This window comes from Streptomyces flavidovirens DSM 40150 (genome assembly GCF_000429085.1).
In the GTDB taxonomy this organism is placed as follows: Bacteria; Actinomycetota; Actinomycetes; order Streptomycetales; family Streptomycetaceae; genus Streptomyces; species Streptomyces flavidovirens.
Genome location: NZ_KE386846.1, coordinates 133898 through 191392, shown reverse-complemented (window position 1 = coordinate 191392; position 57495 = coordinate 133898). Strand labels below are relative to the sequence as shown.

Genomic DNA, 57495 nt, shown 5'->3' with positions numbered 1-57495 from the left:
GTGATCGTCGACCGCGTGGGCCGGCACACGGTCGACCACCGCGCGACCGACAAGGCGGGCAACACGTCCGTCGCCCAGCAGGTGGCGTTCACGATCGCGGAGGGCGGCGGCGTACCCGCGCCGAACTGTCCCGAGCACGACGAGCGGCTGACGGTCATCGTCGGCACGGTCGACACGGGCGTGCCCAACCGCATCACGCGCAGCCGCTGCACGATCAACGAGCTGATCGAGGACGAGCGGGAGTGGACCTCCCAGGCCCTCTTCCTCAAGCACGTCGACAAGGTCCTCGACAAGCTGCTGTACGACGGTGTCATCGACGAGCGGGAGCACCGCAAGATCTATCGCGCCGCCAGGCAGTCCGGCATCGGCAAGCCGGGCCAGACGGCCGGATACCGCGACCTGTTCGACGGTACGCAGTCCTCCTTCGCCAAGTGGCAGCAGGTGGGCGGCGGTGCGTTCGGCCTGAACGCGGACGGCTCGATGACCAGCAGCACCACGAAACCGGGCATGGGCATGCTGTGGTTCCCGGAGCGCCGTTACGAGGACTTCTCCCTCAAGCTGCGCTGGCGCGACGACGCACCGGGTTCGGGCAACGCCAACGCCGGTGTCTTCGTGCGCTTCCCGCAGGTCCACGACCACCCGGAGGAGCCGCGTCCGGAGTGGGTCGCCATCAAGTACGGGCACGAGGTGCAGATCCTGGACCGTCCGGACGGCGACATGTACAAGACCGGCTCCGTCTACGGCTTCGACCGTGTGGGTCTGGGCGGGGCGGGCGTCACGCCCAAGGGCACCTGGAACGACTACGAGATCCGGGTGGAGGGCCAGCACTACTCGGTCTTCCGCAACGGTGTCCTGATCAACGAGTTCGACAACAACGGCGGGCAGGACTTCTACCCGCCGCGCGGCGACGACCCGGGGACGGACGGCCGGCGGTACGCCTCCGGTTACGTCGGCCTCCAGGTCCACGGGACCACCGACGTGATCTCGTACCGCGACATCCGCATCAAGGAGCTGTAGGCCGCGCGCGCTACGCCCCGGCGGGTGCGGCCGCGTGCGCAGGCGCGTGGTCGCGGCCGCCGGGGTGGCGGTGGCGGTACACCCAGAAGACCGTGCAGGACACCAGTGCCCAGGCGGCCAGCACCAGGAAGGGGAAGAGGTGCTGGTGGTCCGGGAAGTACACGGCCGTGTGCTGGGCGTTGACGGAGGCGCCCGGCGGCAGCCACTGACCGATGTGGCCGAGTACGGAGGGGAGCAGCGGCCAGGACACCGCGCCGCCCGACGAGGGGTTGCCGAGGAGCACCATCAGGCCCCAGGTGGGGAGCATGGCCCACCGCCCGATCAGGGTGTTGAACATCGTGAAGACCATGCCCGACGTGAACATGGTCAGCGCCAGGATCAGCCACGACTCGGCGAACGGCAGGTCTAGCGCGCCGAGCAGCCAGTCCACGACGGCGGCGATCGCGAACGCGCCGAGGAGTGAGTAGGCGACGGTGAAGGCGATCCGCTCGGCGGGGTTCAGCGCGCGGGCATGGACGCTCAGCTGAATCGCCCCGACGAAACCGATGATGACGGCGGCGAGTGAGATGTAAAAGAGGGCCAGTCCGCGCGGATCGCCGTCCTGCAGCGGCTTGATGTCCCTGATCAGGACCGGTACACCGGTCTGTTGACCGACTTTCGCGGCCGTCTCGGCGAGGACCTGCGCGACGGAGGCACCGGACGCACCCGCCACGTCGAGCTCCACGCCGGTGCCCCTGGTCCGCAGGATCGCGAACTCCTCCTGCTCTTCCACGGCCTCGCGGGCTTCGGCGCCCGTGCCGTAACGGGTCAGGACGAGCGAGGTGTTGAGCGCCTTCTCCAGGCCGGTGACGAACGTCCGCTCGCGCGGCGCCTCCATGTCGCCGACCACCGCGGTGGGAACGCGGTGCGGGGTCGGGTTGGCCATCGTGTACGTGTAGGAGCCGGCGAAGAGTCCGGCGGCGAGCGCGAGGATGAAGACCAGCACGAGTGCGGGCAGGAACGGCGACTCCTTGAAGGCCGCCCATTTCTCGGCGCGCGTCGGCGGCCTCCCGTGTGCACCGTGCGCCGCGTCCGTGCCCTCTCCCGATGCCTCGTTCATACGGCGCTCACGCGTCCTCGCGCTTCGCCCTGCTCGGCGCGACGCGTTTCGGCTCGCCCGGCATCTTCGGGTAGTCCGGCGGGTACGGCATGTCGCCCATGCCGTGGTCGCGTTCGTCCCGCTCGGCCAGCTCCAGCAGGCTTTCCAGACCGAACGCGTGGTCGTCCATGTCCGCGTGTACGTCGCCGAGTTCGGCGAACCGGACCGGCATGGTGGCGATGTCGAACTCGCGCGGGTCGGCCTCGTCGAGTTCGTCCCAGGTCAGCGGCGCGGAGACGGGGGCGTGCGGCCTCGGGCGTACGGAGTACGCCGAGGCGATGGTGCGGTCGCGCGCCGTCTGGTTGTAGTCGACGAAGATCTTCTCGCCGCGTTCTTCCTTCCACCAGGCGGTGGTGACCCGGTCGGGCATGCGCCGCTGGAGTTCGCGGCCGACGGCGATGGCGGCGCGGCGTACCTCCGTGAACGTCCAGCGGGGCTCGATCGGCACGTACACGTGCAGTCCGCGGCCGCCGGAGGTCTTGGGCCAGCCGCGCAGGTTGTGTTCGTCGAGCAGGGCGTGGAGTTCGTGGGCGGTCCTGACCGCGTCCGCGAAGTCCGTGCCGGGCTGCGGGTCCAGGTCGATGCGCAGCTCGTCGGGGTGTTCGGGGCGGTCGCGGCGTACCGGCCAGGGGTGGAAGGTCAGGCAGCCCAGGTTCGCGGCCCAGAGCACGGCGGCGGTCTCGGTGGGGCACATCTCGTCGGCCGTACGGCCGCTGGGGAAGGCGATCCGGGCGGTGGGGATCCAGTCGGGCAGGTTCTTGGGGACACGCTTCTGGAAGAAGGACTCGCCGCCGATGCCCTCGGGGAAGCGTTCGAGTGTGGTCGGGCGGTCGCGCAGGGCGCGGGTGATCCCGTCGCCCACGGCCAGGTAGTACTGCGCCACGTCCCACTTCGTGTAGCCGGACTCGGGAAAGTAGATCTTGTCCGGGCTGGACAGCCGTACGGTCCGCTCTCCGGCATGCAGCTCCACCGCTTCACCCATGTCCGCCACGCTAAGCCGGTCGGGCTTTTACCGCATACCGGGCCACGCCGGGGCCATAGCGGGCGATCCGCCGCGAACAGCCGCAGAATCGAACCATGGATCTGCCGGTGATGCCGCCCGTCAAACCGATGCTGGCCAAGGCCGTGGCCACCATCCCGCCGGGGCCCGGCATGCAGTACGAGGCCAAGTGGGACGGGTTCCGGGCGATCGTCCACCGGGACGGCGACGAGATGGAGATCGGCAGCAGGACGGGCAAGTCACTGACCCGCTACTTCCCCGAGCTGGTCGAGTCCCTGCGCGCCGCGCTGCCGCCCCGCTGCGTGGTGGACGGCGAGATCGTGATCGTCCACGACGGCCGGCTCGACTTCGACCGGCTGAGCGAGCGCATCCATCCGGCGGACTCGCGGGTGCGGACGCTCGCCGAGCGGACGCCGGCGAGCTTCATCGCGTTCGACCTGCTCGCCCTGGACGACGAGGCCCTGCTCGACGCCCCGTTCGTGTACCGGCGCAGCGCCCTGGCCGGGGTGCTGGAGGGCGCCCCGCCCCCGGTCTACCTGGCGCCCGCGACGAACGACATCGAGGTGGCCAGGGAGTGGTTCGAGCACTTCGAGGGCGCGGGCCTCGACGGGGTGCTGGCCAAGCCGGAGTCCATGCCGTACCGCCCCGACACCCGTCTGATGTACAAGATCAAGCACGAGCGGACGGCGGACTGCGTCGTCGCCGGCTACCGGTTCCACAAGACGGGCGCCGTCGTCGGCTCGCTCCTCCTCGGCCTGTACAACGAGGCGGGCACACTTCAGCACGTCGGGGTGTGCGCGGCGTTCCCGATGCGCCGCCGCCAGGAGCTGATCGACGAGCTGGGTCCGCTGCGCATGGAGTCGCCGGAGGCGGAGGGCCACCCGTGGGCGGCTTGGTCGGACGTCGCCGCGCACGAGAGTTCCCGGATGCCCGGCGCCCCGAGCCGCTGGTCCGGCAAGAAGGATCTGTCGTGGGTGGCGCTGCGCCCGGAGCGGGTGTGCGAGGTCGCGTACGACCACATGGAGGGCGACCGCTTCCGGCACACGGCCAGGTTCCGGCGCTGGCGCGAGGACCGTACGCCCGAGAGCTGCACGTACGCCCAGTTGGAGGAACCGGTGAGCTACAACCTGGCGGACGTTCTCAGACCACGGTGATGTGGCCGTCAGGGCGCGGTGATCTTGTCCCATTCGCGGCGGTCGGGGCCGGCCGTGCCCGGTACGTAGTCGGGGCGGGCCGCGAGCCAGGCCGCAACGCGGGCCCTGACCTCCGGTGCTCCGTACGCCTCCGAGGGTGGCGCCGCGAGGTGCCGGACCTTGGCGCGGGCCCGCATGACCTCCGGGTCCTCCTGGGCGCACTCGAAGAGCGCCGCGAGCTGCCGGGTGGGTCCCGCCCCGAAGTCGCGGACGGCGAAGCGCTCGCCGATCGCGCGGTCGGTCGTGACCTGGAAGTCGAACCAGGGCTTGAGGGTGCGCAGTGCCCAGGCGTAGTGCTCGGTCACGAAGTCCGGGGAGCCGGTGCCGGGGCGCGGGGCACAGCCGTGGCCCCGGTCGCGGCCCGCGCCGGGGTCCGTCTCGCGGGCGACCCGGCGGGCCGTCCACAGGGCGAGCGACATGCCTTGTGCGATGGTCGGGTTGGTGTGGGTGACGGCGTCGCCGACGCCGACCATGCCTGTGGCGATGGGCCCCTGTTCGTCGACGAGAGAGCTCCAGCGGTTGTCGAGACCGGCTGTCGCGAGCACCGGGGAGAGCGGCCGCGCCCCCAGCTCCAGCCATGCTTCCCCCGGCGGGAAGGTGCGGGCCGCCGCCTCGAAGACGGCGGGGTCGCGGAGCGCGCCGCGCGTCGGGTCCTCGGTGTGGACGAAGAGCGTGACGGCGAACAGCCCGTTGTCGGCGGGGAAGACGGCACATCCGGCGAACGTTCCGCCGGACACGGTCCAGGGCCGGGCGGGGCCGTCCGCGCGCCCGTCCGGCAGCCGGTACCAGCGGCAGAAGTACGCGATGCCGGTACGGTGGCGCTCCACCAGCGGGGGCCGGCAGCCCGCCCCGGTCAGCCACTCCCCCGAGGCGCACCGGCGGCCGCCCGCGTCGATCACCAGCTCGGCTTCGTACGCCCCGAGTGGCGTCCGTACGCCACGGACGCGCGGCGGGGTGGACGACGGGTCGACGAGCAGTCCGGTGGCGGGCTCGCCGTAGCGCAGGGCGGCGCGCGGCTCGGCGTGCAGCGCGTCGGTGAGCGCCGTCTCGACGACGATGCGCCGGGCCTGGACCGTCACCAGATCCTCGTCGCCGGGGCGGGCCGGGGGCCGTTCCTCGAACCAGTCCAGCTCGTGCCGTTCGCGGGCACCGAGCCGCATGATCGTGTCGTAGACGTCGGGGGCTTCGGTGCGGAGCACGGAGCGGGCGGCGCCGAGCATGAGGTGGGGCTGGGCGGCCTGCGGTACGCCGGTGCGCCGCCGGCCGAAGAAGTCCTCGTCCAGGGTGGAGCCGCTGGTGCCGGGGGCCCGGGCGTCGCGTTCGAAGACCGTTACGCGGTTTCCGCGTCTGGCCGCGAAGAGTGCCGCCGCCAGTCCGGCGATACCGCCGCCGATCACCGCGAAGCCCGCCATGCCGTCCCCCCTCAGCCCGGATCACCCGTCCCTGAATCCTGCCCACCCCGGACCCGCCCGACCCGGACCCTGCGGTGCCTTTCCCCACCCCGCCTCTTCCCGAACTGGGGCAGGCCCCAGCCCCAGTTCGGGAAGGGGCGGGCTGAATAGTTGCCGCGACCACATCCAGCCCAGCCCCTCCGGCGTTTGAGGAGCGGGGTCCGGGGCGGCGCCCTGCGCGGCGGAGCCGCACGGCACACGCCTACGGCGTACGGGCGTCACCGCGTGCGCGCCGTCCGCGCCGGTGTGAGGGTGCAAGGGTGACCACCACCCGCCAGCCCAGCCCGGCCACGGCCCCGCTATCCGCACCGGCGGCCGCTTCCGTGCCGCCCGTGCTCGACCGGCGGCAGCGCAACATCGTCTTCGGCACGATCATGCTCGGCATGCTGCTGGCGGCTCTCGACCAGACGATCGTCGGTACCGCCCTGCCGACGATCGTCGCGGAACTCGGCGGCGCCGAGCACATGTCGTGGGTGGTCACCGCCTACCTGCTGGCCGAAACCGTCGCCACCGTCCTCGTCGGCAAGTTCGGTGACCTCTTCGGCCGCAAGCTCGTCTTCCAGGTCTCGGCCGTCGTCTTCATCACCGGCTCTTTCCTTTGCGGGCTCGCCGGCAACATGACCCTGCTGATCGCCTGGCGCGCGCTCCAGGGCATCGGCGCCGGTGGCCTCATGGTCACCTCGATGGCGCTGATCGCCGACGTCATCCCGCTGCGCGAGCGCGGCAAGTACCAGGGCGCCATCGGAGCGGTCTTCGGCATCGCCACCGTCATCGGCCCGCTCATCGGCGGCCTCTTCACCGACCACCTCACCTGGCGCTGGGCGTTCTACGTGAACGTACCGATCGCGATCGTCGTCGTCATCGCCGCCGCCCGCAACATCCCGTCCGTACGCTCCGCCGTCCGCCCCGTCATCGACTACCTCGGCATCGCGCTCGTGGCGGTCGGCGCGAGCGCGCTGATCCTGGCTACCAGTTGGGGCGGAAACGAGTACGCCTGGGGTTCGGGTGTCATCATCGGCCTCTTCGCGGGCGGCCTCATCGCGCTCGCGCTGTTCTGTTACGCCGAGACGCGCGCCGCCGAGCCCATGCTGCCCATGCGGCTGTTCTCGAACCCCGTCTTCACCGTCTGCTCGATCCTCAGCTTCGTCGTCGGTTTCGCGATGCTCGGCGCGATGATCTTCCTGCCGACGTATCTCCAGTACGTCGACGGGGACTCCGCGACGGTCTCGGGCGTCCGTACGCTCCCCCTGATCGCCGGCCTGCTCATCGCGTCCGTCTTCAGCGGCAACGTCGTCAGCAAGACGGGCACGTACCGGATCTTCCCGATCGCCGGCTCGCTGGTGATGGGCGTCGGCCTGTTCCTGCTGTCCCTGATGGGGACGGACTCGGCCGCCTGGCTCGAATCGCTCTACATGTTCGTGCTCGGCCTCGGCATCGGCCTGTGCATGCAGGTCCTGACGATCGCCGTGCAGAACACCGTGGTGTACACGGACCTCGGCACGGCCACCTCCGGCGTCACCTTCTTCCGTACGCTCGGCATGTCGTTCGGCACCGCCGTCTTCGGCACGATCTTCGCCAACTCCCTGCGGCCGAACCTCACCACGGGCATCACCGAGGCGGCCGGCGCCGGCGGGGCGGATCCAGCGGCCCTCACCCGCGCGGCGCAGAGCCCGGAAGGCGTGCACGCGCTGCCGTCCGCGCAGGCGGAGCCGATCGTCCAGGCGTACGCCGACTCGCTGCACACGGTGTTCCTGTGGACGGTCCCGGTCGCGGTCGTGGGCTTCGTGGTGTCGCTGTTCCTCAAGCAGGTCAAGCTGCGTGACACCGCCCGCGCCGGCTCGACCGACATGGGCGAGGGGTTCGCGTCCCCCGGTACGGGCGATTCGGCCAAGCTCCTCGAACTGTCCGTCGCGCAGATCCTCCGCGACAAGGGCCCCGACACGGCGCGCTGGATCGTCAGCGGCTCCGACACCCGTCTGGACGTCGCGGGCGCCTGGGCGGTCATGCAGGTGGCCCTGCTGACCCGGATCGTCGGACATGCCAGCATCGGCCTGATCGCCGCCCGCCGCAACGTCCCGCCGGAGGTACTGCTGCCGGTCTTCGACCGGATGGTGGACGAGGGCTACCTCACCCGCGACGGCAACCTGCTCTCGCACACCCCGGCGGGCGAACGCGAGGCCGAAGTGATCGCGGCGGCATGGTCGCGGTGGCTCGGCGACCGACTGGAGATGGACGACGGCGGGCGGCCGGGCAGCGAGGAGCTGCTGGCCGCCCTCGACGCGATCGCCAAGCGGCTGCTCGCCGAGGACCTCGCGCAGGGCGCGGGCCTGCCGGCGGGCCGCCGCTGAGCGCCGCTGGGGTTACGCCGATGAACCGACCTCGGCGCCCTTCGCCTGCCCGTCGGCCCCTTCCCGAGGTGGCGGAAGCGATGCCTCCGGCTTCTCTTCCGGAGCCGCCCGCGCCGTCCGCACCAGCCTCGACGCGGCGAGCCAGAAGGTGGTCGGCAGGAACACCAGGTCCCCGACGATCGTGATGGCCGAGAACATAGGCAGCGCCATCAGCACACCGATGCCGATGTGTGTGGCGAGCATGACGACGAGGATGCAGTACTTGAGCCGCCGGTTGAACACCAGCGCGGGGAACAGCATCTGGGAGAAGACGGTGACGTACGCCATGAGGGCGGCGAAGGTGCCGTGGCTCGCGACCCACGCCGAGAGTTCGGGGAAGGTCGAGAAGTCGTCGTACATCATCGTGTAGTAGAGAGCCGTGCCGTTGCGCCACGACTCGCCCTGGATTTTGTACATCGCCGCCGAGCCGTAGATCACCATGACCTGGAGCGCGATCATCGCCATGCCGCCGTTGTGCAGGATGGTGACGAGGCGCCGGCGGAGTTCCTCCGTCTCCTCGCCCCAGAAGACGAACTTCGACCGGGCCGCCTTCCCCTCCTCCGCCCTGCGGGCGCGGCGGCGGGCGTCGAGCGACCAGTGGCGGCCCGACGCGACGAAGACGAGGTAGTTGGCGAAGAGCAGACTCAGCAGCGCCCAGCCGCTGTTGGCCATGGACCCCCGGACGTAGAAGGCCACCACCAGGAACCAGAAGAGCACGGCCACCACGCGGGTGCGCCAGCCGAGCATCAGCAGCGCGCTGAGCACGACGGCCAGCGCGTACCAGGCCCAGAAGACGAGCGCGCTGTCGGTGACGAGGAGCGAGTACCACCAGGAGAAGGCGCCGTCCCAGCCCCTGGCCTTCAGGGTCTGGTCGAACAGGTCGGCCGTGAACGGTGAGCCCGGTCCCCACAGGCGGTCGGCGCGTACCGATTCGCGGAGCAGGTGGATCAGGTACAGGCCGCCCAGGCCGATGCGGATGGCGGCCGCGCTGTAGGGGGCGAGCGGCTGGAGGGTCAGCTTCCGGGCCGTGGCCGCGACTTGGCGGCCGAGGCCCCCTGCGGAGTCGAGCCCCAGGGCGAGTGCCGCGCGTACGGTCATGAGCGGACCTTCCAGTATCCGAGGGTCTGATACTGCGGGCGGGTGACGGCGGCGTCGCTCCGGGTTCCGGGCGGAGGTATGCGGGTGCTCTTCAGGCGCAGTTGTACGGCCTGGCCCGGCTCCTGGCCCATGTCTTCGAGCCTCACCAGGACCACATTGAGCAGGTAGCGCGCCGAACGGCCGGTGGCCTGCCGGGCGTTCGGGCGCGCCGCGCTGGTCCGGTACTGGGACACGGCCCGGCGCAGTACGAGCTGGTCCTCGATGCTGGGGAGCAGCTCACCCCGGTACGCCGCGTTGTCGTGCGCGGTGAGGTCGATCCAGGGGCCGAACTTCCCGTCGATGTTCGCGCGCACTTCGAGGTGCTGGTTGAACTTGGAGGGCTCCGGGGCGAAGATGCTCCAGTCCTGCGGGAAGAGGGGCCGCATCCACCCGTTGACCTGCTTGGCGTAGGTCTTGGAGAGCGGGAAGTCGGTGGCGACGGAGAGCAGCAGCATGGTGGAGTGAATCAGGGCGACGAACCCGACAAAAGCTGCGAACCACCGGACGATCTCGCGCCGCGACGCCCCGAGAGGCGTGCCTCTCGGGGCGAGTGGGTCGGGCGGCGGTATGACGGACTCGGCCACGCTGGTTCTCCTCATGGTGCCCATGAATCACAACGGCGCCCAGGGTATCCATCCCCCGCACCATCCCCCGCGTCAGATGTCCTTGGCCTGGCCGAAGGCCTCGGGTGCCGGGGCGCATCAGAGCTCGTCCGCGATGTGCCGGTCGAGTGCGGCCCGTACGAGCGCCGCCGCCAGCGACGCCGTTTCGCCTTCGCCGACGAGCCTGGCCAGCTCGGCCGGCTCGGTGGGAAGCCCGAGCCGCTCCGCGCCCTGGAGGGCTTTGGCGTCGAGGTACGGCGCGACCTCGGGCCATACGGCCTGCGCCTCGCGCAGGAAGATGTCCGTACCGGCGGGCCCGAGCCCCGGCACCTCACGCAGCAGGCGGCGCAGCGCCTGCGTGTCGCCGTCGGCGGCGGCTCGCATGCGGCGCAGGTCGCCGCCGTACTTGTCGAGGACCAGTCGCGCCGCGTCGCCGAGCTGGGTGGCGGTCCGTTCGTCGTAGCGGCGGTAACCGCCCGCACCGAGGGCGTCCACACGCTGCTGCCAGGTGGCGCTTTCCATGCGGCGCGCGTCGCGCATTCCCGCGTCGTGCAGCGCGCGGGCGGCGGCCACGGCGATGGAGGCCTGGATGCGGGCGCTCAGCAGGCAGGACAGGACGAGGAGGCGGTAGAGCGGCTGCGGGGTGTCGCGCAAGCGGATGCCGGCCTCGGCGGCGTACGTACGCCCGTGCGCGTCGAGGAGCGCGCGGACCGTGCGCTCGTTCGCGGTGGTCATGACGGCTTGAGCGGGTCGTGCCCCAGCGTCATCAGCCGGTGCCGCCAGACGCTGTCCCCCGGTGTCGGTTCGAGGTCGGTGCGCCGCTGTGCGCTGACGGTTTCCACCACCTGCCGCATGACCGTGACGTCGTCCTCGGTCAGGTCCGTGCGCCGCTTGCCCATGATGGCCAGTACCTGCCGCCCGGTCCCGGTCCCGGCCCGCTCGGGCAGTGGCTCGCTGTTCTCGGCGGCGCCACTGGTCCGCAGCCAGGTGCTCAGCTCCTGCGACGTCATGTTCACCACGCGGTGGAAATCGTCCCAGAGCGCGTCGAGTTCCAGGGCGGTGATGCCGTCCATGGCCTGCCTCCCGATGGTGCGTGGAGCGGTTTCGTGGAGTGGTCCGCGATCGCGTCCGCAGTACCCCTACGATGTCGCCTGAAACACCACCAGACCGGGAGGAAAGGGAACGGTCGTCGTACGAGGGCGATCAGCGCGTGAAGACGGCGTCCAGGTACACCCAGGCGCCCTCGTGGCGCGTGAAACGGCTCTGCTCGTGGAGTTCGCCCGGCTCGCCCCGGTGCGTGTAGTGGGCGCGGAAGGTGACCGTTCCCGTGGTGTGGAAGGCGCTGCCGTCGGTCGTGGCCAGGATGTCCAGCGCCTGCCAGCGCATGTCCGGGTCGAAGTCGAGGGTCCGGGGCCTTGTGCCGGGGTGCCAGGAGCGCAGCAGGTACGCGGCGTCCTGGGTGACGAACGCGCTGTAACGGGAGCGCATGAGGAGCTCTGCGGTGGGCGCGGCGGCCGCGCCGGAGTGGAAGCGTCCGCAGCACTCGCCGTAGGCGGCGGGGAGCCCGCAGGGGCAGGGTGAGGCGGCGGCGAGGGGTGCGGGGGCGGACGGGCCGCGGACGGGCCGGCTCTGGGGGCGGTGGCTCGTACCGCGTGAACCGCGTCGGGACATGTCCCCATTGTGCCTGCGGCCGGTGGGGCCCTTTCGCGCCAATGTGCGGCGGGGCGCGCACGTGCCTTCCGGGTCCTGGGGGCCGCCCGTATTCTCCTGGGCCTGACGCGGCAGTTACCGCCGGTAAGGCGACAGGGGGACGGGCATGGGCAGTTCCAGACGCACCTTCGTGGCAGGGGCCGCGGTGGCGGCGGCGGGCGGGGCGATGGCGCTGGGAGCGGCGCCCGCGACGGCCGCCGCAGCCCGGAGTACGGCTGCGGCCAAGGCTCAGGAGCCGGTCGCCGTGCTGGGCGGCGGGGTCGCCGGCCTCACGGCCGCGCACGAGCTCGCCGAGCGCGGTTTCGCCGTCACGGTGTACGAGAAACGGGCGCTCGGCGGCAAGGCCCGCAGCATGGACGTACCGCAGAGCGCGAAGGGCGGGCGCAGACGGCTGCCCGCCGAGCACGGCTTCCGCTTCATCCCCGGCATCTACCACAACCTGCCGGACACGATGCGCCGCATCCCGTTCCCCGGCAACGCCAACGGCGTCCACGACAATCTCGTCGCACCGCGCGAGATGATGTTCGCGCGCACCGGCCGCGAGGACCTGCGGATGCCGATCCCCTGGCCCGGCCACCAGCCGGCCGACCTCACGCTCGACGACATCCGCCGCGCGCTGACCGGGCTGCTCGAAACCGCCGCCAACCTCCCCGCGCACGAGAGCGCGTACTTCGTGAACCGCGCGCTCGTCTTCCTGACCAGCTGCGACGAGCGGCGCGACCACACGTGGGAGCGCACGCCCTGGTGGGACTTCGTGCGGGCCGAGCGGATGTCCGAGGACTACCAGCGCATCCTCGCCATCGGCGTGACCCGCAACATCGTCGCGACGAAGGCCGAGGAGGCCAGCACCCGTACGGTCGGCACGCTCGGCGAGGCCTTCGTGCTCAACGCACTGGGCCGGGGCGCCGACGGCCCGCCGGACCGCATCCTCAACGCGCCGACCAACGAGGCGTGGATCGACCCGTGGGTGGACCATCTGCGGGGCCTGGGCGTCGACTTCCGGATCGGCTGGACCGTACGGGAGATGAAGTACGCCGACGGGAAGATCTCGGCGGCGATGATCGAGGACCCGGACGGCGTACGCCGGACCGTGACCGCCGGGCATTACGTGTGCGCCCTCCCGGTGGAGCACGCACGGCCCACCTGGAACGCCGCCATGCGCGCCGCCGACCCGCAGCTCGCGCGGTGCGACCGGCTCAGGACGGACTGGATGACGGGCATCCAGTTCTACCTGACGGAGCGTACGCCGATCCTGCACGGCCACCTCAACTGCGTCGACTCGCCCTGGTCCCTGACCGCCATCGCCCAGGCCCAGCACTGGCCGGACCGCAACTTCCCCGCCGACTACGGCGACGGCACGGCGGCGGACTGCCTGTCGGTCGACATCTCGGAGTGGGACAAGGCCGGGATCCTGTACGGGAAGACCGCGAAGCAGTGCACCCGCGAGGAGGTCGCGCGCGAGGTGTGGGCGCAGCTCAAGGCCGCGCTCAACGACACCGGCAAGACCGTACTGCGCGACAGCGCACTCCACTCGTGGTTCCTCGACCCGGGCGTGGACGGCATCGGCACGCCGGACCCGAGGAACGAGGACGAGCTGCTGATCCACCCGGTGGGTACGTTCCACAACCGGCCGTCGGCTGCGACGAAGATCCCCAACTTCTTCCTGGCGGGCGACTACGTGTCCGTCGACATCGACCTGGCGACGATGGAGGGCGCGAACGCGTCGGCCCGCGCGGCGGTCAATGCCCTGCTGGACCGCGTGGGTTCGACCGCCCCGCGCTGCACGGTCACACCACTGTTCCGGCCGCCGGAGATCGAGTTCCTGAAGCGGCACGACCGGACGCGCTATCGGCTGGGGCTGCGGAACGCGCTCGACGTGGGCTGATGGCCGTTGCCGTCCGGGCGGACCGGGGCATACGCGGCGACCAGGCCGCGTACCCGGTCCAGGGTCTCCGCCGGCGCACCGCGCAACTGACTGTCGGCCGTCCGGTCCAGCACCTCACGGACCGTGTCACCGAACCACCCGCTCGCCCACTGCGATTCCGGGGTTTCGGCCCAGAGGCCCAGCACCCGGCCGAAGGCGCCGCCGGCCAGGAGGGCTTCGACGACCATCTCCCAGTAGTTCCGGAGCTCGGCCCGCTCCTGCCCGGTGGCGCCCGACTCCAGTGCCACCATGGCGGCACGCGCCTTCAGTTCCAGCGACACCTCGGGGTCGAGCTCGCGGGGGTACAGCGCGTCCAGCACACTCCACACCACGGAGGCGGGCAGCCGGGCGGCGTCGTTGACCAGTTGCCCCAGGACCAGCCGGACCGCGCGTTCGCGGGTGTCCTGGTCGAGACCGGAGCGCGACCGGAGGAACGTGCCGCAGCGCTCGTACAGAACAGCCAGGTGGCCGTCCGGGGCACCGAGGCCGCTCGCCAGCCACAGGTCCGTCAGGCTGTGGGCGACCGAAGTGGCGGTGCCCTCCGGCGTACCGACAAAGGTGGTGACCGCGGAGCCCATCCAGCGGAAGAGAGGGTCTGCGGCGTGCAGGACGAGCGCGTCGTTGGTCCCGCCGGACACCGCCATCTTGTGCCGGATCTGGTCCGGGTAGGGGCGGGACCAGCAGACGTTGCTGGTGCGGTCCCCGTGGCCCGGCGGGCGGCCGTAGAGCCAGTACGCGTCGACCGGTTCGGGGACGAGGACATCGTCCGCCGGCCGGATGTCCAGGTCCCGCCGGTCACCGTTCCAGGTGTGGCGGAGGTCGAGGGCTATCGCGAAGTCCGTCCACTCCGGCTCGGTGAACGCCGACCGCCACAGCAGTACGTTCCGGTGCCAGGTGCCCGCCGGATTGGTGTCGCCGGGGAACACTTCGCTCGCCTTGACTCCGTCCCTGATCAGCACCGTCAGCATCATCAGGTTGGCGCCGTACAGACCGTGCCGCGAGGAGGTCGCGCGGACGGTCGGCCGGTATTCGCCGAACCGGTGCTCGGTGCGGTTGCGGTGGTCGGCCATCACGGTGACGAGTAACCCGCCGAGCCGCTCACGGTCCTGCGCGGCGATACGGCGGATCCGGGCGCCGACGAAGCGGAGCATCTGGCGGGAGGACAGCGGCGCGTAGGACAGCAGGGCGTACAGCAGGTCGTCGTCGACTCCCGCCCTGCCGAGGGACAGCGCCGGGCGCTGGTCGAGCAGCCCGCCGAGAAGCTGTACGGCGAGACGGGCGGCGAGGTACTCGCCGAAGGTGGCGTGCAGGAACTCGTACGTCGCCAGCCGCTGGTCGTCGCGCAGTGCCTGCGCCCGCTGGACGAAGAAGAACCGGCCCAGCGCGATTTCCGCCTGGTCGAGCGGCGCGCGAAAGCCGGCGCGGGGTGACTCGGGGCGGCCGAGCAGCGCGGCCAGGTCCTGCTCCAGCTCGGCAGTGGTGATCCACTGCCGGTGCCGGTTGAGCATGCCGAAGGAGATCAGGGAGAGGCGCTGGAGCTCCTGCTCGACCCGGTTGGCCAGTTGCTGTCCGGTCAGCGCTGTGGCGGACTTGCCCACCTCGCGGACGGCGAACGACGCGAGGAGTTCCTCGTACAGCTCGGCCTCGCCCAGCGGTTCGTCGGCGTCGGCTCCGCATTGCAGGGCGTTGCCCGTGGCGTCGTACAGGGCGAGCATCAGCAGGAGCAGCGGCTGGGAGGCGAGGGCATGGTGGCGCGCCGCGACGGCGGCGGGCAGGGGCCGCAGTCCGTGCGCGGTGAGGTACGGCTCGTTGAGGCGGTTCCACAGGTCCAGCCAGCGCTCGACCTGCTGTTCCCGGAAGGGTTCGAGGCGCAGCGCCACCGCGCCCTCGGGGTAGCGCGCGCGGTCGGCGACGGCGGTACGGCTGGTGACGAGCGCGAGGACCGGCCGCCCCTGGTCCGCCTCGCGCTGCTGGAAGCGGGCCACCCGTACCAGGTAGTCGGACTGGCTGACGCCGGTGGCCTGGAGCAGCTCGTCGAAGCCGTCGAAGAGGAGGACGGGTACGGCCCCCTCCGCTGCCCGGACGAGGTCCGGCCAGGATGCCCGTTCGCCGGTCGTGGCGCGTACGGCGTGTTCGATCTGGTCCTGCACGTCGGCGTCGGCCGGCACTTCGCGCAGGATGATCCGGACGGGCAGGAAGCCCGCCTCCGGCAGCCGGGCGGCGAGGATCTTGGTCAGTACGGACTTCCCCGCGCCCGGCTGGCCGAGGACGACCAGGGGCGCGGTGGTGGTGGCGACGGAGGTGAGGGCTCCCGCGAGGTACTCGGTGAGGTCGGACCGTACGGGCGCGGTCTCCCACCACTCCTCTTCGGCGGGTCCGTGCGGGCCTTCGGCCACGGCCTGGACGCGGAAGTCGGGGTCGACGTATCCCTCGCCGAGGGTGGGCAGGCACACGCCCGTCGGCGCGTCTCCCTCGGCCAGGATCGGCCGGGGCAGGGCGGCCCGGTAGCCGGTGGTGAGGGCGGCGGCGGCGTGCGTGAACGGGCGTAACGAGGTCAGGCCCGCCAGGGCGGTCTCGATGCCGGTGAGCGCCTGACGGAGTCCGGCGCGGGTGGCCTGGTGCTCGATCTGTCCGGACCAGAAGCCGAACTCCGGTATTGCCAGGGCGAGTTGTGCGTACAGCTCGCCGTAACGCTGGATGGCCCGGCGGCCCAGGTCATGGCCCAGCGCTTGCAACGTCTGTAGGCGCTTCGTCTCGTCGAGCCCGTCCCATACGGCCAGTCCGCGAAGGAATCGCACCAGCCTGAACGAGAGCACCCCGTACCAGTCTTCGAGTTCGTCGCACACTTCCTCGTACGGCAGATGCGGCGCGGGCTGCGGGGCGGCAGTGGCGACCAGCGTGTGAATGAAGCCGTTCGCGTCCTCCGAACCCCCGGCCAGACCGATCTGCTCGCGCCGGGTGAGCCGTAACTCAGCGAGGTCGAAGGGGAGTTCCGCCTCCCCGAGCGCCTCGAAATACGCCGTGACCACGAGCACGGCGTGCGCCGCCGCGATCCGTTCCGTACGCTCCGCCCGCTCGCAGGAGCCCAGCCGCTCCCGCAGCCCCGACGTCAGGTCACGCCCGAGCCGCAGCACCCCTCCCCGCGCCTCGAACAGGTTGAGCACCGCGTCGCTGGCACCGCCCGTCGCCATCGACAGCGCGCCGCCGAGCGCCTGGTCGGCCGCCGTCAGCGCGGCGCTGTCGCCGCCGAGGATCGCCACCGCGTCGCTGTAATTGAGAAGTCGTCGCCCCCGCACCCTTCTGGTCTATCACCCGAAGGGATCACAGACGTCCTGCTTCCACAATCCGCCGCAGAAAGCCGGTTCAGGCGCCGGGGGCGCCCGGTGCGAACCGCTCGCGGTAGGCGCTGGGGGTGAGTCCGGTGCGGCGGCGGAACTGGGCGCGGAGGTTGGCGGCCGTACCGAGTCCGCTCGCGCGGGCCACGGATTCGACGGCCCGGTCGCCGCCCTCCATCAAGCGGCAGGCCAGCGCGACGCGTTCGGCGGTGAGCCAGGCCAGGGGTGTGGTGCCGAGCTGGGCGCGGAACCTGCGGTGCAGCGTCGCCGGGCTCACGGCCGCGTGCGCGGCGAGGCCGGATACGGTCAGCGGCGTACCGAGCCGCCCCCTCGCCCATTCCAGGAGCGGGCCGAGCGAAGTGCCGCCGCAGGAGACGGCCGAGGGAATCGGGTGCTCGACGAACTGGCGCTGGCCGCCGTCGCGGTGGACGGCGAAGACGAGACGGCGGCTCACGGAGACGGCGATCCGCACGCCGTGGTCGCGACGGACCAGGTGCAGTCCGAGGTCGAGGGCGGCGGCACTGCCCGCGGCGGTGAGTATGTCGCCGTCGTCGACGAAGAGCACGTCCGGTTCGAGCCGGACGGCGGGGAAGCGGGCCCGGAAGGAGTCCGCCCACTGCCAGTGCGCAGTGGCGCGACGCCCGTCGAGCACCCCTGCCTCGGCGAGCGTGTAGGCGCCGCTGCAGAAGCCCACCAGCCGGGCGCCGCGCGCGTGCGCCCGCCGGACGGCGTCCAGTACCGCCGGGCGGCGCGGCACGTCGATGTCCGGCCGGTTGGGCACGATCAGGGTGTCGGCGGTGTCGGCCGCCTCCAGCCCCGCCACTCCGGTGAGCGTGAAGAACCCGTCCCTCATGAGGATGCGGGGTTCGGGGGAACAGAGGGCGAAGTCGTAGAGCTCGCGGCCGAGTTCGGGCCTGCGCAGGCCGAACACTTCGATCGCGCAGCTCAGTTCGAAGGGGTTCGAGTTCTCGTCGACGATCACGACGACCCGGTGGAGGCGCGACCGGGACGGTGAGACCTCCTGCGAGGATTCTTGCGGCATGTGCGATTCCTAGCACTCACAGTGGCGCGGCGCCAGGGACGACGATGAGGCCATGGCTACGAACGAACCGCACCAGCAGCAGGAACCCCTCGCGCTCGCCGACGCTCTCGGCTCCTTCGACGCGCTGTGGAGCCCGCGCATCGTGACCCGCGTCAACGACTACGACGTACGCGTGGCCAAGGTCGCGGGCGAGCACGTCTGGCACGTCCACGAGGACACCGACGAGTTCTTCCAGGTACTCGGCGGCGAGCTGACGATCGCGCTGCGCGACGGCGGCGTGGAGGGTGCGGAGCGGTCTGTGGTGCTGCCCACCGGCTCGGTGTACGTCGTCCCGCGCGGCACCTGGCACAAGCCGTCGTCGGCGGGCGGCGCGTCGATTCTCGTGTTCGAACCGGCCGGCACGTCCACGGTGGGCGACAGCCATGACCCGGTCCCGGCCCACGTGGACGCGACGACCGGCCACGCGCTCTGACAACAACCGGCCCGTCCGGCGTTTGGGGGCCGGGGGTGATCTTCCCGCCCGGCACGGCGCGGCCACCTGGCAGCTCGATGTCTACGACGGGCTGCGCCGGCGCCAGGCCTGCGTCCACGGCAGCCAGGCGAAGGCGGCCCCGCGGGACGCCGCCTCCGTCACCGCGTCCGGCGCGGAGGTGGCCGAGGCGGCCGGGGAGTCGTTCTCGTCGGGCTGGTGGTCGTCGCGCTGGCTCTGGACGGTGGGCGGGGGCGGCCTGGGGGCGGCCGCGGCCGTCGCCGGGTACACCATGACGCGCGGCTCCGGCCGGCCCTCGCGGGTGCCACCGGGCGTCTGAGCGCGCGGCGGGCGACGGACAGCCGGCCCTGTCCCGCTCCGGCGGGGCGGGGCCTGGCGCCGGACAGGGGTGGGACGTACGGCAGGTGGCGGCACGGGACTTGTGGTGCGGCTGCCCGGTCAGCACGCTTGCCCCATGACCACATCCGCCCCTGGTCCGGTCCCCCCTCCTGTGGCAGTCCGGCCGGTCCGCTCGCGCCGGGCGCTGGTGGCGGGGTCCGTCGGCAACTTCATCGAGTGGTACGAGTTCGGCGTCTACGGCTACTTCGCCACGATCATCGCCGCGCACTTCTTCACCCCTGAGGGCGGCAGCGGCGTAGAGGGGCTCATCAAGACGTACGCGTCCTTCGCGCTGGCGTTCTTCTTCCGGCCCGTCGGGGCGGCGGTGTTCGGGCGGCTCGGTGACCGGTTCGGCCGCCGGCCGACGCTCATCCTGGTGATCTGTCTGATGACCGGCGCCACGGCGCTGATCGGTGTGCTGCCGACGTACGCCTCCATCGGCGCCGCCGCCCCGTGGCTGCTGACGCTGCTGCGGATCCTGCAAGGCCTGTCGGCGGGCGGGGAGTTCGGCGGCGCGGTGTCGGTCATGACGGAGTTCGCGCCGCCGGGCCGGCGGGGGCGCTACGGGGCGTGGCAGTCGTTCACGGTGGCGCTCGGTCTGCTCGCGGGCGCGGGCATGGCGGCGCTCCTCGCGACCGTACTGACCGAGTCGCAGCTCAACGGATGGGGCTGGCGGGTGCCCTTCCTGCTGACGCTGCCGCTCGGGCTCGTCGCGCTGTGGCTGCGGCTGCGCCTGGACGAGACGCCGGCCTTCGCGTCGGCCGTCGTCGGGCGGAGCGAGCCCGTGCGGCCGCCGCCCGCCGGGGAGACGGTCACGGCCGTCGCGCTGGCCGCCGGGCGGCTCATGGGCTGGTCGGCGGCCGGTTACACCTTCCTGGTCGTACTCCCCTCATACCTCCAGAGCACGCTGAACGCGACGTTCCAGCAGGCACTCGTCGCCACGGTCCTCGCCAATGTGGGGTTCGCGGCGTCGATCCTGCCGGCGGGCATGGTCAGTGACCGGATCGGGCGGCGGACCGTGATGCTGACCGGGGCGCTGCTGGTCGCCGTGCTCGCGCTGCCGCTGCTGAATCTGGTGCAGGACCCGGGCCAGTCGGCGTACGCGAAGGGGGCGGCGCTCTTCGGTGCCGGGGCGGCCGTCGGGCTGATGGCCGGGCCGGGGCCCGCGATGCTGGCCGAGATGTTCCCGACCACCGTGCGCTATACGGGACTCGGCCTGGCGTACGCGCTGTCCAACGCCGTGTTCTCGGGCTGCGCGGGGCTCATCATCACCGAAGTCGTCAAGCGTACGGGTGACGTCGACATCCCCGCCTATTACGCGGCGGTGACCTGCGCGGTGAGCGTCCTGGCGCTGCTGACGCTGCGCGGCGACGACCACAAGCGGGCGCTGCGGTGAGCGGCATGCGGGTCATCGGCCTGATGTCCGGCACGTCGCACGACGCCATCGACGCCGCCGCCGCCGACCTCACCCTCGACGGGGACGCCCTGGTGCTCACGCCGCTGGGCCTGATCAGCTCGGGGTACGACGACGATCTGCGGGCGGCGCTGGCCGGGGCGCTGCCCCCCGCCGGGACAACACTCGCCGCCGTGTGCCGGCTCGACACACGCATCGGGCAGGCCTTCGCCGACGCCGCTGTCCGGGCCGACCGTGAACTGTGCGGCGGACGTGCGGACTTGATCGCCTCGCACGGACAGACCGTCTACCACTGGGCGGAGGACGGCCGGGTGCACGGCACGCTCCAGATCGGTGAGCCGGCCTGGATCGCCGAGGCGACGGGCCGCGCGGTCGTCTCGGGCTTCCGTACGCGCGATGTGGCCGCCGGGGGCCAGGGCGCGCCGCTGGTGAGCCTCGTCGATGTCATGTGGCTGCGCGGGCGGCCAGGTGTCCCGGTGGCGCTGAATCTCGGGGGCATCGCGAACATCACGGTGGCCGACGGCGGTTCGGGCGAACCGCTGGCCTTCGACACGGGGCCCGCCAACGCGCTGATCGACGCGGCGGTAACGGAGTCGGCGGGCGGCGGCGCGGCGTACTCCATGGACGTGGACGGCGCGCTCGCCGCGCGCGGCCGCGTCCATGGCCCGCTGCTGCGGCGGCTGCTGGACGAGCCGTACTACGCGAAGCCCGCGCCGAAGACGACGGGCAAGGAGCTGTTCCACCTGCCCTATCTGCGCGCCGCGCTGGCCGGTTTCGGGTCCCTGCCCACCGAGGATGTCGTCGCCACCCTGACCCGGCTCACGGCGCGGACGGTGGCCGACGCCATCCGGCCCTTCGGCGCCACGGAGGTGATCGCGTCCGGCGGTGGCACGCGCAACCCGGTCCTGATGGCGTTGCTGCGCCAGGAGCTCGGCGGCGTACCCCTGCGGACGTCGGACGAACTGGGGCTGCCGTCGGCCGCCAAGGAGGCGTACGCCTTCGCCGTCCTCGGCTGGCTGACCGCCCACGGCCTGCCCGGTACGGTCCCTTCGTGCACCGGCGCCCGCCGCCCGAGCGTCCTCGGCTCGGTCACGCCCGGCGGACCCGGTCTGCGCCTGCCGGAGCCGGTGGCGGCGGCGCCGACCCGGCTCACAGTTTGCGCCACGGTCAACACCGTCCCCTTTACCGGGCGTTGACCGCACCCGTACGCTCCCCGCCACCGCGTGATCACCAGTCGTACGGCAGACGGAGGGTGCACCACCATGAGACTTCTGAACAGACCCGCGCTTCTCGCGGTGGCGGGGGCACTCCTCGCCGCCTGCGCCATCGGCACCACACCACCGGCCTCGGCGGCGGCGGGGGCGGCGGGGGCCAGGGCGGTGGCGCCCCACCCGGTGACCGCGAAGGCCAAGGTGGTGCCCGTCCAGCAGACGGGCCCCGCCGACAAGCGCTTCAATCTCGTCGTGCTCGGTGACGGCTATACCGCCGCGGACATGGCCGGCTTCCGTACCGATGTCGACAAGCACCTCAATGTGCTGTGGAGCATGGAACCGTTCGCCTCCTACCGTTCGTACATCAACGTGTGGGCGGTGGAAGTGCCGTCCGCCGAGTCGGGTGTCGACTGCGATCCCGGCCTGGACGCGCCGCGCCGTGACACCCCCCTGGACATGGGCTTCTGGGGTGGCTGCGACCCGGCCAGTGTGCAGCGGCTGTTGTCGGTCGACTCGGCGGCGGCGACGGCTCTGGCCGACCTGATCCCCGGTTCGAAGAGTTCCAACCGGCAGATCGTCGGCCTCGCCAACAGCGCGACGTACGGTGGTGCGGGGGGCACCTTCGCGACCGCGTCCGGCGGCAACGCGCTGTCCTCGCTCATCACCCCGCACGAGATCGGCCACTCGCTGGGCAAGCTCCAGGACGAGTACGACTACTACGCGCGCGGGGTCCCCGGCGGTACGTACGAGGGCGGCGAGCCGGCCTCCGCGCACCACACGCTGCTCACCGAGGAAGAGATGCGCGCCGAGCAGCACAAGTGGTGGCGCTGGCTGGGCGAACGCAGCGACTCCGGCGGCGTCATCGGGCGCCACGAGGGCGGCATGTACCGGACGAAGGGGGTCTGGCGGCCGAGCAGGCACTCGATGATGAAGACGCTCGGTTACGCCTTCGACCAGGTGGAGCGGGAGATCATGACCCAGGCCATCTCCGCCAGGGTGAACCTGGTGGAGGGCCACACCGCGAACAGCGCGGCGATCGGGGACGACCGCACGGTGTGGGTCGACACGCTGCATCCGGTGGGAGGGGAACTCGGCACGGTGTGGCGGCTGGACGGGCGGAAGGTGGACGGCACGGAGGGCAGGCGCAGCCTGGACCTTCGGCGCCTCGGTCTCTCCGAGGGCCGGCGCCACACCCTCACGGCGACGGTCTTCGACCCGACGCCTTTCGTACGGGACCCGGAGATCCGCGCCTCCGCCGCACTGACGCGCACCGTCACCTGGACGGTGGACCCGTCTCTCACGACCGAACCGTCCTCCACCCCCGTGGAGTTCACCGGCCACACCGGCACTGCCTCCCCGGTGGGTGCCGAATCGGTGGTGTACGCCGACACCACGCATCCCACGGGCAGCGCCCCACAGGTGCGGTGGACGCTGGACGGGCGACCGGTCCGCAACCCCGGCAACGACCGCGACCTGGACCTGGGCACGCTGGCGCTGCGCCGCGGCGGTCACACCCTGAAGGCGCGCATCGCCGGTACGGACCGGACGCTGACCTGGAACGTCGACGCGACGCCCGCGAAGGCGGCGTACGAGCTGTCCGATCCGTTGCGCACGGTGCGGCGGCCGGGGAAGCCGGTGGAGTACGTCTACGACGGTCCGTTCACGATGAAGCTGACGGCCCGCGACGATCAGGCGGGTTACGTCGTCATGCAGTTCCGGGTCGACGGCGACGGCTGGTACACGTACTTCGGCTGGCCGACGGACGCGAACGCACCGTTCCGGTTCACTCCGGGCGGCACGGTCATCGACGACCTGGTCTACGGCAAGCTCGGCACGCCGCGTGTCGTGCCGTGGGACGACGCGACACCGGAGTACGGCTCGCACACGGTCGAGTACCGCACGATCGATTCGGCGGGCAATGTCGCCCCGGCAAAGTCCTTCCGCGCGACGCTGATCCCTCCGGGGGCGGGGGACGACGAGGGGTAGGCGGGCAGGCCCGCACCTTCGGGTGCCTTCGTATCCAAGGGCAGCCAGGGGTTCCTACCACTGGATGTTCTGTTAATCTGCCCGCTCCTGGATGTTCGTCCACCCGTCCGTCTCCCCCAAGCGCCCAACGCCCGCCGGGTGCAGCGAGGTGTCTCGTCCGTGTACAGCACTCCGTTCTCCCCCGCAGAAGCCAGAGCCGCGCGCGCCCGGATGGGCCTGACCACGACTCAGGTCGCGCATTCCATGGCGGCATGCGGTGCCCCCACCCACCCCGACCTGATCGCCGCCTGGGAGCAGGGCACCCATGTGCCGTCGGAGCCGCAGCTCTTCGCGCTGGCCGATGTCCTGTGGTGCACCACCACCACGCTGATGGGCATCGAACCGCGCACCCTCGCCGAACACCGGCTGGCCCGGCTGCTGAGCGTGGAGCGGCTGGCGTACCGGATCGGCATGGACGCGGCCGACTACCGCGCTGCCGAGGCGGCTCAGCGCTGGGACGGGGATCCGCGCCAGACCAGGGCTCTGGTGGACGCCCTGGGTCTCTCCCTGCGGAAGCTGATCGGGATCATGGGCCGGGTCGACGAGCTGGCCGAGCATCTGCGGTCGGCCATCGAAGGGCGGTGGAAGGCGCATGTCGGCCGGGTGGCGGAGATCGTCTGTGTCGACGAGACCCTGGTGGGCGATGCGCTGCGCACGATGCACGCGGAGTTCGCCGCGTTCTCCGAGCGCTACATGGGGCACTTGGTGGCGCGCAACGCCGACGCCCGGCTCAAGGAGATCGCGGCCGAACGGGCCGCGTATCTGCGTCGGCTGGTCGACCACTTCTGGGAGCTGATCGGTGAGGCGGGCGACGTACCGCCGTTCAACACGGTGGGCCGCTGACCCCTGCGCCGTACGCCGGTACGCGCCCCTACGCCGGTACGCCCGTGCACCGGTACGCGCCCGTACGCCCGTTGGGGCCGGCGAGGGCCCAGCAGCCCTCCCGGCCCCCGGCCGATGGCGCGCGGCTCAGCGGGCAGTGGCGCCGGTGTAGGGCTCCGCCGAGCCGTCCGGCTCCTCCATGTCGTCCCAGTCGATCTCCATGACCCTGCGGCGCGTGAAGACGTTGAAGAACAGATTCAGCGTGATGGCGGTGAGGCCGCCCAGCGTGATCCCGCTGTCGAGGACCGCCTGTACGTCGTCCGGCATCCGGTCGAAGAACGACGGGACCGTGGTGGGCAGCAGCGCGGCGCCGAGGCTCACGGCCAGGATCAGTGCGTTGCGCTCCTCCCGCAGGTCCACCTTGCCCAGGATCTGGATGCCGACGGCGGCGACCATGCCGAACATCGAGATCGCCGCACCGCCGAGCACCGGGTGGGGAATCGCGGCGACCAGGCTGCCCGCCTTCGGCAGCAGCCCCAGGACAATCATGAAGACTCCGGCCGCGACGACGACGTACCGGCTCATGACCTTGGACATGCGCACCAGACCGATGTTCTCGGCGAACGCCACGTACGGGAACGAGTTGAGGACGCCCCCGAGAACGGTCGCGGCACCATCGGCACGCAGCGCCCTGGCGACGGTGTCCCCGTCGACCTTCTTCCGGGTGATCTCCCCGATGGCGTAGACGTCACCCGTGGTCTCGACCATCGTGATCAGCATGACGACGGTCATGGCGATGATCGGAAGGAGTTCGAACTTCGGCATGCCGTAGTGGAACGGTGTGCTGACCCCGAACCAGTCCGCCTGCGACACCGCGCCGAAGTGCGCGTCGCCGAGGAGCCAGGCGACGGCCGTACCGCCGACCAGTCCCAGCAGCACGGCGAGACTGCTCAGGAACGGCTTGCCGACCCGGACCATGGCCAGGATGAACAGGAGGGTGCCGAGCGCGTACGCGAGGTTCTTCGGATCGCCGTAGGCGGGGTCGCCCATCAAGTGCGAGCCGCCTGCCGCGTCCTGGAGGCCCACCGGGATGAGGGTGAGGCCGATGATGGTGAGAATCGTGCCGATGACGACCGGTGGGAAGTACTTCACCAGCTTGCTGAAGAACGGTGCGAAGAGGAACGTCGCTATGCCCGCCGTGATCACCGCGCCGTAGACGACGAGCAGTCCGGCGGTGCCGCCGCCCGCCCCCAGGCCGATGGCGATCATGGGAGAGACGGCGGTGAAGGTGACGCCCTGGACCAGCGGCAGCCTGGCGCCGATCTTCCAGACGCCGAGGGCCTGGATGATCGAGGCGATACCGCAGGTCAGCAGGTCCGCGTTGATCAGGTAGACGAGCTCCTGCCGGGACAGGCCCATGGCGTTGCCGAGGAGGATCGGGACGATCACGGCTGCGGCGTAGAACGCGAGGACGTGCTGGAAGCCGTAGAGGGTGAGTTTGGGTAGCGGGAGCATGTGGTCCACCGGGTGGGCCGGCTGCCGGGTGAGGTTCCGGGCGGACTGCCGGGCGGACTGTCGGGAGACTCGTGCCATCTCTGCCTTGCCTTCGCGCGAGGTAGGTGAATGAGAGAGGACCGCCGCCGTCGCGTCCCGGATGGCGGGAGGGGGAGGGCGGATCGGCTCGTACGGAAGCCGACGTCTGGCGGAGTTGCCGACACCACGTCGCCCTGAGCTACACATTGCGTCCTGGATTGGCAGGACTTCCTTCGATTGACACAACAAAGCCCGGTTCACCCATGGGATCCGCAGGTGGTGCCGAATCGGAGCGCTCACCTTAGAGCAACCTCGCCGTTCCTCGCGAGTAACCGGCGCCCAGGCCGTACGTCCGGGCGCCGAACGGCGTCGCTTAGGCTCTCGGTGCCATGAGAAGCAACCCCCCGCGCCTGGAACCGAAGGCCGACAAGGACACCGTGCGCAGGCACAACCTGAGCCTCGTGCTGCGCGCCGTCCACGACGGGGGCGAGGCGACGCGCGCCGGGGTCGCGGCGCGGGTGGGGCTGACGCGGGCCGCCGTCTCCTCGTTGGTCGAGCAGTTGCTGGACGGCGGTTTCGTCACCGAGTCGGGAAAGACGTTCAGCGGGCAGGCGGGGCGGCCCGGCACCGTCCTGAAGGTGGCGCGTACGGGCGTGGCGGGGCTGGGTGTCGAGGTCAACGTCGACTACGTGTCGGTGTGCGTGACCGACCTGTCGGGCGACGACCGGGTACGGCTGACCGAGCACACCGACAACCGTGGCGCCCGGCCGGACGAAGTCCTCGCGCACGCCGCCGCGATCGCGTCGCGGGCGCTGGAGTCGGCGGCCGGGTTCGGCCTGCGGCCGGTCGGCGTAAAGCTGGCACTGCCCGGTCTGGTCTCCGGCGGTACGGTCCGCCAGGCGCCCAACCTGGGGTGGAACGGCGTCGCGGCCCAGGAACTCTTCGCGCGAGCACTGGCGGAACTGCTGCCGGGGCCAGGGACGCTGCCGGTCGGCTCGGACAACGAGGCGAATCTGGCGGCGCTGGCCGAGCTGTGGTTCGGCGGCCTCGGCCGGGAGCGTACGTTCCTCTACCTGAGCGGTGAGATCGGCGTCGGCGGCGCGCTGGTTCTGGGCGGCGAACTGCTGCGCGGCGCGCACGGTTTCGCCGGAGAGATCGGGCATGTGGTGGTGGACCCGGAGGGGCCCGAGTGCCGCTGCGGCTCACGGGGCTGTCTGGAGCAGTACGCCGGCCAGCGGGCGGTGCTGCGGGCGGCGGGCATCGACGAGAACGCCGGGCTGCCGGGCGTGGCGGAGCTGGAGTCGCGGGCGCGTGCGGACGACGCGCGGGCCGTCGCGGCGATCCGGCAGGCCGGGGCCATGCTGGGGCTCGTCCTGTCCGGGGCGGTGAATCTTTTCGATCCGGACGCGGTGGTGCTCGGCGGGATCTACCGGACGCTGATGCCGTGGCTGTCGCCTCCCGCCGAGCGGGAGCTGGAGCGGCGGGTGGTGTCCGGCCTGTGGCCGGGCGACAGCGGCCGGCTGCGCGCCTCGTCCCTGACGGGGGACGCGGCGCGCGGCGCGGCGGCGCTGGTGGTACGGGACGTACTGGCGGACCCGGCGGCGTACTGAGCACCGGGACCGGCTCGCACGCGGGCTCCGTTACTGGCGTACGCCCAGCAGGTGGTCGAGCGCCAGTTGGTCGAGCACCTCGAAGGACATGCTCCGTTCGGCTGCCGCCGTGACGTCGAACTCCTCGTACGCACCACGGTCGGCGAGCAGCGCCGCGAGGCCGTCGGCGGCGGTGGGGCGGGCGAGGTCGTCGAGCCGGGAGGCGCGCAGCGCGTCCTGGACCGCCGGGTCGGCGCGGAAGGCGGCGGCCCGCTCCTTGAGGATCAGGTAGTTGCGCATGCAGCCGGCGGCGGAGGCCCATACGCCGTCGGTGCCATCGGTCCGTACGGGCTTGAAGTCGAAGTGGCGGGGCCCTTCGTAACCGGCCGTCTCCAGCAGGTCGACGAGCCAGAAGGCCTGGCGCAGGTCGCCGGCGCCGAAGCGGAAGTCCTGGTCGTACTTGATGCCGGTCTGGCCGTTGAGGTCGATGTGGAAGAGCTTGCCCGCCCACAGGGCCTGGGCGATGCCGTGCGGGAAGTTGAGGCCGGCCATCTGCTCGTGGCCGGTCTCGGGGTTCACGCCGACCAGGTCGGGGCGTTCCAGGCGCTCGATGAACGCGAGGGCGTGGCCGATGGTGGGCAGGAGGATGTCGCCGCGCGGCTCGTTGGGCTTGGGTTCGATGGCGAAGCGCAGGTCGTAGCCCTGCTCAGTGACGTACGCGCCGAGGAGGTCGAAGGCTTCCTTCATCCGGTCGAGGGCGACGCGCACGTCCTTCGCGGCCCCGGACTCGGCTCCCTCGCGGCCGCCCCAGGCGACGTAGGTGGTGGCTCCCAGTTCGACGGCGAGGTCGATGTTGCGGATGGTCTTGCGCAGGGCGTAGCGGCGTACGTCGCGGTCGTTGGCGGTGAAGGCGCCGTCCTTGAAGACGGGGTGGGTGAAGAGGTTGGTGGTCGCCATCGGCACCTTCATGCCGGTGGCGTCCAGCGCCTGGCGGAACCGCTTGACGCGCGCCTCCCGTTCGGCGTCCGAGGAGCCGAAGGGGATGAGGTCGTCGTCGTGGAAGGTGACGCCGTGGGCGCCGAGGGCGGCGAGGCGCTGGACGGACTCGACCGGGTCCAGGGCCGGGCGGGTCGCCGTGCCGAAGGGATCGACGCCCTGCCAGCCGACGGTCCACAGACCGAAGGTGAACTTGTCGTCCGGGGTGGGGGTGAAGCGCTCCGTCATGCGACTCATGTGACCGGCCTCCATTTGTTTGTTGACATGACTAATACTGCACGACCAATCTGTCCCACAGAAGCGAACCGAGGAAACGAGGGGTCCCATGCCGCCGAGCACCGTCGTCATCGGGGTGGACAGTTCCACGCAGTCCACGAAGGCGGCGTTCGTCGACGCCGCGACAGGCCGGCTGCTGGCCGTCGGGCGCGCGCCGCACGAGGTCACCGGCGAGGCGGGGGCGCGCGAGAGCGATCCGCAGGTGTGGTGGCAGGCGCTGGGCGAGGCGGTCGCCGCCGGTCTGCGGGAGTCGGGGGTACGGGCGTCCGCCGTCACCGGCATCGCGGTCGCGGGCCAGCAGCACGGCCTGGTCGTACTCGACGGCGCGGGGCGGCCGCTGCGCCCCGCCCTGCTCTGGAACGACACCCGTTCCGCGCCGCAGGCCGCCGCCCTCACCGCGGCGCTCGGCGGCCCCGCGGCGTGGACGGCACGTACGGGATCGGTCCCGGTCGCCTCCATGACGGCCGCGAAGTGGCAGTGGCTGCGGGAGAACGAGCCGTACGCCGCCGAGTCGGCCGCCGCCGTACGCCTGCCCCACGACTTCCTCACGGAACGGCTGGCCGGGGTGGCGGCGACGGACCCCGGTGACGCCTCGGGCACCTGCTGGTACTCCACCGCCACCGGCGCGTACGACGCGGAACTCCTCGGCCTGGTCGGCCTGGACGAGAAGCTGCTGCCGACCGTGGCCCCGACCGGCGCCACCCGCATCGGCTCCCTCACGCGCGCGGCGGCCGAGCGGCTCGGCCTGCCCGCCGGGATCGCCGTCGCGGCGGGTACGGGCGACAACATGGCCGCGGCGGTGGGGCTCGGCCTCGGCGGCGCCGGGCTGCTGGACCATCCGGTGCTCAGCCTGGGTACCTCCGGTACGGTGTTCGCGGCGACCCGCACCCGGCCCGCCTCCCCCGCGCTGGCCGGTTTCGCCGCCGCCGACGGCGGTTACCTGCCGCTCGCCTGCACCTTGAACTGCACCCTCGCCGTCGACAAGGTCGCGGCCCTCCTCGGCCTGAACCGCGACGACGCCGTGCCGGGCGGCGAGGCCGTGCTCCTCCCGTACCTCGACGGCGAACGCACCCCCGACCTCCCCGCCGCCTCCGGCCTCCTGACCGGCCTGCGCCACGACACCACGCCGCAGCAACTCCTGGGCGCCGCCTACGAGGGCGCCGCCGTGACCGTCCTGCGGGCCCTCGACGAGGTACTGCGCGCCTGCGGCCTCGACCCCGCCGACTCCGAGGTCGCCTCGCGCCCGCTGCGTCTGATCGGGGGCGGGGCGCGCGGACGTACCTGGGTGGAGACCGTACGCCGCCTCTCCGGCCGCCCGCTCCTGATCCCCGAGACCACCGAACTGGTCGCCCTCGGCGCGGCGGCGCTCGCCGCGGGCGCCGCGAGCGGACAGGACGCGGTGACGGTCGCCACCGGATGGCACGCCGGATCCGGCACGGAACTCCCACCCCTGAACCGCGACTGGGCCACGTGGGCCCGGGTCACGTCGGCACTCGACGACCTCACTGGCCGTTTCTCAGCATAGAGTCGCTGGCGCTGGGGCCGGCGTGATCGCTTTCTCGCGCACGCACCCGGACTCACGCAGACGCCGGCCGTCGCGGCCGTCGTCGGCGGCACTCTTCAAAGGTTGATTTCATGGGACTCTTCGACAGGCTGACCGGAACCAAGCGCCCCGCCGACGGTGTCGCCCCGCGATCCGCGGCCGAGGTCCACGCGGCTCTGCTCGGCCTCAATCGCCCTGACGTCCCGTACGTCATCAGGGACGGCCGCGAGGAGGGCGCCGACCTGGTGGCCGAGTGGCGCATCCTGGACCCGGCCTGGCAGACCTTCTTCGTCCGCAACCAGGTGAGCCGAGTGTTCCAAGTCCGTATGCGCCTGGTCCCGGAGAAGCAGGAAGTCCGTTCGCTCGACCAGCAGTACGAGGTCACGTGGGCCGGCGATACCCCCCGGCTCGCCCTCGCGGCCGAGGCCCAACGCGGACAGGTACATACGGTCTCCAAGAGCTGGACGCTCGGACGCGGCGAAGACGGCGGCCTCGAAGCGACCGAGACGTCCACCTTCGACAGCTCCGACCTGAAGAACCCCCTGCAGGACACCGTCCTGGGCGCGGGGTGGACCTGGCGCGGAGTCGTCACCGGCAAGCTGTGAACTCGGCGGCACCCCGCCCACGGGGCAAGAGCCGCTGGTCAGGAGCCCTTCAGCTCCGCAAGTGCCCCAGCACGGACCGCACCGCGTGCCGCACGGCGTGGCGGGTCTGGCCGGTGTGGTCGATCGTCTCGAAACCGTGGTGGCCGAGCGGTACGTCGACCACCTCGACATTGGCGTCGCAGTCCCTGGCGGCGGTCAGGAACTCCTCGACCGTCACCGCGATCTCGGGGAGTTCGAGCCCCACCCGGGTCAGTACGATCGGCAGGTGTCCCGCGGTACGCACCGCGGTCGCGGGACGGAACCCGGATTCGGCGGGGCCCCGGCTCGGCAGCGGCGCGAGTATGGGATAGGTCGCCGCCACGCACCGCAGCCAGGGCGGGGGCGCCGCGAGCCAGTCGGCCGACAGCGGCCCGCCACCGGAGAAGTACCACAGCGCGACGCGGTCCCCGTCGACCCGCGGATCGGCTCGTACGAGTTCGACCGCTTCTGCGACATCCTCGGCAGCGCGCCCGTAGTCGGAGAGGTCGTGCAGCCGGTGATCCAATGTCACACCGACGGCTCCCAGACCGGCCACGTACTGCCCGTAGCCGACAAACGCCGGCCAGTCACGCGGGGTCGGCCGCACGCCGGCGGGAATCGGGCCGCCGTGGACGAACACCACTGTTGGAGAGGGGTTTTCGGCATCGGGCAGGTGGAGGTCGACGTTTCCCACCCGCTCGCGGGGCCGCTTCGGTACGTCCAGGAGGAAAGGCCGCAGGTGTGTGGGCTGTTCGCTCACCGTCACGGACAGTCGGCGCCCTTCTCCCTTCGCGGCCCGGAGCAGTACGTCGGCCAGTTCACCGGGGGTCGAGAGCATCGGCCAGTGGCCGGTGTCGAGTTCGAAGAAACTCACTCGGGGGTCGGTGAGCGCCTGGAGGCGGGGGTCCCCGAGTCCCACCTGGAGTTCGACCATGGCGATGCCCGGCCCGTTGGCGGTGCACAGGACACCCGTCACCGGCAGCTCGGAGCCCGCCCCGGACAGCCGCAGTGGCTGGGTGAGCGTGCCCACCGGCTGCGGCGCGGCGTAACGGGTCAGCCGTGCGAGCGCGTCTGCGGGGACGCCGGCGAGGCTGCCCCAGCGCTGCCACTCGTCGACCGGCGGCGGAGGGACGCGCCAGTCATCCCCGGCGCCCTCCCCGGACCGGGGCGGCAGCCGGTCGCGGACCGCCTGGTCGGGCACGAGCTTGAGCGCCGGGTCGCCGTCCTGGGGCAGGCCCGCGTCCAGGTGGACGATCCGGGCGATCCGCTCGGGGCGCCGGTCGGCGGCGCCGAGCACCGGGTGGATGCCGTAACCATGACCGGCCATCACCACCCGCTGCGCGTCCACATGGTCGATCAGCCGCACCACATCCTGGATATGCGTCTCCAGATCCGTGCCGGGTCCCGCCAGGTGGCGGCGCTCCCCCATGCCGGTGAGCGTCACCGGATGCACCTCGGCCCCCGACTCCCGCAGGCGGGCCGCTACCTCCCGCCATATCCAGCCGCCGGTGTGGGCCTCCGAAACCAGTATGAATGCCGTCATCAACATCTCCTCGCACGCCTCATAAGGCTCGTAAGCCCTGGTCAGGGGATCGGCCGCACCGGCCATCCGCGCTCGCCGGTACGGTAGAAGCTCCCCCTGAGGGAGGTTCAAGCCTTGTCCCCTGACGGCATGTGGAGTATCGGAGAGCTCGCCGAGCATGCGGGCGTCACCGTCAAGACCGTCCGCTTCTACTCCGATCGCGGCCTGCTGCCCGAGGCCGTCCGCAGCGCCGGCGGCCACCGCCGGTACGGCCCCGGCGCACTCGACCGGCTGCGTACGATCCGCTCCCTGCGCAACCTCGGCCTGCCGGTCCCCGAGGTGGGCCGGATCCTCGACCGGGAGGACACGCTGGAGGACGTCGTCGCGCGGCAGCTGCGGGAGGTCGGCTCGCGGCTGGCCGCCCTGCGCTGGCGGGAAGCCGCCCTCCAGTCGCTCCGGGACTGCGCCCCCGGGGAACGCGCCGAGCGGCTGCTCCTGATCGGCGCCGTGGCCGCCCCGCCCAGCACAGCCGCGCTGGCGCGCTTCTGGCGGCGCTGGCTGCCCCCGCGGCTTCCGGCACGGGTGGCCGCCGCGGTCATCGAACAGGCGGTCCCACAGCCACCGGTGGACCCGACCCCGGCCCAGGTAGTGGCCTTCACCCGGCTGCACGCCTTCGTCTCCGGCGACTGCCCCGGCGGCGACCGCGGCCAGCCCGAGGCGCACCGGCCCGACAAGGGCTACCGCCCGGCCGTGCTCTACGACGGTCTCGGCGAGGCGTTCGCGCTGGCGGCGCCGCACCTGCGCGCACAGCGGGCACCGCACGAGGGCGAGGCACTCGACTGCTTCGTCTCCGCGTACGCCCGCTCACACGGCACGCGCGACACCCCCGCCTTCCGCCGCCGGCTCGGCGGCCAGCTCGCCGCGGACCCCCGTATCGACCTCTACTGGCAGCTCACCGCCGAAGTGACCACCCCGCCGTCCGGCCCGCCGGAACCGACCGCCGGGGCCGCCCACGACTGGCTCCTCGCTGCCCTGGACGCCCAAATCGCCCGTACGGCCGTCTGAACGCAACCCGGTCCCCGGCCCGGTTCAGACCTTGCGGGCCACACCCGCGTATCCGGGGATCGGGTCGTCGCCCGCGACCGGGACCACTTCTCCGAGTTCCGGTCGCCAGTCGGCGGCCAGCGAGACGCCCGGCTCGACGAGTTCGAAGCCGTTGAAGAACTCGGCGAACTCCGCGCGGGAACGCGGCCGCAGGGTGAGCCCCTTGGCGGCGTACAGCTCCGACGCCTTCGCCGCGCCCGCCGGGTCGAAGTCCCCGGTGACGTGGGACAGGACGAGGTAACTGCCGGACGCGAGCCGGTCCATGAGGCGGTTCACCAGCGCGTGCGCGCCGTCCTCGTCCCCCACGAAGTGCAGCAGCGCGACAAGCGACAGCGCGACGGGCTTCGTGAAGTCGAGCGTCTTGCCCGCCCGGTCCAGGATGAGGTCGGGTTCGCGGGCGTCCGCCTGGATGTACTCGGTGGCGCCCTGCGGTGTGGAGCGCAGCAGGGCCTCCGCGTGGGCGAGCACGATCGGGTCGTTGTCGCAGTAGACGATGCGCGCGTCGGGGGCGGTCCGCTGGGCGATCTGGTGAAGGTTCGGCTCGGTCGGTATGCCCGTACCGATGTCGAGGAACTGACGTACGCCGTTCTCCGCGAGCCAGCGCGTGGCACGGTGCATGAACGCCCGGTTGACCCGCGCCATGTCACGGCCCCGTGAGTCGAGGGTGAGGAGCTGGCGCGCCATCTCCTCGTCGACCGGGTAGTTGTCCTTGCCGCCGAGGAACCAGTCGTACATGCGCGCGGGGTGCGGCTTGCTGGTGTCGATCTCGACGGCTGTGCGGTCTTGCCCAGTCATACGGCGCTCCGTGGTCAGCGGGGGTGAACGGTGAACGTGAACGGTGGAAAGTGTGGCGGATCAGGTGAGCAGGAAGTCGGCCTGTCCGGCCTTCGCTCCCTGGATGAACGCGGCGATCTCGCCGGGAGTGTAGATCAGCGCGGGGCCCTCGGGGTCGGCGGACTGGCGGACGGCGACCCTGCCGTCGGCCAGCTTCATGGCTTCGATGCAGTTGCCGCCGTTGCCGCCGCTCCACGGCTTGTACCAGCCCTCCGCGGGCAGGTCGTTGGCGGGCATGCCGTTGTATATCCGGTCCATCTCACAGCTCCTTGCGGAGATTCCTGAGGATCTCCTTTGTGCGTTGTGCGGTCGCGGCCTGAGCCGCCATGCGGTCCATGACTTCGAGGTGGGCCGCCACCTCGGGGCGCGCGTCGAGATAGACCGCGCCGGTCAGGTACTCGCTGTAGACCATGTCCGGGAGTTCCGGTACGGCGAAGCGGAAGAGGACGAACGGGCCGTAGGTGCCGGGGTGGTGTCCCGTGGCGAACTCGGCGATCTGCAAGGTGACGTTGGGCATTTCGACGGCCTCCAGGAGGCGGTCGATCTGCTCCCCCAGCACATCCGGCCTGCCGACCGGCCGGCGCAGCACCGTCTCGTCCATGACGACCCACAGCTTCGGGGCGTCGGCGCGGGTGAGGAGGCTCTGGCGCTCCATGCGCAGGGCCACATGCCGCTCGATGGCGTCGGCTGCACCGGAGCCGGTCTGCCCGACGGCTCCGCCGCGCATGATCGCGCGGGCGTAGCTCTCGGTCTGCAGCAGGCCCGGTACGAACTGCGGCTCGTACGCCCTGATGAGCGACGCGGCGCCCTCCAGGCTGACGTACATGCTGAACCAGTCGGGCAGGGTGCCGTGGAACCGCTGCCACCAGCCGGGCCTGTTCGCCTCCTCGGCCAGCTCGACGAAGGAATCGATGTCCTGCGGGGAATGCCCGTACGCCTGCAGCAGGAGCTGCACGTAAGGGATTTTGAGCCCGACCTCGGCCGTCTCCATCCTGCGGATGGTGGCCGGGGTGACGCGGAGCACCTTGGCGGCCGCTTCGCGTGTCATGCCTGCCCTTTGGCGCAGTTCCAGCAGGCGCTTGCCGAGAACGACCTGGCCCACTGTCGGGGCGGACCGCGGTTCACTCACTTCAGACCTCCCCGTGGACTGTTGCGAGCAGTGTGCCACGCGGTCGCAGTCAAAGAAATGACACTCTGCAATTTTCATAGTGACCCTTGCCAAGTGCCGCGTTGGGGTGGAGAGTTGCGCGGTGAACCAGTTCACGCGGATGCCGTGCGCTGCCACCGGAGGGAGGCAGCCGTCCGGCGTCTCCCCCCACCGTGAGGAAACGCTCGTGGCACCAGGCACTGCGCTCGTCCCCCAGCTCATGGACCGCTGCCGGGGAACGGCCGTACGCCGGTACGGGTTCGAACTGCCGGCCCGCGCTGAATTCGTGTCCTCGGCACGGCGCCTGACGCGGCAGCGGCTGGCGCGGTGGGGCGTCGACGAGGACACCTGCGACACGGCGGCTCTGATCGTCTCCGAACTGTTCACCAATGCCGTACTGCACACCGCGAGCGAGCAGGTCGTGTGCGAACTGCGCGACAGCGACGGCCGCCTGCGTGTCGCCGTGAAGGATCAGGGGCTGGAGCCCACCGGGCCTCGGCTGCGTCAGGCGGGCGACGAGGAACACGGGCGCGGGCTGCAGCTCGTCGACACCCTGAGCAGCTTCTGGGGAACGCGCGATGCGACGGACGGTCCGGGGCGCATCGTCTGGGCGGAGCTTCCTTGCTGAGGTCCGTGATGACCAGCCTGCCGGCGGGCCGGCTCTCGCGCGTGCGTCGCCACGAGGCGGTCGCGCAGAGCCGTGCGTACGGCGGCCCCCAGAAGGGCCCGCAGCCCGGCGCGCACACCGGCGCACACACCGCCGAGCAGGGCGGCGAGCGGAACGGCGGGCGCAGCGGCGGACGGGTCCGCCTGCCCGTGCCGCCCGGTCTTTCCACACCGCTCGGCTGCGACGCCGTGGGGCTTCCCGCGCGGCACGGGCTGCGGATGATGGCCCATCTGTCCCGGCCCGGATGCGTCTTCGCCGACGCCGACTGGTGGTGGTGGCTCGTGCCTGCCGAGTCGGACCTCGGACTCGCCTGGCCGCGACCCGCCCGCTACGTCTCGGGGGCGTACGTACCCGCGACACGTCCGCGCCTGATCCACACGCCGGAGGGCAGCGCACCGTACACGCCGCCGATTCCGCTCTACCTGATGGTCTGCCGGGTCGCGGGCACCGCCCCGGCGTGGTCCACTGTGCCGCATCAGGGGTCCTGACCACCTCCGCGCAAGCGGCTGTTCGTGCCGCGCACCCTGGACAGCGCCTGCCGGGCCGCGAGTCAATTCCCTGACTGCCGGACGGGCATGTCCATGCGCATGCCCATGCTCAGGGGAGGAATCTCCGCGCCATGAACAGACCCACGTTACGCAGACACGCCCCACACGCCCTGACCGCCGTCGCCGTCGCGATCACAACGGTCCTCGCCGCCGGGCCGCCCTCCACCGCGCGGCCCACGCCCTCGCCCGCGCCCACCGGGCCGGGCACAACGTCCGTCGTCACCTGGGCCGCCGGCACGGACAGGCTGTCCACCGCCGGCGCCGCCCCGGAGCGCACGTACCGGCTCGTCGTGCACACCAGCGCCGGCGGCAGCAGGCTGCGGGTCCGGCTCTCCAACGCCTTCGGCACCAAGCCGGTGACCTTCGGCCGCGCGTACGCCGGACTGCGGGCCACCGGCGCCGCGCTGGTGCCGGGCACCAACCGGCCGCTGACCTTCGCCGGATCGCCCTCGGTGAGCGTGCCGCCCGGCGGCTCGGTCTACAGCGACCCGCTGCCCGGCACGGTGCGGCCACGGTCCGACCTGGCCGTCAGCCTGTACGTACGCAGCGCGGGCGGCGCCGCGACGGGTCACAGGATGGCCCTGCAGACGTCGTACATCGCACCGGCCGGCAACCACGCCGCCGACGACTCCGCCGCGCCCTTCACTCAGCGGATCGCCTCGTGGTTCTACCTCGACGCCGTCACCGTGGGTGCCCGGCGCGGCACGGGCGCCGTGGCGACGCTCGGCGACTCGATCACCGACGGCGCGATCTCCACCCGCGACACCAATCGCCGCTGGCCGGATTTCCTGGCCCGCAGGCTGGACGCCGATCCCGGTTCGCGCGTCAAGGGCGTCGCCAACGAGGGGATCTCGGGCAACAAGGTCCTCAAGGACGGTTCCGGCGAGAGCGCGCTGAAGCGGCTCGACCGGGACGTGCTCTCGCAGCACGGCGTGCGCACCGTGGTGCTGCTCGAAGGGGTCAACGACATCAAGGGCGTCCCGGCGCCGACAGCCGCCGAACTGATCGCCGGTTACCGGCAGATCATCGACAGGTCGCACGCGGCGGGCGTGTGCGTCGTCGGGGCGACGGTCATGCCGTACGAGGGCTGGCGGGAGTGGACGCCGGCCGGTGAGGCCGTACGGCAGGAGGTCAATGCCTTCATCCGCGGCAGCGGCGCGTTCGACGCCGTCGTCGATTTCGACCGGGCGGTCATGGACCCGGCCGCGCCGGCCCGGCTCCTTCCGGCGTACAACAGCGGCGACCATCTCCACCCCAACGACGCCGGCATGCGGACGATGGCGGACACCGTCGACCTGAAGAGCCTGCGCTGTCCGAGGCGTTGACGCACCGGCGGTTGAGGCCGTTCGCGCGGGGGGAGGGTCGTGATCATGACACAGACCCTCGCCCCTGCGCGGCGCCCCGTCCGGCAGTTGCTCGCGGCCTCCGTCGGCAACGCCGTCGAGTGGTACGACTGGTACGCGTACACCTTCCTCGCCACCTATATCGCCGGGCAGATATTTCCCCAGGGCTCCGGCAATTCCCTCGTCCCCCTGCTCTCCACCTTCGCCGTCTTCGCCGTCGGCTTCTTCATGCGGCCGGTCGGCGGTCTGCTGATGGGCGCCGTCGCGGACCGGCGCGGGCGTCGTGCCGCGCTCACCCTCACCATCCTCCTGATGGGCGGCAGCAGCCTGCTGGTCGGCCTGACACCGACGTACGCCTGCGCCGGTGTCCTCGCTCCGGTGGTGCTGGTCACCGCGCGCCTGCTCCAGGGACTGTCCGTCGGCGGCGAGTTCGCCGCGTCGACCACCTTCCTCGTCGAGTCCGCCGGGCCGGGCAGGCGCGGTCTCTTCTCCAGCTTCCAGTACGTCTCCACGACCACGGGCCAGCTCGCCGCGTCGGGCATCGCCGCCGCGCTCGTGGCGGGCCTCAGCGAAGGGGCGATGGAGGGGTGGGGGTGGCGCGTTCCGTTCGTCGTGGGGGCGGCCCTGAGTCTCGTCGGCTTCTGGATCCGGCGCGGAGCCCAGGAGACCCTCGCCGCCGGGCACGCGCACAAGCCGCGCCCCGGTCTCTTCGACGCCCTGCGGCACCACCCGCGCCAGTCGCTGCTGATCTGCGGCATCACCGCGGGCGGCACCATCGCGTACTACACCTGGACGTCCTATCTGCCGACGTACGCCGAACTGAACGCGGGCATCGCGAAGTCCGACGCGCTGCTCGCGGGCACCATCTCACTGGCCTTCTTCGCGCTGCTCCAGCCGGTCGGCGGGCTACTGTCCGACCGATACGGCCGCAAGCCGCTGCTGCTGTTCTTCGGCATCGGCTTCGCGCTGCTGAGCGTTCCCCTGCTGCGCGCCGTCAACGGTTCCTTCACGTCGCTGCTGCTGGTGCAGTGCGCGGGAATGGTCCTGCTCACCGGCTTCACGTCGATCTCGGCGGCGGTCAACGCGGAGATCTTCCCGGCCAGGGTCCGCGCGGCCGGCATCGGTTTCCCCTACTCCCTCACGGTCGCGCTTTTCGGCGGTACGGCGCCGTACGTGGGCACGCTGTTCAAGGAGCTGGGCCGGCCCGGACTGTTCCCTTGGTACGTCGCCGCGCTGTGCCTGGTGTCCACGGCGGTGTACTTCCGGCTTCCCGAGAGCGCGCACAAGGAGCTGGACCGCTGAGCCGGTGAACGGTGCTGTTGTTCCTCAGAGCGAACGCAGCGCCTCACGGGCACGCTTCACCAGTCCGTCGGCGCCGCACTTCCCGGCGAGGGCCAGGCCTCGGCTCAGCTCGCCCGCGGACCGCGCGGCGATGCCGTACTCGACCCGCGCCAGGGCGTGCTCGTACGCACAGGGTGACCCTTCGAGGAACGCGACCGCCTTGGCGAGCAGCTCCACTGCCCGTTCGCCCTCCTCCAGGGCCGCCGCGCAGCGCAGTGACTCGCCGATGGCGGTGTCCGTACCGAAGCGCTCCGCGCGGTCCCGTACGTAGGCGGCGAGGGCGGCGGCGCGCTCGGGGTCGTCGGCGGCCACCGCGCGGGCGAGATCGCTCGCCCAGGGCGCCATGACACCGTTGTGCCGGCCGCGCGAGGTCAACGCCTCTCCCGCCGCTTCGAACTCGGCGACGGCTTCCTTGGTGCGGCCCTGTGCGAGCAGCAGCCTTCCGCGTACGCACTGGGCGTCGGGAATGACGATCGACGACGGGTACGGCGGCGCGAACGCGTGGCGTTCGGCCGCCTCCCGGGCGGCGTCGACCCTGCCCCGCGCGAGCAGCGTGTCGATGAGCATGCAGGCGGCGTCCCAGTGCATCGGCAGGCCGTTGCCGACGCGCTCGGCGAGGCGCAGACTCTCGCGCAGATACATCTCGGCCTGGGCGAGCCGGCCGCGCCTGCGCTGGAGGTAGCCGACGAGGGCGTTGGCGAAGGCCAGATGACCGCCGCTCCAGCCGGAGATCTCGAAGGCGCGCAGTGCCTCGTCGAAGAGGCTCTCGGCCTGGTCGAGCCGGTCCGCGAAGGCGTACGTGAGGCCGAGCAGCGCCGGGGGCTCGAAACCCCAGGCGGTGTTGGTCCAGCCGAGGCCCGGCGCGAGCATGCCGTCGAGCAGGGCGCGGTCGCAGATCTGGACGATCTCCTCGGCGTTCTCCCCGCGTGCGGTGCCGTCGAAGGCCCTCAGTATGAGGAGCACGCGTTCGGAGTTGTCGCGGCCCTGGAGGCTTTCGGTCATCTCGGCGAGGCGCCGGGAGCGTCCTGGGCCGTCGTCCTCGGCCGCCTGTACGCCCTCCCACAGGAAGTGCACGGCCTGGAGCCGCATTCTGGCGGGGCCGGCGGCGGTTCTGGCGACCTCGGCGGCCACGACCTGGGCCGCTTCCCGTGTCTGGTTGTTGTGCGTGAGCGCCTGGGACAGCCGGAAGACCGCGTCCACACGCTGACCGGCGTCCAGGCCCGGCATGCCCAGGGCCGCCCGCAGGTGGCCGACGGTGGTGGCGGGCGAGGTCAGCAGCGTGGCGCAGCCCAGTTCGTACAGCACCTTGGCGTGTTCTCCGGGCAGCGGAGGCTCTTCGAGGGCGCGCTCCAGACAGCGTCTGGCGGCGTCCGGAGCGCCGACGGCGAGGTGCTCGGAGGCGGCCTCGCGCAACTGGGCGACCAGCTCCGGGTCGTCGTCCGGGTGGACTTCGAGGAGGTGCCTCGCGGCGGCCGCCGCGCCCCGGCCCGCCCGGGTGACCGCCCAGGCGGCCCGGCAGTGCATGGCGGTGCGGGTGGCGGGCGGAATGGCGCGGTAGACGGCGCCCGCGATGAGCGGGTGGACGAACTCCATGGGGTCGGTACCGGCGAGAATGCGGGCCGTGCGCAGCCGTTCGGCGCAGTCGGCGGCCCGGGCACCGTCGAGGCCGGCGAGCGAGGCGGCCAGGTCCAGCGAGATCTCCGTACCGAGGATGGCGGCGGCCCAGGCGAACCTGGTGGTGTCCGTGCCCAGTTCTTCGAGCCGGGCGATCAGGCCGGTGCCGCGCGCGGCGGCACCGAGGGCGCGCAGGGCGCCCGCGGAGCCCTCGACCGGGTCCAGGCATCCGTCGCGCACCTTGGCGACGAGCTCCACGGTCTCGTAGAGGTTGCCGCCGGTGACCGCCCACACCTCACGGCAGAACGGATCGTCCGCGTGCTCGCCCAGGGCGGCGCGTGCGAGGCTCGCCACCGCCTCGGGGCTGAGCGCCCGCAGGGTGACGCACTGTCCGGCGACGGCCTCCATCGCCCGGATGCACTCCGCGGTGTCACCGGTGGGTTCCTCGGTGCGGTACGCGATGACGACGAGCACGGGAAGGTCGTCGCGCTGGACGAAGGACGCCAGCCAGCCGAGGGTCTCCAGGTCGGCCCAATGGGCATCGTCGACGAGCAGGACCAGCGGCCGGTGCACGGCCGCCAGGCGCAGGACCAGGGCGTCCAGGCCGTCCCGGACACCCTGGGGGTCGGCCCGCACGCCGGCCGGCGCCACGCCGAGCGCGGGGCCGATGATCTCGTACCCGTCACCGAGTAACTCCCTGGCGTCCACCGCGCCGGGCAGCGCGAGTGCGGGCTGCAGAAGTTGCCGTACGACATGGAAGGGGACCGAGGTGACCGTCTCGCCGGCGCGCGCGGACCACACGGTGCACCGTCCGGCGGCGAGTCGCCGGATCTCGGACAGCAACGCGGTCTTGCCCAGGCCCGCCTCGCCACCGCAGACGAGAACTCCACCGGCAGGCACGTCGGCGCAGAGCGCGTCGACGGCGCGTGCGGCGGCAGCGAGTTCCGTCTCGCGCTCCAGCAGCGGGACGGTGACCGGGAGCTCCGGGCCGGACACCATCATCCCTCCCCAAACCGTGGCGGACATCGAGCGTAGCCCGGCGGCGCTGCGGGTGGAATCGTTCCGCGCACTTCGGTCCGAAACGAGTGAACGACCGTTACCCGGCGCTTCGTCACTGGCCGCCCCGGCGTGCGGACTGAGGGGCTCCGGTCAACACGCGGGCGGTCGGGATCGTATACAGCAGGCCGTGGCAGGTGGCGTGTCAGGCGCGGTGGAGCGGTTCGCGTGACGCGTGCTCCCCGTCGCCCGGAGCGGAAGCCTGCGCGGGCGCGGGCGGGGACTGAACGGCGACGGCGGCCGCGAAGCCGTCGGGGGCCACCACATCGCTGACGGTCCAGCCCGCCGGATGCTTCGCCGCCGCCGGGCCGGTGCCGAGGTAGTCGAGCGAGAGACCGCGGGCGAGACCGATGCCGAGCCCCTTGAGGTACGCCTCCTTGCGCGCCCAGACCCGCGCGAAGGCCGCAGCCCGACCGGTCTCGGGCAAGGCCAACAGCTCGGCGGTCTCTCGCGGATGCAACTCCCCCGCGACCTCCCGCACCACGCCGGGCCGGGGAACCGCCTCCACGTCCACCCCCACGGGCACCGCCGCACAGGCGATCAGTGCCACGCTGCCGCTGTGCGACAGCGAGAAGTGCACCGGGCCGTCCGCCGTGGCGGGCCGCCCGTGCGGGCCGCCGCAGGAAGCGCACGGCTCCCGGTGGATGCGCACCGCTGCCGGTTCGATTCCCAGGCAGGCGCCCAGCATCGACCTGAGCGCCACATGGGCCGTGACGTAACACCTGCGGTCGGCCTCGCGGACGAACGCCGCCGCGCGCTCCTTCTCGCCGTCGTCGAGTACGCCGACGGCGAGCCGCGCCGCGACGTCGCCCTGCCGCTCGGCGTCCACACTCCACAGCACGGGCGCCGCGCCGCCGCCTTCCGCGCGCGGCTGCGGCCACACCACGGGTGCGGACGCTCCGAGAACCGGGGTCGTGGGCGCGTACATCACGGTTGCGTTCACCGGCCGAGCATAGGCAGTACGCACCGGAATCCCGAAGCGGGTCGGCCGGACGACGGCCGTGGCCGAATCCCGCATGCCGGGCCGCGGTGAGGCCGTGGTCACCGGCGCGCCCCCACCCGCCCCGGCATCACGCTTGACCCGGCGTGCCGTCAGCGGCACCGGTTGCCGCCCGCTCAGCAGGCACCTCGTACACCCGCCGGACGCTCGTGCCGAGGCGTGACAGGTCCGCGCCGTACACGTGCAGGGAGATCGCCACGTCCGTTCCCGCGTTCCACACGAGGTGGATGTCCCCGGGCGGCGCGAAGCCGCACACCGTCCCCCGCGGGTTGACGACGTCCCGCGTGGCGACCAGCCGCGCCGCCGTGCCGTCGCAGGACGGGACGAGCCGGTAGCGCCGCTCGTGTTCGGCGCCGGCGTGGACGCCGGTCGTGCACCACGCCACATGGTCGTGCACGGGGGTGCGCTGGCCGGGCAGCCAGACGAGCGCGACGACCGAGAAACTTCCGTCGGGTTCCGCGTGCAGGAGGTGCTGGCGGTAGTGCTCCGGATCGCTCGCGCGCTGCCCGGCGGTGAGCAGGTCGCCGGCGCCCAGATGCGGTGCGAGCCGCTCGCCGACAAGGTGCGCCGTGGGGTCGGGCGGCAGGCCGAGCGCGACGGCCTCACGGACTTCGGAGATGAATACGGCGAGACGCGTCGTCGTGCGCCCATCCATGGCCGCGGTCGAAGTGGTCATACGGGCAAGCCTTGCGCGGCCCGGCCGGCGGCGTCCAAGGAGCGTTTGTGCGGTACCGCCCAAGATCCGCTTATGAGTCCGGACGCGGTGTGGCCCTTCGGCGCCGTCAGCAGCCGATCTTGTTCGCCGCGACCGTCTTGAGCTCTCCGAGCACCAGCGCCGTGGCCGGTATCCGCAGATGCTCACGCAGCACGTACGCCGAGATCTGCCGCCGGGACGCGGGCTGCAACGCACGCCCCGCCACCTTCGGGTGGCGGAGGAAGTTGAGCACCAGACCCGGCATCATCGCTACGCCGAGCCCTTCCGCGACAAGGCTCTGCACCACGAGGTTGTCGTCGGTGGTGAAGGCGATGTCGGGCGCGAAGCCCTGTTCGGCGCACTCGTGCAGGAAGTTGACGCGGCAGCGCGGACAGCCCGCGATCCAGCGTTCCTCCGCGAGGTCCGCCAGCCGAACGGCACGGCGCCGCGCGAGCGGGTGCCCGGCCGGCAGCAGGACCAGTAACTGGTCCTCCATCAACGGGACTTCCAGCACTTCTCCGGGCACGTCCTCGTGCGACCCCGGATAGGTGAAGGCGAGCGCGATGTCGCATTCCCCGCGCACCAGGCGCCGCAGCGACTCGGGCGGCTCGTCCTCCAGGAGCTCCACTGCCACCCCCGGATGACCGGCGGCCAGCAGGGCCATGGCCTCGGGGACGAGGGTCGCGTTGGCGCTGGGGAAGGCGCAGACGCGCACCCGGCCCGCGCGCAGCCGGGTGAGGGAGGTCATCTGCTGCCGGGCGGCGGACAGGTCGTCGAGGATGACGGCCGCGTGCCGTGCCAGCGTCTCCCCGGCCTCGGTGAGCCGCAGACCGCGGCCGACGCGGGTGAACAGGGGCGTACCGACGTCACGTTCGAGCGCCTTCATCTGCTGGGTGATCGCTGGCTGCGTGTATCCCAGGACGCGGGCTGCGGCGGAGTACGAGCCGGTCCTGACCACTTCGTGGAAGGACTTGATGTGCCGCGTATCGAACACTCGTGGAGCATAAGCGGATTTTGGGATGTACGAACATCACCTATTCAGCCGTGCTGGACGCCCCTGTCGGCAGCAGAACCAGCCCCGGATCCGGCCGGGAGACGGCTGACACCGCGCTCCCGGCCGGCCGCTTCGGCGGTTACGGCGGCTGCGGCCGTTACGTCGTACGGAACGCGTAGAAGCCGCGGCCGAACGTGGCCGCCACCAGGCGGTGGTTCCTGGCGTCGTAGTCGAGGTCGTCCACCGGCACCAGCGGCATCCCGCCGCCGAGCCGGCGCCAGCCGCGCGAGCCGTTGCGGGTGAAGACGCCCTGGTCGGTGGCCGCGTAGAGCTTGCCGCCGCCCGCCAGGACCACGTCGTTCACCGGGGCCTGCGGGAGGTTGCCGGACAGGTCGGTCCAGCTCGCGCCCGCGTCGGTCGTGCGCAGCAGATGCGGCTGCGCCTCGCCCGAGCGGTACCCGGACAAGGCGGCGTACGCCGTCTGCGGATCCTTCGGGTCGACGACGACCCGCGTCACCCAGGGCTGCCCTTCGAGGACCTTCGTCCAGTGGGCGCCGAGGTCACGGGTGACCCAGACCCGGCCGTCGTCCGTACCCGCCCAGACGGTGCGGCCGTCGCGGGCCGCAGCGACGGTGGTGAGGGTGCCGTACGGGTAGGTGTCGCGGCTCGGTCCGCCGGTGAGGTCGGGGCTGATGGGCTGCCAGGTCGCTCCGCCGTCGGTGGAGCGGTTCAGGCGGTTGCCGCCGTAGTACATGACGCGCGGGTTCACCGGGTCGAACTGGAGCGGAGTGAACCAGTTGCGCCGGTCCGAGGTCGTGGCTTGGGTGAAGTACGTCATCGTGTCGCCGCCGTCGGCCGAGCGGGCGCAATTGCCGTACTGGTAGCAGGCGTAGACGTTCTCGCGGTCGGCCGGGTTGATGAGGTTCTGGAGGCCGTCGCCGCCCAGGTACTCGTTGAAGCCCGTCCCCCCCCAGGAGCGCAGCGAGCCGTTGTCCTGGGCGCCGCCCGATATGCGGCCGGTGTCCTGCGGGGTGGTGGCGACGCTGTAGAGCTGGGTCCACGGCATGTACGTCGCCTTGGTCCATCCCCGGTCTCCGCCGGCCTCCGAGCGGTAGACGCCGCCGTCATTGCCGAGGTAGACGCGGGACGGGCGGCGCGGGTCCCAGACCATGGCGTGCTGGTCGACATGGACGGCCTGGCTCTCACCCGTCCAGCTCGCGCCGCCGTCCTTCGACGTCATCAGGGCGACTCCGGCCGCGTGCACATGGCGTGAGTCGTCCGGGTCGACCCAGACCTTCCCGAACCACCACGAGAACCCGCCCTGCGACTGGGCGAGCTTGCTGTCATCGGGCAGCCTGGTCCAGCTCTCGCCCGCGTCGGCGGAGGTGAAGAACCCGGCGAACCCGCCCTTCGCGTCACCCACGAGCGCGTACAGCCGTCCCGGTTCGGACGCCGCGACGCCGAGTCCGATACGTCCTGTGTCCGGGCCCGGGGCGGGCAGTCCGCCGCCGAGCCGCCGCCAGGTGGAGCCGCCGTCGTCGGAGCGGAAGACGCCGGAGCCCGTGCCGCCGTAGGTGCGCTTGTCGGGCTCGCGCCGCCGGTCCCACAGGACGGCGTACACCCGGTCGGGGTCGGCGGGGTCGATCTGCACGTCGACGGCGCCGGTGAACTCGTTCGGTACGTCCAGTACGTGCCGCCACGACCTGCCCGCGTTCTCGGACAGATAGACACCCCGGTCACCGCCGGGGACGTACAGCGAACCGGCGGCTGCCGCGAAGATCCGGCGCGGGTCTCGCGGGTCGGCGCGCAGGGCGCCGACCGTACCGGAGTCGCGCAGACCGGCGGGCTTCCAGGTTTTCCCGTCGTCGGTCGAGCGGTAGACGCCCGTGCCTTCGTACGTGAGGCTGCCGCCGCCCGGGTTGGGCTCGCCGGTCCCCGCGTACAGCGTCCCGTCGGACGAGGTGGCGACCGCGCCCATCGCCTGCGTCTGCTGCGCGGGCCAGGCGGGGCTGAAGGTGCGCCCGGCGTTCGTGGAACGCCACAGTCCGCCGCTGGCGGCCGCCGCGTAGACGGTGTCGGCGTCCTGCGGGTCCAGGGCGAGGTCGACGATGCGCCCACCGATGTTCGTGGGGCCGAGGGACTTCCATCTGCCCGGTGTGCGGGGCAGCTCGGCGGCCTCGGAGGCGGCGGACTCGTACGCGTGCCGGGGCAGCGGTTCCCCCGGAATCTTCTTCTGCAGATAGCTGTACTCGGCCGGGGCGGCGGGACCGCGCAGTACGTCGCCGTCGGCGGCCGTGGCCGCTTCGGCGGTCCGCGGTCCGGGGGCCAGCAGTCCGGCCGTGACCAGCGCTGCCCCGATGACGGCCCACTGTGCTGTTCTGGTAGGTCTCCCTCTGAGCATGAGCACTCTCCCTACGCGGCTTCGACGGCACGTAACGAGGCGCAACCTCTCACCAACAGCCCGTCCCTCACCAGTAGTTCACTCAGGCCAAAGACGAGGGGGCCGATCCGGTCATGCATCCGGTCATGACGCGTCCTCAGTGGCCCGACACCGCTCCCCGGCCAGGTCCCGCCCGCCGCCGGCGCACCCATTCAGCCGCCCACATGTTGAGGGATGGGCGCGGCTGTCCTTGTGTGGGAACCAGCCCGATCGCCCGACACAGAGATGAGATGTCCATGCGTGTTCCGATCACCCTGATGGTCTCGGCCGTTTCCTGCGCGGCCGCCTTCGCCACCCTGGCCACTCCGGCCGTCGCGGCCGATACCGGCCCCGCCGACGGCCGCGACAGAGTCACCCATGGCCAGGCCCACCTCACCGGCCGCGAGGAAGTGCCAGGACCGGGCGACCGTAACGGGAGCGGCGAGTTCTGGTACGAGATCAAGCACGGCACCCTGTGCTACTCACTGAAGGTACGCAAGATCGCGAAGCCCACCGCCGCCCACATCCACGCGGGCAGGCGCGGTACGGCCGGGCGGATCGTCGTCACCCTCAAGACGCCCACGCACGGGTCCTCGAAGGGCTGCGTCAAGGCTCACCGGCACCAGACGCACGACAACGCCGCCAAGGTCCTGACGTTCCGTGAACTGAGGGCGATCGCCACCAAGCCCGGCAAGTTCTACGTGAACGTGCACAACCGGCCCTTCCCCGACGGGGCCATCCGCGGGCAGCTCCACCGCAGGTAGGGCGCCGGTACCGGATCGCCGGGCGGGCTCCATGCGAGCCCCCCGGCGATCGCGTCGTTCCCCGGTCAGAAGAAGACGCCGCAGCGCAGCAGTACGTTCGCGTACGGGCGTGCCTCGCCGGTACGTACCACCAGCCGGGCCTCTGCCGACAGCGCCTTGAGGTCGTCGTGCGGCACCAGGACAAGCCCCGGAAGGCACTCCTCCAGCAGCGCGGCCGCCGCCGGATTCGCCTCCCGTACCTCGTGCGCGGCCGTCGCGCCCTCGATCACCAGCTCGGCCAGCAGACCTTCGAGTACGTCTGCGAAGGACGGTATTCCGGCGCGGAAGGCCAGGTCCACGACGCGCGGACCGGCCGGAATCGGCATGCCCGCGTCGCAGACGAGAACCCCGTCACCATGGCCCAGGCCGGCCAGGGCCCCCGCCAGATGACGGTTGAGAACTCCGGCCTTCTTCACAGCGCCGCGACCTCCTCGGCGGTCGGGAAGGACACCTGCGCGCCCTCCTTCGTGACGGCGGCGGCGCCCACCCGTACCGCGAAGGCGGCGGCCGTCGCCAGGTCCTCGCCCCGCGCGAGCCGCCAGGCCAGCGCGGCGGTGAAGGCGTCACCAGCGCCCGTGGTGTCGACGGCGTCGACGCGGGGGCTCGGCACGCGTACCGCGGCGGTGTCCGTACCGCCCGCGGCGACCAGCGCGCCCTCCGCGCCCAGGGTGACGACCACCGACCGGGCGCCGAGCGCGAGCAGCGCCCGCGCCCAGTCCTCGGGCTCCTTGCCGTCGTACCCACCCGCGTGGCCGCCGAGCATGAACCGGGCCTCGTGCTCGTTGACCACCAGCGGGTCGCACGCGGCGAGCACGTCGGCGGGCAGCGGGGCGGGCGGCGACGGGTTCAGTACGAACCGGGTCCCGGCCGCCCGCGCACGTACCACCTCGGCCACCGTCTCCAGGGGGATCTCCAGTTGCGCCGAGACGACGCGGGCGCCGGCGAAGAGGGCGGCGGCGTCGCGGACGTCCTCGGAGGTCAGCCGGGCGTTGGCGCCGGGCGAGACGACGATGCTGTTGTCACCCGAGGGGTCCACGGTGATCAGGGCGACCCCGGTGGGCGCCCCGCCGACGCGTACCCCACCGGTCTCCACACCGGCCGCGCGCTGCGATTCCAGCAGCAGGCGCCCGTGGGCGTCGTCGCCGACGCGGGCCAGGAGGGCGGTCCTGGCGCCGAGGCGGGCGGCGGCGACGGCCTGGTTGGCGCCCTTGCCGCCCGGGTGGACGGCCAGGTCGGAGCCGAGCACGGTCTCGCCGGGGGCGGGGCGGCGCTCGACGCCGATCACCAGGTCGGCGTTGGCCGACCCCACGACGAGCAGGTCGTAGTCGTACATTCGTGTCCTGCCTTCGCTGTTCACGGTCACGAGAAGTCGGCGACGTTCTTCTTCGTCACGACCTTGACCGGCACCTTTACCACGCTGTCGACCTTCTTGCCCCGCGCCGCCTCGACTGCGTTCTGGACGGCGATCCTCCCGAGTTCCCTCGGCTGCTGCGCCACGGAGGCGTAGAGCGTGCCGGCCCCGACGGCCTTGAGACCGTCCGGAGTCCCGTCGAATCCGACGACGTGCACAGACTTCCCCGCCTTGCTGCCGAGCGCCTTGACCGCGCCGAGCGCCATCTCGTCGTTCTCGGCGAAGACACCGGTGATCCGGGGGCTGGACTGAAGCAGGTTGGTCATGACGTCCAGGCCCTTGGTGCGGTCGAAGTCCGCGGGCTGCCGGGCGACGACCTTGATCCCCGGATACGCCCGGAGCCCCTCGGCGAAGCCCTTGCCACGCTCGCGGCTCGCGGAGGTACCGGCCGTGCCCTGGAGCACGGCGATCTCTCCCTTGCCGCCGAGCTTCTCCGCCAGCGCCTTCGCGGCGAGCTTGCCGCCCGCGACGTTGTCGGAGGCGACGAGTGCGGCGGTGTCGGCCTTGTTGACGCCACGGTCGGCGGCGACCACCGGGATGCCGGCCTTGTTGGCGGCCCGTACCGCCGGCCCCGCCGCGTCCGAGTCCACGGGATTGACGATGATCGACTTCACGCCCTCGCCGGTGAAGTTCTGGAGCTGGTTGGCCTGCTGAGAGGCGTCGTTCTGCGCGTCCGTCACCGTCAGGTCGATACCGGAGTCTTCGGCCTCTGCCTGCGCGCCCGCCTTCATCTGTACGAAGAAGGGGTTGTTCAGGGTGGAGAGTGACATCCCGACCTTGGTAGTCGTACCGGAGGAGCCGGAGTTGAAGTAGGACACGCCTGCGACGACGACAGCCACGCACACCGCGGCGATACCGAGCTTCGCCGCCCCCCTGCGACCGTTCCCGGACGCACCGGAGGACGCCGCGGGAGCTGCCGACCCGCCACCTGCCCGCCGCCGCAGCGTGTCCAGCAGCACGGCGAGCGCGATGACGACACCGATGACGACCTGCTGCCAGAACGCCGAAACGGACAGCAGGTTGAGGCCGTTGCGGAGTACGGCGAGTATGAGCGCGCCGATCAGGGTGCCGGACGCCTTGCCGACGCCGCCCGCCAGGCTGGCGCCGCCGATGACGACCGCGGCGATCGCGTCGAGTTCGTAACCCTGCGCGGCCTGCGGCTGCGCGGAGACCAGCCGGGACGCGAGGACGATGCCGGCGACGGCGGCGAAGAGACCGGACAGGGCGTAGATGACGAGCTTCTGCCGCTTCACGCGCAGGCCCGAGAGCCGGGCGGCTTCCTCGTTGCCGCCGATCGCGTACATGGAACGTCCGATGTACGTACGCCCGAGAACGAGCGCGGTGACAAGTCCCATCACCACCATGACAACAACTGGCACCGGCAGCCACCCGCCGATCGTGTCGCCCAGTACCGACACGGACTCGGGGAAGGGGATCGGGCTGCCCTGCGAGATGACCAGGGACAGGCCGCGGCCGATCGAGAGCATGGCCAGGGTGGCGATGAACGGCGGGAGTTTGCCGTACGAGACGAGGGCTCCGTTGACGAGACCGCAGGCGATGCCCGTACCGACAGCGAGGATCACCGCGATCCACACCGGGACGCCTTCGGACGTGGCCGTCCAGGCGAGGACGGTTGCCGAGAGCGCGGCCACCGAACCGACCGACAGGTCGATGCCCGCCGAGACGATGACGAAGGTGACACCGAACGCGAGAATCGCGGTGACGGCGGCCTGCACCCCCACGTTCAACAGATTCTGGGTGGTCAGGAAGTCGCCGGAGAGCAGCGACATCGCCACCACCAGCACCACCAGGGCGCTCAGCGCGCCGTTGTCGAGCAGGATGCGGCGGACCGTACTCGCGGCGCTCGCGCCCGTCGTGCTCTTGAGCGTGTCAGTGGCCACGGGAGCCCTCCACTTCGTTCTTCGTTCCGTTCGGGTTCGGGGCGCCGGCGGCCGGGGCGCTGACGGCGAGCGCCATCACCGCGTCCTGGGTCGCTTCGTGCGCGGGGAGTTCGCCGGCGATCCGGCCCTGGGCCATGACCAGCACCCGGTCGCTCATGCCGAGGACTTCGGGCAGGTCGCTGGAGATCATCAGGACGGCGTGCCCGGAGGCCGTCAGCTCATTGATGAGCTGGTAGATCTCGACCTTGGCGCCGACGTCGATGCCGCGCGTCGGCTCGTCGAGGATCAGCACCAAGGCGCCGGCGAGCAGCCACTTCCCGATGACCACCTTCTGCTGGTTGCCACCCGAAAGCGTGCGGACATGCTGGCCGAGGCCCGCCATCCGTACGCCCAACTGCTCGGCGATCCGGGCGGCGGCCGCGCGCTGCCCCTTGAGGTCCACGAGTCCGCCACGCGTGGCCGAACGCAGCGTGACCAGGCCCAGGTTGTCCTGCACGGAGGCGTCGAGCACCAGCCCCTGCCCCTTGCGGTCCTCGGGTACGAGCCCGATCCCGGCGCCCATGGCGGCGTTCACATCCCCCTTCCCCAGCCGCTCGCCGCGCACCGCGACGCTCCCGGCGTCGTAGGGGTCGGCGCCGAAGACCGCCCGTACGACCTCGGTGCGTCCGGCGCCGACGAGCCCGGCGAGACCGACGACCTCACCCGCCCGCACATCGAAGCTGACGTCATGAAAGACGCCACCGCGCGTCAGTCCCCGGACGGACAGCAGCGCGTCACCGGCCGCCTCCGGGCGTTCCCGCGGATACTGCTGCTCGATACTGCGCCCGACCATCAGCCGTACGAGCTCGTCCTCGGACGTGGACGCGGGCACCTGGCCGATACTGCGACCGTCACGCAAAACGGTGACCCGGTCGCCGAGGGCCGCGATCTCCTCCAGGTGATGGGTAATGAAGACCACACCCACCCCGTCCTCGCGCAGTTGCCGCACGATCCGGAAGAGCTTGTCCACTTCCTCGCTGGTCAGTACGGCAGTCGGCTCGTCCATGATCAGGACGCGCGCCTCAAGACTCAGCGCCTTGGCGATCTCCACCATCTGGAGCCGCGCGATGCCCAGTTCGCGCACCAGGACCCTCGGCGAGACGTCCACGCCCACCCGGCGCAGCAGCTCCTCCGCGTCGGCCTCCATCCGCTTGCGGTCGATCATCCCGAAGCGCCGGGGCTGACGGCCGAGAAAGATGTTCTCGGCGACGGTCAGCTCGGGCACCAGGTTGAACTCCTGATAAATGGTGGCGATACCCAGCCGCTCGGCGTCCTGCGCACCGTGAACGCGGACTTCCTCCCCTCCCACGAGGATCCGGCCGCTGTCGGGCCGGTAGGCACCGGACAGCATCTTGATCAGCGTGCTCTTTCCGGCGCCGTTCTCACCGAGCAGCACATGGACTTCACCGCGCCGCAGATCGAAGTCGACGGAGTCGAGCGCCACGACGCCGGGGAAGGTCTTGCGTATGCCTTCGATGCGCAGCAACTCGTCCTGGCTGCTCACAGATCGCTCCTCTGACTCTGCTCGCTCTCGCCGCAGGACCGGCGTACGACGAGACGGGCGGGAAGGGTGACGGACTGCGGGGGCCGGCCCTCGATGACGTCGACCAGGGCCCGTACGGCGGCTCGGCCCAGCTCGCCGGTCGGCTGGGAGATCGCGGTGATCGGCGGATCGGTGTGGAGGAACCACGGGATGTCGTCGAAGGCGGCGAGCCCGATGTCCCGCGGAACCCGCATGCCGCGCGCGCGGATGGCGTCCAGAGCGCCGAGCGCCATCAGGTTGTCGGCGGCGAAGACCACTTCGGGCGGTTCGCCCAGGCCGAGGAACCGCTCCGTCGCCCGCCGCCCGCTGTCGGCCTGGAAGTCGCCCTGGCCGATGTAGGCATCAGGCAGCGGCAGCCCATGCTCCGCCAGAGCCTCGCGGAAGGCTTCGACGCGCTCACGGCCGGTGGTGGTGGCCGCCGGTCCGGCGATGATGGCGAGCTTGCGGTGGCCAAGACCGTACAGATGAGCGACCAGATCGCGTACGGCGGGACAGCCGTCCGCACGCACCACGGGTACGTCCACTCCCGGAATCCAGCGGTCCACGAACACCATGGGCGTGCCGCCGCGCGCCGCGTCACGTACCTGCGGCGAGCTTCCGTCGGCGGGCGACACGAGGAGCCCGTCGATCCGGCGGTCGAGGAGCGTACGGACGTGGTGGTCCTGCAACTCGGGCCGTTCGTCGGCGTTCCCGATGATGACGCTGTAGCCGAGCGCACGCGCCGCTTCCTCCACGGACCGGGCCAGCGCGGTGAAGTACGGATTGAGTACGTCGCTGATGACCAGCCCGAGGGTGCGCGTCTGGTCGGTGCGCAGGGAGCGGGCCACGGCGTTGGGCCGGTAGCCGAGCGTGTCGACGGCGGCCAGGACCCGGGCGCGCGCGCCGGGACTGACCGACGGATGACTGTTGAGAACACGCGAGACCGTGGCAACGGACACGCCTGCCTCAGCCGCGACATCTTTGATGCTCGCCACTGCCGGACCACCTCCTCGTGGTCTTGAAATCGATTACACGCCCGATTGGAATCGATTACAGACGACGAGACAAGCCCCCACCCCCACAGCGAGACCCGATCGTGACGAAGGGGGACCTCAAAAAGCTGCCAGGCCTCCCGACCCGGCTCTGGACAGGGCCGGGGGCCGCCCCGCCCCCGCCTCACCTGCAACGCCACTGGGGAGGGGACGTGTCGGGGCGCTCCCCGCAGGGCGTTGAACGCAACCACCGCGAACGAACCAACACCTACCCGAACGTTCGACGCCCGAGGAGACGCCCCGGCGCGGCACCGCCCCCAAAGCGCGGGGCTCCCCACACCCCCGCAGAACACGCGCCGACTACTCCCCCGCGTAGGCCCTCCGAAGTGCGGCAACGTCGAGCTTGACCATCGAGAGCATCGCTTCCGTGGACCGCTTCGCCTTGTCCGGATCGGGGTCGCTGATCATCTCGATGAGCCCGTCGGGGACGACCTGCCAGGACACCCCGTACTTGTCCCGCAGCCAGCCACAGGCGACTTCCGCGCCCCCGTCGGAGAGCTTGCTCCAGTAGTAGTCCACCTCGTCCTGGTCGGCGCAGAAGATCTGGAACGAGATGGCTTGGTTGAAGGTGCACTCGGGCCCGCCGTTCAGCGCGACGAACTTCTGCCCGTTGACCTCGAACTCGACGGTCAGAACCTCACCGACGGGCCTGGGCAGAGCCTCGTTGGAGCGGACGATCCGCCCGAGCCTGGAGTCCTTGAAGATCGAGACGTAGTGGTTCGCGGCCTCTTCCGCCTGCCCGTCGAACCACAGACACGTGGTGAATCCCTTGGTGACCATCGGTGCCTCCAGCACTTGAGCGATGTGTACTCATAGAGACCGGACCGACGCGGCGAACTCATCGGCGCCGGCCCGCCCAATGACGCACCGCATGGAACCTCCCCGCACCCCCAGCGTCTCTGATGAGTGAGGGTGGCGCGTGTCGGTGCCGGCGACTGAGGGGCGTAAGGGGATGCGGAACGGCAGGGATGAGGCGTTCACGGCCTTCATGACCGCGCGCTACGGCTCGCTGCTGCGTACGGCCACGCTGCTGACCGGCGGTGGCGGTGGTCGTCCGCGGGCCGAGGATCTGGCCCAGGAGGCGTTGTTGCGCACGTACCGCGCCTGGAACCGGATCGGGCGGCTGGAGGCGGCCGAGGCGTACACCCGCACCACCATGGTCCGGCTGCTGATCAAGGACCGGCACCGGAAGTGGCACGTGGAGATCCCGGCGGAACGGGTGCCGGAGGTCCTTCGTCCGGGCCACGAGGACCGGGTGACGACCGCCGTCACCGTTCGCGAGGTGTTACGGACGCTCCCCGCGGCCCAGCGGGCAGTTCTCGTACTGCGCTTCTACCACCAGCTCACCGAGCGGGAGATCGCCGACGTACTGGGCTGCTCACCCGGCACGGTCAAGAGCCGCGCCGCCCGCGCCCTGGCCGCCCTGCGCGACCACGGCTTCCTCAGCGCCTCCGCACTCGACCCGGAGAGGGGTTCCGCCGATGACTGACCAGCACCTTCCGAAGGAGGAGGAGGAGGAGGCAGAGGAGCAGGCAAGGGAGCAGGTACGGCGGCTGCTCGCGGCCGCCGCGGAGCCGGCGCAGAGCCCTGCCCCCGCGCCGGGCGCGGCGTTCACCGCCCGTGCCCGGCGTGGTCTGCTGCGCCGTCGCCTTGCCGTGGCGGCGGCCGCGGCCGCCGCCGTCGCTGCCGCGGTGGCCGTCCCCACGGCCCTGGGGAGCTTCTCCGGCGACGACGAACCGGCCCCGGCCGCCTCCGCCGAGTGCCTGCGGACCGCGGTGCAGAAGATCAGGGACCGGCAGGAGCAGGGCTACCGGCCCGTGTACGGCACGCTGCGCGCCGGCCGTATCGACGTGGACGACGGCGTCACGCGGAGCTCCGCCTTCCGGTTCGACGTCGACGGCGCCCTGGCGTACGGAGGCGCCGGCGTGCCGTCCTCCGGTCCGGTCACCGTCTGGTACCCGGCGGCGGAGGTCCAGCTCCCGGAACCCGGCCGCTATGTGCTGCTCCTCGACCCGGCGGACCGCCCCTCCACAGAGGGAGGGGACCTCTTTCACTTCGCCCCGGAACAGGCGCTGCCGCTCGGCGACGACGGCCGGGTCGTGCTGGAGTGCCCCGACGGCGGGAAGGGCGCCGTGGACCGGGAGCGACTGCGCGCGGCGGTGACCGGCCCGTAACGGCGGCCACCGCGACGTACCGGCCGCGCCGGCGGCGGCTCAGGTGCGGAAGTACCAGAACTTCTCACCGCCGCTGTGCTCGGCGATGATCTCGCTCAGCGGCCTGTTGAGCGTGTCCGTGGTGTGGTAGCTCATCTTCGGCATCCAGTCGGACGTGAAATCCGTGACCATCATGGTGTGACCGGGCTGCCCCGGATCGCTGTAGCCGAAGATCTCGAACTGCACGACGTCCGCGATGGCGAGGCTCGACGGCCCGGAAAGCTCGTACACCCGCTTGGACTCGTCGCGTGCGAAACGCTGCCAGTTGGGCGCGCCGCCCCAGGTCCAGCTGTGTTTCGGGAGCGGCCACGAATTGCCCGTGTACCACCAGGCCGAGTCGCTCCGGTACCAGCCGCGGACCCGCTCCCAGCCGCCGGCCTTCAGCGCGTGCGAGATGAAGTTGGTGCAGTCGTTTGTGTCCCGCTCGTACGGAACATTGTCCTTCGGTACTGGTTTGGCGTACTTCGTGGCGAAGGCCACCATCGCCGTGTAGTCGTACGCCGCGGTCGCACGCACCCCGGAGCCGGGAGACGGCTTCTGCGCCGGGTCGGTGAGCTTCTTCCCCTGTGCAGCCCCCGCACGGAGCTCCTTGGCCGCCTGCCGGGCCGCCCTCAGCTCCGCCGGGCCGAGCTTCTCCGGCGTGGACAGGTTCGCCGGCCCGTCCAGCGTCGTGATCTTCGAGAGGGCCCAGCCGCCGTCGGCACGGGCGAAGGACAGATCGTGCCGCACGGTGTAGCTGTACGGCTCGTCCTTGCTGCCCGCGAAGGTGTACTCCGTGTGCTCGCGCACGCTGATGCGCGCGGCGTCCCCCTGCGTGCGGGCCCGGCCGACCGGGGTGAGTTCCGTATCGACGGCCGAGTACCGCACGCCGGCCAGTTCGTTGATGCCGTGCAGTTGCTCACGGGCCTCCATCCGGTCGTCCCGTACGGCGCGGAAGGTCGCGGCCACGTCAAGGCTCTCGGCCTTGCGCGTCGCGTTCGCGGCGGAAGCGCCGTCCACGGTGACGGCGTTCTCCCCGGCGAAGTACGTCCTGGCGGCTTCGATCAGCGCCTGGTCGTCGGCGGGCGCGGGCTGCGCGGCCTGCGCCGGGCTGCTCGCGAGGACGGACGCGGCCAGCCCCGTAACGGCGGCGGCGATGGCCGCCTGCCGCATCGCTGTGCGGATGATCACTGGTACTCCCCTGTGTCGAATGCCTCCCGCCGCGCGGCGCCTGCGCCACGGGAGTTGACGGCGTACGCCAAGTGGTCGGACATGACGCTAGCGACGCCGGGGATTGCTTGAGGCGTACTCCGCAAATGGGGGCCGAAAAGGAGCGGTGATGCCCGCGGAAGCCGTGCCGGCTCCACCACAAGGACTGACTGGACGCAACCGGCCCCGGAAAAGCAAAAGACCCCAGCTGAGCTGGGGTCTTTACTTGCTGGTGTCCGAGGGGGGA

The 57495-nt window shown here is 71.6% G+C and carries 49 protein-coding genes and 1 pseudogene (1 of these 50 running past the window's edge); 22 read left to right on the top strand and 28 right to left on the bottom strand.

Annotated features, from left to right (window positions below; all coding sequences use genetic code 11):
* On the top strand, window positions 1-1017 hold the end of the coding sequence (locus G412_RS0131605; RefSeq protein WP_078607581.1) for an OmpL47-type beta-barrel domain-containing protein. The gene continues 1146 nt to the left of window position 1, outside the view; only the last 1017 of its 2163 coding nucleotides appear in the window; the start codon falls outside the window, past its left edge; the stop codon is at window positions 1015-1017.
* A gap of 10 nt (window positions 1018-1027) precedes the next feature.
* Here G412_RS0131605 and G412_RS0131600 read toward each other — a convergent pair whose 3' ends face one another.
* Entirely contained in the window at window positions 1028-2116 is a 1089-nt protein-coding gene (locus G412_RS0131600) for an ABC-2 transporter permease (RefSeq protein WP_028815529.1), read from the bottom strand.
* 7 nt (window positions 2117-2123) lie between these two features.
* Window positions 2124-3137: a non-homologous end-joining DNA ligase gene (gene ligD / locus G412_RS0131595; RefSeq protein WP_028815528.1), complete on the bottom strand. Its 1014-nt coding sequence runs from the start codon at window positions 3135-3137 to the stop codon at window positions 2124-2126.
* Between the two features lie 95 nt (window positions 3138-3232).
* On the opposite strand from ligD, the gene G412_RS0131590 reads away from it, so the two are divergent.
* Entirely contained in the window at window positions 3233-4309 is a 1077-nt protein-coding gene (locus G412_RS0131590; RefSeq protein ID WP_028815527.1) for an ATP-dependent DNA ligase, read from the top strand.
* A gap of 8 nt (window positions 4310-4317) precedes the next feature.
* Here the strand turns inward: G412_RS0131590 and G412_RS0131585 are convergent, their stop codons facing one another.
* Complete coding sequence (locus tag G412_RS0131585; protein ID WP_028815526.1) at window positions 4318-5760, bottom strand: NAD(P)/FAD-dependent oxidoreductase; 1443 nt, start codon at window positions 5758-5760, stop codon at window positions 4318-4320.
* 299 nt (window positions 5761-6059) lie between these two features.
* Here G412_RS0131585 and G412_RS0131580 point away from each other — a divergent pair, with 299 nt between their 5' ends.
* Window positions 6060-8147: an MDR family MFS transporter gene (locus G412_RS0131580; RefSeq protein ID WP_028815525.1), complete on the top strand. Its 2088-nt coding sequence runs from the start codon at window positions 6060-6062 to the stop codon at window positions 8145-8147.
* 12 nt (window positions 8148-8159) lie between these two features.
* On the opposite strand, the gene G412_RS36940 is transcribed toward G412_RS0131580, so the two are convergent.
* The 5 genes from G412_RS36940 to G412_RS0131555 form a co-directional block, all read right to left on the bottom strand.
* Entirely contained in the window at window positions 8160-9284 is a 1125-nt protein-coding gene (locus G412_RS36940; RefSeq protein ID WP_051338735.1) for an HTTM domain-containing protein, read from the bottom strand.
* Window positions 9281-9907 carry a DUF5819 family protein gene (locus tag G412_RS37500; protein WP_028815524.1) on the bottom strand — a complete coding sequence of 209 codons (627 nt, stop codon included), beginning with the start codon at window positions 9905-9907 and terminating at the stop codon, window positions 9281-9283. Before G412_RS37500 ends, G412_RS36940 begins: the two co-directional genes overlap by 4 nt.
* Window positions 9908-10024: 117 nt before the next feature.
* A complete protein-coding gene (locus G412_RS0131565; protein ID WP_028815523.1) occupies window positions 10025-10660 on the bottom strand; it encodes an endonuclease in 636 nt (211 codons plus the stop codon).
* Complete coding sequence (locus G412_RS0131560) at window positions 10657-10998, bottom strand: DUF3140 domain-containing protein (protein WP_028815522.1); 342 nt, start codon at window positions 10996-10998, stop codon at window positions 10657-10659. The genes G412_RS0131565 and G412_RS0131560 overlap by 4 nt, the downstream gene beginning before the upstream one ends.
* A gap of 130 nt (window positions 10999-11128) precedes the next feature.
* The gene (locus tag G412_RS0131555; RefSeq protein ID WP_028815521.1) at window positions 11129-11596 is read right to left on the bottom strand and encodes a YchJ family protein; all 468 of its coding nucleotides are present in this window, start codon (window positions 11594-11596) and stop codon (window positions 11129-11131) included.
* A 145-nt stretch (window positions 11597-11741) separates the two neighbouring features.
* On the opposite strand from G412_RS0131555, the gene G412_RS0131550 reads away from it, so the two are divergent.
* A complete protein-coding gene (locus tag G412_RS0131550; RefSeq protein ID WP_028815520.1) occupies window positions 11742-13520 on the top strand; it encodes a hydroxysqualene dehydroxylase in 1779 nt (592 codons plus the stop codon).
* Here the strand turns inward: G412_RS0131550 and G412_RS36930 are convergent.
* Both G412_RS36930 and G412_RS0131540 read right to left on the bottom strand, forming a co-directional pair.
* Window positions 13481-16855, bottom strand: coding sequence for an NACHT domain-containing protein (locus G412_RS36930; protein WP_157839224.1), 3375 nt, complete (start codon window positions 16853-16855; stop codon window positions 13481-13483). The genes G412_RS0131550 and G412_RS36930 overlap by 40 nt on opposite strands.
* Window positions 16856-16922: 67 nt before the next feature.
* A complete protein-coding gene (locus G412_RS0131540) occupies window positions 16923-17936 on the bottom strand; it encodes a GlxA family transcriptional regulator (RefSeq protein WP_028815519.1) in 1014 nt (337 codons plus the stop codon).
* 52 nt (window positions 17937-17988) lie between these two features.
* Between G412_RS0131540 and G412_RS0131535 the strand changes: the two genes are divergently transcribed.
* From G412_RS0131535 to G412_RS0131510, 6 genes and pseudogenes are all read left to right on the top strand, one after another.
* A complete protein-coding gene (locus G412_RS0131535; RefSeq protein WP_028815518.1) occupies window positions 17989-18408 on the top strand; it encodes a cupin domain-containing protein in 420 nt (139 codons plus the stop codon).
* A 46-nt stretch (window positions 18409-18454) separates the two neighbouring features.
* Window positions 18455-18745 (top strand): annotated as a pseudogene (locus tag G412_RS40025) (hypothetical protein); the annotation flags it as partial.
* A 135-nt stretch (window positions 18746-18880) separates the two neighbouring features.
* Window positions 18881-20200 carry an MFS transporter gene (locus G412_RS0131525; protein ID WP_028815516.1) on the top strand — a complete coding sequence of 440 codons (1320 nt, stop codon included), beginning with the start codon at window positions 18881-18883 and terminating at the stop codon, window positions 20198-20200.
* Between the two features lie 5 nt (window positions 20201-20205).
* On the top strand, window positions 20206-21414 hold the full coding sequence (locus G412_RS36925; RefSeq protein WP_051338734.1) for an anhydro-N-acetylmuramic acid kinase: 1209 nt from the start codon (window positions 20206-20208) through the stop codon (window positions 21412-21414).
* Window positions 21415-21480: 66 nt separating this feature from the next.
* Window positions 21481-23415 carry a M64 family metallopeptidase gene (locus G412_RS0131515; protein ID WP_078607563.1) on the top strand — a complete coding sequence of 645 codons (1935 nt, stop codon included), beginning with the start codon at window positions 21481-21483 and terminating at the stop codon, window positions 23413-23415.
* Between the two features lie 159 nt (window positions 23416-23574).
* Window positions 23575-24297 carry a hypothetical protein gene (locus G412_RS0131510; protein ID WP_028815514.1) on the top strand — a complete coding sequence of 241 codons (723 nt, stop codon included), beginning with the start codon at window positions 23575-23577 and terminating at the stop codon, window positions 24295-24297.
* A gap of 126 nt (window positions 24298-24423) precedes the next feature.
* On the opposite strand, the gene G412_RS36920 is transcribed toward G412_RS0131510, so the two are convergent.
* Window positions 24424-25869, bottom strand: coding sequence for a nucleobase:cation symporter-2 family protein (locus G412_RS36920; protein ID WP_051338732.1), 1446 nt, complete (start codon window positions 25867-25869; stop codon window positions 24424-24426).
* A gap of 329 nt (window positions 25870-26198) precedes the next feature.
* Here G412_RS36920 and G412_RS0131500 point away from each other — a divergent pair, with 329 nt between their 5' ends.
* On the top strand, window positions 26199-27419 hold the full coding sequence (locus G412_RS0131500; RefSeq protein WP_028815513.1) for an ROK family transcriptional regulator: 1221 nt from the start codon (window positions 26199-26201) through the stop codon (window positions 27417-27419).
* A gap of 30 nt (window positions 27420-27449) precedes the next feature.
* Here G412_RS0131500 and xylA read toward each other — a convergent pair whose 3' ends face one another.
* On the bottom strand, window positions 27450-28622 hold the full coding sequence (gene xylA / locus G412_RS0131495) for a xylose isomerase (protein WP_028815512.1): 1173 nt from the start codon (window positions 28620-28622) through the stop codon (window positions 27450-27452).
* Between the two features lie 97 nt (window positions 28623-28719).
* Between xylA and xylB the strand changes: the two genes are divergently transcribed.
* Complete coding sequence (gene xylB / locus G412_RS0131490) at window positions 28720-30195, top strand: xylulokinase (protein WP_028815511.1); 1476 nt, start codon at window positions 28720-28722, stop codon at window positions 30193-30195.
* 110 nt (window positions 30196-30305) lie between these two features.
* Complete coding sequence (locus G412_RS0131485) at window positions 30306-30818, top strand: hypothetical protein (RefSeq protein ID WP_028815510.1); 513 nt, start codon at window positions 30306-30308, stop codon at window positions 30816-30818.
* Window positions 30819-30867: 49 nt separating this feature from the next.
* Here G412_RS0131485 and G412_RS0131480 read toward each other — a convergent pair whose 3' ends face one another.
* Window positions 30868-32379, bottom strand: coding sequence for an alpha/beta hydrolase (locus tag G412_RS0131480; RefSeq protein ID WP_028815509.1), 1512 nt, complete (start codon window positions 32377-32379; stop codon window positions 30868-30870).
* A gap of 129 nt (window positions 32380-32508) precedes the next feature.
* Between G412_RS0131480 and G412_RS0131475 the strand changes: the two genes are divergently transcribed.
* A complete protein-coding gene (locus G412_RS0131475; RefSeq protein ID WP_037650549.1) occupies window positions 32509-33423 on the top strand; it encodes a helix-turn-helix domain-containing protein in 915 nt (304 codons plus the stop codon).
* A 24-nt stretch (window positions 33424-33447) separates the two neighbouring features.
* Here G412_RS0131475 and G412_RS0131470 read toward each other — a convergent pair whose 3' ends face one another.
* The 3 genes from G412_RS0131470 to G412_RS0131460 are packed head-to-tail and all read right to left on the bottom strand — an operon-like array spanning window position 33448 to window position 35425.
* The gene (locus G412_RS0131470) at window positions 33448-34257 is read right to left on the bottom strand and encodes an SAM-dependent methyltransferase (protein WP_028815507.1); all 810 of its coding nucleotides are present in this window, start codon (window positions 34255-34257) and stop codon (window positions 33448-33450) included.
* A 60-nt stretch (window positions 34258-34317) separates the two neighbouring features.
* Window positions 34318-34554, bottom strand: a complete 237-nt coding sequence (locus tag G412_RS0131465) for a DUF397 domain-containing protein (RefSeq protein WP_028815506.1) — start codon at window positions 34552-34554, stop codon at window positions 34318-34320.
* A gap of 1 nt (window position 34555) precedes the next feature.
* Window positions 34556-35425 carry a helix-turn-helix domain-containing protein gene (locus G412_RS0131460; protein WP_028815505.1) on the bottom strand — a complete coding sequence of 290 codons (870 nt, stop codon included), beginning with the start codon at window positions 35423-35425 and terminating at the stop codon, window positions 34556-34558.
* A gap of 205 nt (window positions 35426-35630) precedes the next feature.
* Between G412_RS0131460 and G412_RS0131455 the strand changes: the two genes are divergently transcribed.
* From G412_RS0131455 to G412_RS0131440, 4 genes are all read left to right on the top strand, one after another.
* Window positions 35631-36071, top strand: coding sequence for an ATP-binding protein (locus tag G412_RS0131455; protein ID WP_028815504.1), 441 nt, complete (start codon window positions 35631-35633; stop codon window positions 36069-36071).
* 8 nt (window positions 36072-36079) lie between these two features.
* Entirely contained in the window at window positions 36080-36598 is a 519-nt protein-coding gene (locus tag G412_RS36915; RefSeq protein WP_244283343.1) for a hypothetical protein, read from the top strand.
* A 131-nt stretch (window positions 36599-36729) separates the two neighbouring features.
* Window positions 36730-37983, top strand: a complete 1254-nt coding sequence (locus tag G412_RS36910; protein WP_037650546.1) for an SGNH/GDSL hydrolase family protein — start codon at window positions 36730-36732, stop codon at window positions 37981-37983.
* A 45-nt stretch (window positions 37984-38028) separates the two neighbouring features.
* The gene (locus G412_RS0131440) at window positions 38029-39303 is read left to right on the top strand and encodes an MFS transporter (RefSeq protein ID WP_028815503.1); all 1275 of its coding nucleotides are present in this window, start codon (window positions 38029-38031) and stop codon (window positions 39301-39303) included.
* A 24-nt stretch (window positions 39304-39327) separates the two neighbouring features.
* On the opposite strand, the gene G412_RS0131435 is transcribed toward G412_RS0131440, so the two are convergent.
* The 4 genes from G412_RS0131435 to G412_RS0131420 all read right to left on the bottom strand — a co-directional run bounded on the left by G412_RS0131435 (window position 39328) and on the right by G412_RS0131420 (window position 44700).
* Complete coding sequence (locus tag G412_RS0131435) at window positions 39328-41982, bottom strand: AAA family ATPase (RefSeq protein WP_244283342.1); 2655 nt, start codon at window positions 41980-41982, stop codon at window positions 39328-39330.
* A 175-nt stretch (window positions 41983-42157) separates the two neighbouring features.
* Window positions 42158-42955 (bottom strand): 4'-phosphopantetheinyl transferase family protein, encoded by a 798-nt coding sequence (locus tag G412_RS36905; RefSeq protein ID WP_244283341.1) that lies wholly within the window; start codon window positions 42953-42955, stop codon window positions 42158-42160.
* 127 nt (window positions 42956-43082) lie between these two features.
* Entirely contained in the window at window positions 43083-43688 is a 606-nt protein-coding gene (locus G412_RS36900; protein WP_051338731.1) for a cysteine dioxygenase family protein, read from the bottom strand.
* 106 nt (window positions 43689-43794) lie between these two features.
* On the bottom strand, window positions 43795-44700 hold the full coding sequence (locus tag G412_RS0131420; RefSeq protein WP_028815501.1) for a LysR family transcriptional regulator: 906 nt from the start codon (window positions 44698-44700) through the stop codon (window positions 43795-43797).
* A gap of 2 nt (window positions 44701-44702) precedes the next feature.
* On the opposite strand from G412_RS0131420, the gene G412_RS40020 reads away from it, so the two are divergent.
* Window positions 44703-44879 carry a hypothetical protein gene (locus G412_RS40020; RefSeq protein WP_157839222.1) on the top strand — a complete coding sequence of 59 codons (177 nt, stop codon included), beginning with the start codon at window positions 44703-44705 and terminating at the stop codon, window positions 44877-44879.
* Here the strand turns inward: G412_RS40020 and G412_RS0131415 are convergent.
* Complete coding sequence (locus tag G412_RS0131415) at window positions 44858-47101, bottom strand: WD40/YVTN/BNR-like repeat-containing protein (protein WP_028815500.1); 2244 nt, start codon at window positions 47099-47101, stop codon at window positions 44858-44860. The two genes, G412_RS40020 and G412_RS0131415, sit on opposite strands and share 22 nt — an antisense overlap.
* 275 nt (window positions 47102-47376) lie before the next feature.
* Between G412_RS0131415 and G412_RS36895 the strand changes: the two genes are divergently transcribed.
* Window positions 47377-47883: a CHRD domain-containing protein gene (locus G412_RS36895; RefSeq protein WP_051338730.1), complete on the top strand. Its 507-nt coding sequence runs from the start codon at window positions 47377-47379 to the stop codon at window positions 47881-47883.
* Window positions 47884-47948: 65 nt separating this feature from the next.
* Here the strand turns inward: G412_RS36895 and rbsD are convergent, their stop codons facing one another.
* From rbsD to G412_RS0131380, 6 genes are all read right to left on the bottom strand, one after another.
* Window positions 47949-48338 carry a D-ribose pyranase gene (gene rbsD, locus G412_RS0131405; RefSeq protein ID WP_028815499.1) on the bottom strand — a complete coding sequence of 130 codons (390 nt, stop codon included), beginning with the start codon at window positions 48336-48338 and terminating at the stop codon, window positions 47949-47951.
* Entirely contained in the window at window positions 48335-49255 is a 921-nt protein-coding gene (locus tag G412_RS0131400; protein ID WP_028815498.1) for a ribokinase, read from the bottom strand. The genes rbsD and G412_RS0131400 overlap by 4 nt, the downstream gene beginning before the upstream one ends.
* 26 nt (window positions 49256-49281) lie before the next feature.
* Entirely contained in the window at window positions 49282-51234 is a 1953-nt protein-coding gene (locus tag G412_RS0131395) for an ABC transporter permease/substrate-binding protein (RefSeq protein WP_028815497.1), read from the bottom strand.
* Window positions 51224-52777 (bottom strand): sugar ABC transporter ATP-binding protein, encoded by a 1554-nt coding sequence (locus G412_RS0131390; protein WP_028815496.1) that lies wholly within the window; start codon window positions 52775-52777, stop codon window positions 51224-51226. The genes G412_RS0131395 and G412_RS0131390 overlap by 11 nt, the downstream gene beginning before the upstream one ends.
* Window positions 52774-53790: a LacI family DNA-binding transcriptional regulator gene (locus G412_RS0131385; RefSeq protein WP_028815495.1), complete on the bottom strand. Its 1017-nt coding sequence runs from the start codon at window positions 53788-53790 to the stop codon at window positions 52774-52776. The genes G412_RS0131390 and G412_RS0131385 overlap by 4 nt, the downstream gene beginning before the upstream one ends.
* Window positions 53791-54147: 357 nt before the next feature.
* Window positions 54148-54627: a VOC family protein gene (locus tag G412_RS0131380; RefSeq protein WP_028815494.1), complete on the bottom strand. Its 480-nt coding sequence runs from the start codon at window positions 54625-54627 to the stop codon at window positions 54148-54150.
* Between the two features lie 172 nt (window positions 54628-54799).
* On the opposite strand from G412_RS0131380, the gene G412_RS0131375 reads away from it, so the two are divergent.
* Entirely contained in the window at window positions 54800-55336 is a 537-nt protein-coding gene (locus tag G412_RS0131375; RefSeq protein ID WP_028815493.1) for a SigE family RNA polymerase sigma factor, read from the top strand.
* Window positions 55329-56021 carry a hypothetical protein gene (locus G412_RS0131370; protein WP_028815492.1) on the top strand — a complete coding sequence of 231 codons (693 nt, stop codon included), beginning with the start codon at window positions 55329-55331 and terminating at the stop codon, window positions 56019-56021. The genes G412_RS0131375 and G412_RS0131370 overlap by 8 nt, the downstream gene beginning before the upstream one ends.
* A gap of 39 nt (window positions 56022-56060) precedes the next feature.
* Here the strand turns inward: G412_RS0131370 and G412_RS0131365 are convergent, their stop codons facing one another.
* Window positions 56061-57230 (bottom strand): amidase domain-containing protein, encoded by a 1170-nt coding sequence (locus tag G412_RS0131365; RefSeq protein ID WP_028815491.1) that lies wholly within the window; start codon window positions 57228-57230, stop codon window positions 56061-56063.
* Between the last annotated feature and the right edge of the window lie 265 nt (window positions 57231-57495).

What these genes read in the sequence shown, in the direction of transcription:
- G412_RS0131600 (WP_028815529.1), bottom strand. Translation starts at nt 2,116, where the DNA reads ATGAACGAGGCATCGGGAGAGGGCACGGACGCGGCGCACGGTGCACAC.
- ligD (WP_028815528.1), bottom strand. Translation starts at nt 3,137, where the DNA reads ATGGGTGAAGCGGTGGAGCTGCATGCCGGAGAGCGGACCGTACGGCTG.
- G412_RS0131590 (WP_028815527.1), top strand. Translation starts at nt 3,233, where the DNA reads ATGGATCTGCCGGTGATGCCGCCCGTCAAACCGATGCTGGCCAAGGCC.
- G412_RS0131585 (WP_028815526.1), bottom strand. Translation starts at nt 5,760, where the DNA reads ATGGCGGGCTTCGCGGTGATCGGCGGCGGTATCGCCGGACTGGCGGCG.
- G412_RS36940 (WP_051338735.1), bottom strand. Translation starts at nt 9,284, where the DNA reads ATGACCGTACGCGCGGCACTCGCCCTGGGGCTCGACTCCGCAGGGGGC.
- G412_RS0131565 (WP_028815523.1), bottom strand. Translation starts at nt 10,660, where the DNA reads ATGACCACCGCGAACGAGCGCACGGTCCGCGCGCTCCTCGACGCGCAC.
- G412_RS0131560 (WP_028815522.1), bottom strand. Translation starts at nt 10,998, where the DNA reads ATGGACGGCATCACCGCCCTGGAACTCGACGCGCTCTGGGACGATTTC.
- G412_RS0131555 (WP_028815521.1), bottom strand. Translation starts at nt 11,596, where the DNA reads ATGTCCCGACGCGGTTCACGCGGTACGAGCCACCGCCCCCAGAGCCGG.
- G412_RS0131550 (WP_028815520.1), top strand. Translation starts at nt 11,742, where the DNA reads ATGGGCAGTTCCAGACGCACCTTCGTGGCAGGGGCCGCGGTGGCGGCG.
- G412_RS0131540 (WP_028815519.1), bottom strand. Translation starts at nt 17,936, where the DNA reads ATGCCGCAAGAATCCTCGCAGGAGGTCTCACCGTCCCGGTCGCGCCTC.
- G412_RS0131535 (WP_028815518.1), top strand. Translation starts at nt 17,989, where the DNA reads ATGGCTACGAACGAACCGCACCAGCAGCAGGAACCCCTCGCGCTCGCC.
- G412_RS0131525 (WP_028815516.1), top strand. Translation starts at nt 18,881, where the DNA reads ATGACCACATCCGCCCCTGGTCCGGTCCCCCCTCCTGTGGCAGTCCGG.
- G412_RS36925 (WP_051338734.1), top strand. Translation starts at nt 20,206, where the DNA reads ATGCGGGTCATCGGCCTGATGTCCGGCACGTCGCACGACGCCATCGAC.
- G412_RS0131515 (WP_078607563.1), top strand. Translation starts at nt 21,481, where the DNA reads ATGAGACTTCTGAACAGACCCGCGCTTCTCGCGGTGGCGGGGGCACTC.
- G412_RS36920 (WP_051338732.1), bottom strand. Translation starts at nt 25,869, where the DNA reads ATGGCACGAGTCTCCCGACAGTCCGCCCGGCAGTCCGCCCGGAACCTC.
- G412_RS0131500 (WP_028815513.1), top strand. Translation starts at nt 26,199, where the DNA reads ATGAGAAGCAACCCCCCGCGCCTGGAACCGAAGGCCGACAAGGACACC.
- xylA (WP_028815512.1), bottom strand. Translation starts at nt 28,622, where the DNA reads ATGACGGAGCGCTTCACCCCCACCCCGGACGACAAGTTCACCTTCGGT.
- xylB (WP_028815511.1), top strand. Translation starts at nt 28,720, where the DNA reads ATGCCGCCGAGCACCGTCGTCATCGGGGTGGACAGTTCCACGCAGTCC.
- G412_RS0131485 (WP_028815510.1), top strand. Translation starts at nt 30,306, where the DNA reads ATGGGACTCTTCGACAGGCTGACCGGAACCAAGCGCCCCGCCGACGGT.
- G412_RS0131480 (WP_028815509.1), bottom strand. Translation starts at nt 32,379, where the DNA reads ATGACGGCATTCATACTGGTTTCGGAGGCCCACACCGGCGGCTGGATA.
- G412_RS0131475 (WP_037650549.1), top strand. Translation starts at nt 32,509, where the DNA reads ATGTGGAGTATCGGAGAGCTCGCCGAGCATGCGGGCGTCACCGTCAAG.
- G412_RS0131470 (WP_028815507.1), bottom strand. Translation starts at nt 34,257, where the DNA reads ATGACTGGGCAAGACCGCACAGCCGTCGAGATCGACACCAGCAAGCCG.
- G412_RS0131465 (WP_028815506.1), bottom strand. Translation starts at nt 34,554, where the DNA reads ATGGACCGGATATACAACGGCATGCCCGCCAACGACCTGCCCGCGGAG.
- G412_RS36915 (WP_244283343.1), top strand. Translation starts at nt 36,080, where the DNA reads ATGACCAGCCTGCCGGCGGGCCGGCTCTCGCGCGTGCGTCGCCACGAG.
- G412_RS36910 (WP_037650546.1), top strand. Translation starts at nt 36,730, where the DNA reads ATGAACAGACCCACGTTACGCAGACACGCCCCACACGCCCTGACCGCC.
- G412_RS0131440 (WP_028815503.1), top strand. Translation starts at nt 38,029, where the DNA reads ATGACACAGACCCTCGCCCCTGCGCGGCGCCCCGTCCGGCAGTTGCTC.
- G412_RS0131435 (WP_244283342.1), bottom strand. Translation starts at nt 41,982, where the DNA reads ATGTCCGCCACGGTTTGGGGAGGGATGATGGTGTCCGGCCCGGAGCTC.
- G412_RS36900 (WP_051338731.1), bottom strand. Translation starts at nt 43,688, where the DNA reads ATGACCACTTCGACCGCGGCCATGGATGGGCGCACGACGACGCGTCTC.
- G412_RS0131415 (WP_028815500.1), bottom strand. Translation starts at nt 47,101, where the DNA reads ATGCTCAGAGGGAGACCTACCAGAACAGCACAGTGGGCCGTCATCGGG.
- G412_RS36895 (WP_051338730.1), top strand. Translation starts at nt 47,377, where the DNA reads ATGCGTGTTCCGATCACCCTGATGGTCTCGGCCGTTTCCTGCGCGGCC.
- G412_RS0131400 (WP_028815498.1), bottom strand. Translation starts at nt 49,255, where the DNA reads ATGTACGACTACGACCTGCTCGTCGTGGGGTCGGCCAACGCCGACCTG.
- G412_RS0131380 (WP_028815494.1), bottom strand. Translation starts at nt 54,627, where the DNA reads ATGGTCACCAAGGGATTCACCACGTGTCTGTGGTTCGACGGGCAGGCG.
- G412_RS0131375 (WP_028815493.1), top strand. Translation starts at nt 54,800, where the DNA reads ATGCGGAACGGCAGGGATGAGGCGTTCACGGCCTTCATGACCGCGCGC.
- G412_RS0131370 (WP_028815492.1), top strand. Translation starts at nt 55,329, where the DNA reads ATGACTGACCAGCACCTTCCGAAGGAGGAGGAGGAGGAGGCAGAGGAG.